Consider the following 57,671-nt stretch of genomic DNA (forward strand, 5'->3'; position numbering starts at 1 on the left):
TACTCCCGTTTCACAGGAAGGTCAACAGGGTTTTTGTAAATTATTTGACTATTTAGATTAATCTGATTATAAGTAAACGCTTACATCTTTGTCCTTATAGAGTTTAGGGTGAGAAAAAAATATTTAAGATTTTTTTCATTAGAGGGGTGAATAGTCATTCAGAAGTGGCGAATATCTCAATCGGAATTTTTCCGACAAAATCCTACAAGAATGGGCGTTCGGGGAGTTTGTACCCAAGTGCGACCGGACTAGTGCATCCTTTTCACTATCTTACAAAAGGGGAATGGTACCGTCTTTTTAAGCAACATGCCTTTCCTTCCACAAAAAAAATCAATCCAGAGCCAGACCTCTGGATTGATTCTTCTATACCCATGTATACATATAATTCTGATCTTCGACATCGTTTGCTTTTTTGACAATTTTCAACGGCTTGAAAGTATCGATCATGACAGCGAGCTCCAACGTTTCTTTTTTTCCGATACTGGCTTTCGTTGTTCCTGGATGAGGCCCGTGTGGAATTCCGCTCGGATGGAGGGTGATCGATCCTTTCTTGATTCCTTTTCTGCTCATGAAGTTTCCTTCCACATAGTAGAGGAGCTCATCACTATTCACGTTGCTGTGATTATACGGAGCCGGAATAGATTCCGGATGGTAATCATATAATCTCGGCACGAATGAGCAAACCACAAAGTTATGCCCTTCAAACGTTTGATGAACAGGCGGCGGTTGATGGACACGGCCGGTGATCGGCTCGAAATCTTCTATGTTGAATACCCACGGATACAAATATCCATCCCATCCGACGACGTCCAATGGATGATGATTCAATACGTGGGAATGGAGCGCGCCCCTTGACTTGGTGATCACTTCAAATTCGCCCTTTTCATCTTTGGTTTCAAGCTTTTCCGGTCCCCGCAGATCCCGTTCACAAAACGGACTGTGTTCCAGCAGTTGCCCGTACTCGTTACGGTAGCGACGAGGAGTGGTGATCTGGCTGAAGGACTCGACGATCAGCATCTTCGTCTCTTCCTCAGGAACGACACGGTAGATGGTTCCGATCGGAATCACCACATAATCACCTTTTCCATACGTGATCGTTCCAAACATCGTCTCTACCTTCCCTTTACCAAAATGGATATAAAGCATTTCATCTCCATCACCATTCCGGTAAAAGCTTGTCATCTCCTCTGTGACATAGGCAGTTCCAATCAACAAATCGGAATTTCCAAGTAAATACTCACGACTCTTTAAGGCACAGCCTTTCTTTTCTACCTTGTCTGTAAAGAAATGTCGATGGCGCAGAGCACCCTCTTCCTCAAATTCCGGCATATAACTGCCTAAATACTTTGTTTTCGCCACAGCCGTCGGCAAATGATGATGATACAGAATCGACTGTGTTCCCGAGAAACCCTTCGTCCCCATCACCTGCTCCCTGTAGAGGGTGCCGTCGTCCTTTTTAAACATGGTGTGACGTTTGTGAGGTATACTCCCCATTTGTCGATAGTACATGGTCTTCCTCCTCTCTTCTCTCTGCAATCGTATTCTTTAAAACCCCTAATCCCTTAATCTCTAATTCCACCACATCACCAGGCTTCAACCACGGATGCTTCTCGGGACCAAGCTCTAAAATGCAGCCGGTTCCAACCGTACCGGATCCGATCACCTCACCGGGATACAGGGTGACACCTTTGGATGCACGTTCGATCATGTCTCCAAATGTATAATGAATATCCTGATAATTCCCCTGTGATAAGAGTTTCCCATTCACTTTTGCCGTCATGGGAAGATCAAGACGGTCACCACTGCGATAAGTATCCATCTCTTCCTTCGTCACTAAATAAGGACCGAAAGAGGTGGCAAAATCTTTTCCTTTAGCGGGACCGAGTCCGACTTTCATTTCATGCTTCTGAATGTCCCTTGCACTCCAGTCGTTCATGATCATATAGCCGTAAATGAAGTCTTCCGCATTGTCTCGGGAAATGTTCCGGCCTTCTTTACCGATGACGCAGGCAATTTCCAGTTCATAATCCATCCACTCACAGCCAGCCGGTCTTTCAATGTGATCGAGAGTCCCTTTTACAGCCAAATGATTCGTGAAATAGAAGACCGGAAAGTCATACCATTCAGGCACCACGTCCAGCCCCCTCCGTTTACGGGCCGTTTTCACATGCTCTTCAAACGCATAGAAATCCCGTATGCTGACTGGCCTTGGGATCGGCGACTTCAGGGTAACGTCACGTAATAGATGCACTCCCTTGTCTCCCTCTGAAAAAGCACCCAGCTCTTTCATCCGTTTCAGCCCTTCATCACCAAGATCAATGATGGATAACATATCTTTAGGGAGTGATCCGCTGCTTACAGCATGGATGTCCACGACAAGATCATCCTGAACGATCCCGGCCCTCACTTCTCCTTCTTTTATAAAACTAACAAGCTTCACGTCATATCACCTTTTTCGAATCAATTCAAATGAATCGGATAGTGGTTTGGTGTACATCTGGCCGGCAAGCCTTCCCACCGGTTTGAGTTTTTCTGAATCTATTTTCCCGTCATAGTAGAGTTCATCATTGATCCTGACACACTCAACCTTCCCGATGACCAGGCTTCCTGCACCGGGATGATCGCCGAAGTGAAGGACCTCATGAAGAACGCATTCCAATTGAACCTTGCTTTCGGTTACTCCCGGCGGTTTTACCGTGATCGATTCTTTCTTTGTCAGCCCTACCTGTTCAAATTCATCAACGACGGATTCAAATTCAATGGCACAGTTGTTCATCTCCTCCACAAACTCTTCACTGACGATGTTGATGACAAATTCCTTCGTTTTCTCGATATTTTGGAGGGTATCCTTTTTGCTCCCATCTTTCCCTCTTCTCATCGGGGAAAAGCAGACGAGCATTGGCTCTGCAGAAATCGCCGTAAAGAAGCTGTATGGAGCGAGGTTCGCATTTCCTTTTTCATCCATGGATGAAACAAAGGCTATCGGTCGTGGCAGGATCGAACCGATCATCAGTTTATAAGCTGCCTGCCACTCAAGCGTCTGGGGTTTGATATCCATTTCACTTCACCCCTTCGTTATTCAGAATATCTTCGAGAGCTCCAACGAATCGTTTATTATCCTCTTCTGTTCCAATCGTGACCCTGACCGTGGTCGGATATCCGAGAAGCGTTCCTGAACGGACGACGAGACCCCTTTTTACTAGCTCATGGGAAACCACGTCTCCGTTCAATCCTGTGTCCACCATGATAAAGTTCGATTGAGAAGAGAAATAGGATAAACCCAATCGGTCGAATTCCGTCTCCAAATAATGGCGACCCTGTTCGTTCTTATGGGTGCACTCCCTTATAAACGCCTGATCCTCCAGGGCAATGATGGCTGATTTCTGAGCAACGGTATTCACATTGAAGACATCCTTCACTTTTCGGAGCTGTTCAGCAATTTCCTCATTCATGACCCCAAAACCGACCCTTAACCCGGCAAGGCCATAAATTTTCGAAAATGTCCTTAGGACAATCAGGTTTTCGAATGCAGGCAGAAGCGGCAGTGTTTCTAAATAATCATCGGTTGTCACGTACTCCATATAGGCTTCATCGACCACCACGAGAACGTGGGATGGGACGCTTTCGATAAACTGCAGGAGTTCCCTTTTCCCGACGATGGTCCCTGTCGGGTTATTCGGATTACACACAAAGATCAGTTTTGTTCTTGAAGTGATGTGGTCATGCATGCCCTGTAAATCATGGGTACCTTCTACGAGAGGGACAATGACAGGTGCGCCTCCCTCTAACAGCACATTGGTCTGGTACCTTGGAAACGTCACATCGGCCATGATCGCCTCGTCTCCGCTGCTCAAATAGGCTCTCGTCAAAAGCCGGATCACTTCATCCGATCCGTTCCCGAATACGAGTTGTTCTTTCGGAACCCCTAAGAACGCTGAAACCTTTTGACTCAGATCAAACGTTGCCCCGTCCGGATATAAAAACAGGTCGCTTCCGTTTTCTTTAAACCACTCTTTCACTTTCGGTGAGCAGCCATATATATTTTCATTTTCCGATAACTTTCTGATGGAGCTGAGTCCATGCTCCTTCTTTAAGTCCAGAAGCGTCTTCCCCAGTACATATGGAGCGATATGTGTGACCGCTTCTCTTGTTTTGAACTTCAATGTCATACATATATCCTCGCCTTCCTCATGGATGAAGGGGGTTGACTCATGTGTTAGCTTATCTCCCCGTTAAAATATGTACCTGCAATCTGTACGATATTAAGCGTAGAAGCAGCTAATCTCTTTATGAGTTAACCCCCTGACCGGTCCTTTGACCCCCGTTATATATGTTCTATCTATCTATTTTTTTTTATAGGTTTCCTCTGCGTTCCTGCTCTCGCTCGATGGATTCGAATAGTGCTTTGAAGTTTCCTTCGCCGAATCCTCTTGCCCCTTTACGCTGGATCACTTCGATGAATAGTGTCGGACGATCAACGATTGGCTTCGTGAAAATTTGAAGCAGATACCCTTCGTCATCCCTGTCTACTAAAATATTCAACTCTTTGATCTGCGAAATCTCTTCATCGATTTCACCTACACGCTCTGAAAGCATTTCGTAGTAGGAATCTGGAGTGTTTAAGAACTCTACTCCATTTTCCTTCAGGATCCCCACTGTCTTCACGATATCTTCTGTCAGGATAGCGATATGCTGCACCCCTGGACCACCGTAGAACTCAAGATATTCCTGGATTTGTGATTTGCGCTTTCCTTCAGCAGGTTCATTGATCGGGAATTTGATGCGTCCGCCATTATGCATGACCTTGGACATCAGGGCAGAATATTCGGTTGTAATGTCTTCATTCGTGAAATGACGCATTTCCTTGAAGCCCATCACTTTTTCGTAGTATTCCACCCACTCTTCCATGCGCTCCACGTTTCCGACGACGTGGTCGACCGCGATGATGCCGGCGTCTTCATTTTTGAGAGCGGTTTCATATTTTTCAAAGCCAGGCATGAAAATCCCTTTGTAATCCTTACGTTCCACAAGTGTATGGATCGTATCCCCATATGTACCGATCACGGCTTTCTTCACCGTTCCATTATCATCTTCCAGTGTAGAAGGAGGCATGATTTCAATCGCACCTCGTGACACGGCTCCACTGTAAGCCTTTTCGACATCATCCACGACAAGTGCGATGTCTTTGATGCCGTCTCCGTGTTTCTTCACGAATTGGGATACCCGGCTACCCTCATGCAGACTTCCTGTAATGAGCAATCGCACCTTGTTTTGTTGCAGTACATAGGATACCGTGTCACGATTGCCTGTTTCGAGCCCTGAATAGGCAACGGTCTTAAATCCGAATGCTGTACAGAAGAAGTGGGCTGCCTGCTTCGCATTACCTGTATAATATTCTAAATAATCCACATCCCTTACCGGGAAGACCTCTTCTACCTTAACCTGCTTTTTTGCTGCGTTCTCTTGCATTTTAACCCCTCCGTTAAACATAATTATATTCTGAATATTATATTAAATTGTTTTATACAACTTCTCAAGAACGGCTAGTAAAGCTTAAACGCTTCTCTGTGATGAAGTCCGTCCCTCTTTTCATCTCGCTGGTTCCTTTTTTCTGGGAGGCATATGCACGGCGTCCCCCTTTAAACCTTCGACTGCTTCGAGCATTGTCTCACTCATGCTTGGGTGGGGATAGAGCGGAAAGCGAAAGTCCTCATCCCTCGCTGCCATCTCGAGTCCCATTACACCTGCAGTGATCAGCTCGACTGCACCCATTCCCATCATATGGACACCAAGGATCATATCCGTTTCACTGTCTGACACGACTTTGACGAATCCGTCTTTCTCCTCTGTAAGCTGTGCATACCCATTTCCTCTGACAGGGTTCTCACTCACTGTGACCGAATAGCCCTCACTGCGAGCTTCCTCTTCTGTAAGGCCGGCATACGCAATCGGGGGACTCATCTGCACCACCGACGGCACAAACCGCAGATCGACTTCTACCGGAAGTCCGGCCATTGCCTCGGCCACCGCCTTCCCCTGATTAATCGCCTTCACTGCGAGGGACGGACCTTCCGTCACATCCCCGATCGCCCAAATATGGGGAATGGAGGTCCGTCCCTCCCGATCTGTCTGGATATACCCCTCGTCGGTTATTTCCATACGTAGACGGTCGAGCCCAAGGTCGGATAGGTTCGGTTTCACTTGGCCGCTCACGACAAAGTGAGAGCCTTCAATGGAAACCGTTTCTCCATCTTCTTTTTCGATCTCAGCGAAGACATGTCCGTCCCTTTCACTGGCCTTTCTCAGTACGCAATGTTTGATGACACTGATTTTCTGTTTTTTTAACTGCCTGGACAATTCTTTGGAAAGGGTGGTATCCAATGCCAATTCTTCCCTCAAGATTAACGTGACCCGACTTCCTAATATGCAGAAAACGGACGCAATCTCCAGTGAAATATAATCTGCACCATAAATGATCAGTTCCCTGGGGATCTCCTCCAGCTCAAAAATCTGTCTTTCCTTCAGGACAGTCTCTGCATTGAATATAATTTCATCCGGATAGTGAAAGTCTCCCCCTGTTGCGACGATCGCCTCTTTAAAGTTAAGAAGATTGAACTCATGTCCGTTTTCCACGCCTATACGGGATTCTGATAGGAATGAAGCCGACCCTTTAATGATTTCAACCTTGTTTGCTTTACAGAGGGATTCCACACCGGTTCGGAGCTGGGCGATTTTTTTATTTTTATAGTGTTGAAGAGTCGCAAGGTTTGCTTCAACTTCCCCAAACTCCATCCCCATTTCCTTCAGGTGCTTCGTCTTTTTGAATTCCTGGGCAAAATGGGTGAATACCTTTGATGGGATGCAGCCTTTATTCAAGCAGGTCCCCCCCAGATCCTCCCGTTCGATCAACGTGACCTGTCTACCGAGGCCCGCTGCCCTGATGGCTGCGTGATAGCCTCCGGGACCTCCTCCGATGACAATGACGTCTTTTTCTTCTGTAATTTCCCCTACTACCATTTACATCAACTCCAAAAGCATGGATTGAGGCTCTTCGATCAAATCTCTCAAACGATTTGTAAATGTCACGGCTGTCCCGCCATCCACCACTCTGTGATCAAAGGACATGGATACATTCATCATGGAGCGGACGACAATGTCATCGTGTTCGTTCACCATCGGGCGCTTCTTCGTTTTATGAAAGGCGATGAGGGCCACTTCCGGCTCGTTAATAATCGGAGTGGCTCCGATCGAACCGTTCAACGGGCCGACATTGCTGACCGTGAAGGTACCTCCCTTGATCTCTTTCATCGCAAGCTTGCCTTCCTGAGCCTTGACGGTGAGGGCCTTCATTTCAGCCTGGATTTCGATCATTGTCATTCCTTCCACCCCTTTGATGACAGGAACGATCAGACCTTCATCCGTATCGACTGCGATACCGATATTATGGTGTGGCTGAAGCTCGATGCATTCTTCCTCTTCATTTAGGCGGGCATTGAAGATCGGGAACTCTTTTAAACAAACAGAGAGGGCTTTGATAAAAAACGCCCCCATGGAAACGGTCTGTCCACCTCTTTTCATCGTATCTTTCCAGATTAATAGATTTGTCACGTCGATTTCTTCAAAATGGGTGCAGTGAGGGATGGTTCTGAGTGACTGTGACATTTTGGAAGCAATCTGTTTTCGTCTGCCCCTGAAAGGGATGGTCTTCGGCACAGTTTCTGTTGGAATCACTTGAGCAGGCACAGGTTCTTCCTCAGGTTTTGGAGTTGTCCCGACTTCGCCTTTCATGTAGAGGAGAACATCTTCATCGACAATCCTGCCCCCGGCCCCTGAACCCGCCACTTCTTCAATATTGATCCCATTTTCCCTTGCAATTTTTCTCGTATACGGGGAAGCAAGTATCCTTTTTTTCTTCGAGACCTGAGTCGTTTGGGGAACGATACGGCGGCTTGCATCTCTATGTTCCTTTTCCATCAACAGGACCGTCGATCCAACGGGAATCGTCTCCCCTTCACTTACGGTGAATTCCTTGATCACACCTGAAAACGGTGCCGGGATCTCCGCCGTCATTTTATCTGTTTGTACCTCTACAAGTGGTTGATCCGCTCTCACGACATCCCCCACCTTCACAAGAAAGTGATTGATATTGGCTTCGGTCATCCCTTCCCCGATATCATGAAGCTTAACTTCCATGGACTCCCTCCTTGTCTAATAGCGTGCCACTCTCTCCACTGCAGCAAGCACTCGTTTACTGTCAGGCAAATAGAAATCTTCAAATCCGAAATACGGAACAGGCGTATCGAATCCTGTTACGCGTTCTGTCGGCGCTTTTTGATATAAAAAGGATTTGTCATTGATGATCGCAAGCACATCATTTCCAACCCCACCCGTTGCATGGGCTTCATGGACGATGACGGTTCTCCCGGTCTTCTGGACAGAGTGTGAGATCAGATCTTTATCAAGAGGATAGAGAGTTCTAAGGTCAAGTACCTCGCAGGAGATCCCTTTTTCACTTGCTTCTTTCGCTGCATCCTCTGCAACCTTCACCATCGCTCCCCACGCAATGATCGTGACCTCCTCACCCTCCTTGACTACCTTGCCCTTCCCGATTTCCACAGTGTACTTCTCTTCCGGCACCTCCTCTTTGGAAGACCGGTAGCATCTCATAGGCTCAAGGAACAGGACGGGATCAGGGTCTTCGATCGCCGCAATCAGAAGACCTTTGGCATCATACGGTGTGGCCGGACACACCACTTTGATTCCCGGCATATGAGTGAAGAGTGCCTCTGTACTATCGGAATGAATTTCAGGTGCCCGTACCCCGGCCCCATATGGAGCCCTGATGACCATAGGGCAGGTGAAATGTCCGAGTGTCCGTGCACGTATTCGGGAGGCATGCGTCATGATCTGCTCATATGCCGGGTAAATGAATCCTAAAAACTGGACCTCCGTCACCGGACGGAATCCATTCAATCCCATCCCGATGGCGGCCCCGATAAAGCCCGCTTCACTTAAGGGTGTATCAAGAACCCGGTCTTCGCCAAATTCCTGTTGCAAGCCGTCAGTCGCCCGGAACACTCCCCCATTCGTCCCGATATCCTCCCCCATCAGCAGGACGTCCTCGTTTTCCTTTAGCATCACTCTCATCGCATCCGTGATGGCCTGAACCATCGTCAATGTCTTCATTTTCGTTAAGGTGTTCATTCTACTCACCTCTCAATTGCTCAAGGAGCTTTTCTTTTTGTTCCTGGATCGTCCACGTCGGTGTCGCAAACACATAATCGAAGATCAAGCTCGGATCTCCGGCTGGATAAGCTTCCAGTTCGTCGACGGCAAGATCCACTTCCTTTGCACATTCCTTTTGGACAGAAGCCGTCCATTCCTCGTCAAGCCAGCCCCTTAGCTCCATGTATTTTGTTAAGCGATCGACAGGGTCATTATCCTTACGCCGCGACTCGCTTTCCTGCTGATCACGGTATTTCGTCGGATCATCTGCTGTCGTATGGGCACCGTATCTCCATGTCACCGATTCGATCAAGGTAGGTCCGTCCCCGTTACGTGCTCTCTCCAAGGCATTTAGCGTTTCAAAGTAAACAGCAAAAATATCATTGCCGTCGATGCGGATGCTTGGTATATCATAGGCCAGCGCTTTCTGGGCAATGGTCTTCGTCTTCATTTGCTTATGCATGGGAACAGATATGGCATACTGATTATTTTGATTAAAAAAGACAACCGGAGCCCCCCACACGCTTGCCAGATTCAATCCTTCATGAAAATCCCCCTCAGAAGTGGCGCCGTCACCAAAATAGACAATGGCCGCATTCCGGGTTCCTTTTCTCTTCTCGGCGAAAGCCGCGCCTACCGCATGTGGAAGCTGGGTCGCAATCGGGATGCCTGGAGTAAAAATGTTCTTTCCTTCAGGAGGGACACACCCTTCATTCCTCCCTTTCCAGAAAAGAAGGATGTGAAGGAGCGAATGTCCGAATGTCATTGTTGCGCCGTGATCGCGGTAGGAAGGGAATAACCAGTCTTTTTCCTGCAGGGCAAGTGCGCTCCCCACCTGGGATGCCTCCTGTCCTTCAAATGGTGCATACGTTCCGATACGGCCCTGACGCTGTAGGCTGACGGCTTTACGATCGAAGGTGCGGATCCTGATGAGATGCCGGTAAAACGTGCGGGTCAATTCTTCTGAAATGTCCTTTTCATATTCACTTTGAACCAGTTGTCCTTGCTGATCCATGACTTGGACCAGTTGAAATTCCTCTATCATTTCATCACCTCTTGTGGTGCATTATTGTTGGAGATTTGGGATAATCATGTTTTTATGAAAAATGCCTGGATTTACGTTCTCACCGACCACTTCGGACGTTTCGCATGGGAGAAGAAGCTGTTTCTTCTCGTGCGTGCGTGGATCCGGTCCTCGCAGAAACGATTGGCTGCTTCCACCGTGGTCATGTGCTCGTTTTCTGATTGCAGATAGACGTTTTGAAGGCTGTTGTAGATGGCACTCGTCTTTTGAAGGACCCGTTCTTTGTTCGGCTCATATAATTCGTCTGCCACCTGGATCAGTCCGCCGGCATTGACGATGTAATCAGGAGCATAGAGAATGCCTTTTTCATGGAGCTTCAGCCCATGAGACAGATCTAATAGTTGATTATTGGCAGAACCCACGACCGCTTTTACTTTCAACTGATCCACTGTGTGATCGTTGATGATTCCCCCGATGGCACATGGCACGAAGACATCCGCATCGACAGAATAAATTTCTTCTCCCGATACGACCTTTATGGCCGCACCCATGTTTTTCGCTTTCGCAACCAATAGTTCGATGGATTTCTGACTGATATCCGTTACATACAGGTCTGCTCCCTCTTCCAGCAGTCGTTCGGCTACTTTAAACCCGACCTTCCCAAGTCCCTGAATGGCGTAGCTTTTTCCATGAAGATCTTTCGAGCCCCAGACGTTTTGGTTTGTCGCCTGCAAGCCATAAATCACGCCCATGGCAGTCGGGATGGATGAATCACCGCTACCTCCGTACTCTTCATTGACACCGACGATACAATTGGTCTCTTTCAAGGCATAAACGAAATCTTCAGGCGTGGTCCCCATGTCCGTCCCTGTATAGAATCTTCCGTTTAAAGATTCAACGAATTGACCGAAGGCACGGAACAGCTCCGGATCTTTATCTGTTTCCGGATCTCCGATTATGACCGCCTTTCCTCCACCGAAGTCCACGTCGGCTGCAGCACATTTATACGTCATGCCTTTGGATAGGCGCAGGACGTCCTCAAGTGCTTCATCTACTGATGCATACGGTCTCATGCGGCATCCGCCAAGAGCTGGTCCAAGAGTGGTATTATGTATGGCGATGATGGCTTTAAGCCCTGTTTCTTCATCGTTGCAAAATACAACTTGTTCATGGTTTTGTATTCTCTGGAACATATCCATTTCAATTCCCCCTGCAAGCTCTCTGTTTGTAACCGCTTTCAATTCAGTCGATACTTTAGACATTGTGCTTCCTCCTTTAACTACTCGCTACATAAATGGATCTAGCTCTCTTTTATTCTTTCTTTAATTTTCTCTTTGGGTAATACCACTTGCTTCACTTCACCTTTTCCAATGAGTCTGTCATTCTCTCTATCTCTGACAGTCACTTCGGTTACGATGACGTTTCGTTCGTATTCAATAACGTTCGCTCTAATTTCAAGAAGGGAACCCGTTTTCGCCGGCGCCACATGCCGTGCGTTCACCTTTGCCCCCATTCCTTCTTCGTGATCTTCCAAATAGGGTAGAATGACTTTCCTGGATGCCCATTCCATGTGGTACACCATCGACACCGTTGAATACACGGGGTGAACCACGTTTCCTTCAAACTGGGCATACATGCCGGGGGTGACTTCAGTCGTAATAACGGCTGTATGTCCTACTGCTAATCCAGACTTCATTGCTTTCCCCCTTTAAACCAACGAATAATACATTTTTATATAACGTTAATTCAACGATATAATAACATTTTGTTTTATAAATAGTCAATAAATTGTTAAAATATTTAAAATATTATATTAATATAAGTTATGCATAGAAACCTTCATCGTAAAAAAAGCAACGGAACTTAAAGTCCCGTTGCTTTTTACAGAAGGTTGTTTATTTTTTTATTAGCCTATGAAAGAAGGGCACGGTCACTTGCCAATTGACTGCCGCGGATCCTCTGGAATTCATGGAGCAGTCCTTCGACGGTGAGATGCTTCTTCTGTTCTTCATTCACTTCCAGGATGATCTGTCCCTTATCCATCATAATCAAACGGTTCCCGAGATCCAGGGCCTGCTGCATATTATGGGTGACCATCAATGTAGTGAGCTTGTACTTCTCCACAATCTCCTTCGTCAGGTTCGTAATGAGATCTGCACGGGCCGGATCAAGCGCAGCCGTATGTTCATCCAGCAGTAGGATCGATGGCTCTGTGAAGGTCGCCATCAAGAGGGAAAGAGCCTGCCGTTCTCCACCTGACAATAATCCCACCTTGGCATTCAGACGGTTTTCAAGTCCGAGATGAAGGGTTTCAAGTACTTCTTTAAAGAACACTCTCCGTTTTTTTGTGACCCCCATTTTAAAAGTCCTCGTCCGGTTCCGTGAATACGCCATGGCCAGGTTTTCTTCAATGGTCATGGATGGTGCCGTGCCTGCCATCGGATCCTGGAATACGCGGCCGATCAGCTTTGAACGTTTATATTCAGAAACCTTCGATACCTCGTGGTCATCGATCAACACATTTCCGATATCAGGAATCAATACCCCTGAGACGATATTCATCAGTGTCGATTTCCCGGCTCCGTTACTCCCGATAACCGTCACGAAATCACCTGGTTCCAGAGAGAGCTGAATATCATCAAGGGCGATTTTCTCATCGGGTGTCCCTTCATTGAATACTTTATGAATTCGATTTAATTGTAACACCGCCATCACCCTTTCTCTCTGAAATCGGCGTTTGGTTTACCCGTTCCGCCATTCGCTGTGCCTTCCGTTTCTTATCCTTGTAACGATCCATCACCTTAGGCATGACAAGTGCCAGAATGACAATGGTCGCCGTGATCAGTTTCATATCTCCCGTTTCAAGGAAATCGACACGAAGGGCCATGGAAACGACCAATCGGTAGATGATCGCCCCACCGATGACGGCTAAGGTCGTACGGGCAATTGTCTTCTTTCCGAATAGTGCTTCACCGATGATGACAGAAGCGAGCCCGATGATGATCATCCCGATCCCCATTCCGACGTCGGCAAAACGGCTGTACTGGGCGATCAGGGCGCCGGATAGTGCCACCATCCCATTCGAGATCCCCAACCCGAGAATGATCATCAGATTCGTATTGGCAGAGAAGCTGCGGATCATCCGTTGATTATCCCCTGTCGCTCTCAGCGCCAACCCGATTTCCGTTTTCAAAAATGCGTCTGTCAAAAATTTGATCCCAAGCGTAATGATCGTCATGACGAATAGAATGCTCCACGTTCCCGGAACAGGCTCCCCGAGTCCGATGGCCGTCCATACTTTATTAAGGGCAGCATCGATTCCAAGAGGGGACCAGAATCCTTCTATCCCTGTAAACGCGGTATCCTGACTGAGCAGGGGTACATTCGACCTCCCCATGATCCGGAGATTGATGGAATACAGGGCGATCATCATTAAAATCCCTGATAATAAGGCATTGATTTTACCAAACGTATGAAGTAAACCTGTTATACATCCTGCTACAAATCCGATCACTATCGCCGTAATCGTTGCGATGACGGGGTTTACGCCACTGACGATCATGGTTGCAGCGACAGCGGCCCCTGTTACGAAGCTGCCATCGACTGTTAAATCAGGAAAATCCAATATCCGAAAGGACAGATAGACTCCGAGGGCCATAATAGCGTAAATGATTCCAGATTCAAAGGATGCGAATATTGCTGTTGGCACGAATCATCATCCCTTTCTATTTTTCTTCAATAAACTTCCCAAGGTCTGACCAGGCTTCCTGTACTTCCACACCTTGTTCTTCAGCTGCCGCTTTATTGAACATCAATTCGAAGTTTTCCGGAGCCTGTACAGGGAGTTCAGAAGGTTTTTTCTCTCCTTTTAAAATCTTCACCGCCATCAACCCGGTTTGGTAACCAAGGTCTTCATAGTTGAATCCACTTGCTGCAATGGCTCCTTTTTCCAATGAATCGAGTTCCCCAACAAAAAGAGGAATATCCTTTTCATTCGCTACCGTGATGACGGACTCAAGGGCTGAAACGACTGTGTTATCTTTCGGGATGTAGAGGGCATCGACCCTTCCCACCATGGATTCAGTCGCTTGCTTAACATCTGCAGACGTTGAAACAGTTGCTTCCACCACTTCCACGCCTTTTTCCTTCGCAAGCTTATTCACTTCATCTACTTGAACGACAGCATTTTGCTCTCCGGAATTATACACAATCCCGATCTTCTTGGCTTTCATTTCATCCGTAATGAATTGGAGTGTCTTTGAAATTGCTTCTGGATGAGTATCCGTCGTACCAGTAATATTTTCACCTGGCTCGTCAAATGACTTGACGAGTTCAGCACCGACAGGATCAGTGACAGAGGTGAATACGATTGGTATGTCTTTCGTTGCATTCAGGGCAGTTTGCGCACTTGGGGTTGAGTTTGCAAAGATGAGGTCTACACCGTCCCCGACAAAGTTCTTCGCAATGCTTTGTGAGTTACTTTGATCTCCTTGAGCGATTTGAACATCATACTTTACGTTTTCGCCTTCTTTGAAACCGTTTTCATCCAGAGCCTTCTTGAAACCTTCAAATGCCGCATCCAATGATGGATGTTCCACAATCTGGGTTACCCCGATGACATATTGCTTCTCACCATCTCCATCGCCGGAACTCTTATCACTACCACATCCTGATAGAACCAGCATTCCAAATAACATAGAGATCACAACAAGTAATAAACTCTTCTTCTTCACAGAAATCCCCCTTTTTCTCTTCCTGATATATGATCAGTAGTCTACTAGACTAGCAAATCCATGTATGATAAAAATATGAACGAACGTAAATACAACGTTATATTATCACTCCTGTCACAAAATAGTCAATAATATTCGGAAAATTTAAAAATTAATACTAGTATAGTCGGTCTTGGGGGGAATATCCATAGGGAATGACGGGAAATTTATGTCGAATGGAGATCGGTGGGGTGGATATGACTTTACGTTTTCTTTGTCCAAAAATTATAAGGTCGTAAATCGCGGAGATGAAAAAACTGCAGTTTGGGCTTATATAATGGTTTTGTGCTATAGTTTTTGTCTGTGAACCCCATCAAAAAAAGCGCTCACCCTGCAAGGGCAAGCGCTTAGGAAAACCTCAATCTATTAAGATCGCATCCCATAACTGGAAAGCTCTCTAAAAATCCTGTGGGCATCGCTCATCATTCTTTCCAGAAGCTCCTCTACCGTCGGAATGTCCTCTACAAGTCCCGACACCTGACCACCGTTTATAAAGCCCTGATCCAGCTTTCCTTCAAGTGCCCCAATCCGGTGATAATCCTCGGATGTCATGTGGTTGAACTCATCAGGAGCGACCCCCTCCCGCTCTTTTTGAAGCAGCCCATCTGCATAAGGGGTTTTCATCACCCGTCTCACCCTGCCGACAGAACGTCCTACGATGACCGTGCTATCGTCTTTTGCATCCACCAGGGTAGATTTATAGTTGTCATGAAAAGGAGCTTCCTTGGTCGCGATGAACCGTGTCCCCATTTGCACTCCGCTCGCACCAAGGGCAAGCATGGAAGCAAGTCCCCGTCCATCACCGATCCCTCCTGCAGCCACTACCGGAATCTTTACAGTATCAACGAGTTGAGGAATAAGAGCCAGAGTGGTCGTTTCCAAATTGGAGTTGATCCCGGCAGCTTCATACCCTTCCGCCACGATTACATCCGCTCCTGCATCTTCCGCTTTCTTTCCCTGTTTTTTCGAAGCAACGACGCAGATTACCTTTACGTTGTGTTCGTGGAAATAAGGAATGAGCGGGGATGGATTTCCCGCTGATAAGGAAACGACCGGTATCCCGTGCGTCACCACTAAGCGAACCATTTCTTTCAAATGCGGTGTGATGGAAATCGGAATGTTCAGGGCGAAAGGTTTACTGGTTCTCTTTTTCGTTTCAATGATGATCCCTTCCACTTCCTCTACGCCCATGGTCCCGACTCCGATTGTACCGAGGGCTCCGGCTTCAGAGATTGCCGCTGTCAACTGGGCGTTACTGATATTCCCCATTCCCCCTTGAATGATAGGATATGTTATATGTAAGACGTTCGTTAGGTTATTCATAATAATCCCCCTTCGTTAAATTCATGTTATACTTTTTGGGATTATTCGACAAGTCCCTCCCCGAATTCTCGAGGTCCGTCCCTCAAAAAAAAAACCACCTGCAGATTCAAACCGGCAGGTGGTTTTTTCAATCAAGCAATAACGGATGTGTCATCACGTTATAGCTCAGGTCTTTGTTTTTCAGTTCGTTTCCGTCTTCAAATACACTTTCAAAGAAACGGGATGCCGGTTCGGCGAGTTCTTTGTAGTATTCTCCAAACAGAGTGGCTGCGTGGGCTCCGAGCCATTTTTCAGGCAGGAGTTCTTCCGGCAGGCCCGGATCGACGAAGAGGAATTTCCGGTATTCATGGACGAGCTTCGTCCTTTCCACGAAACATTCGGCGTCGCTCATTTGCCCTTTACTGATTTTACTCTTATCAATCATATATTGTTGACTGTAATGGGAAATGAAATCCTGGTAGCGGTCATTGATCTCGTTCAGGTCCCAGCTCTTTTCTATTAACCGCTGATTTTCATTAGGTCCTTTATGTTCTGCGATGAAGAAATCGACGTACTCTTTAATATCGTACTTATCGAAAAGGGATTGCACCTGCTTCTCCAGGTTGTTGGGAGAAATCCACGTACTCGTCGATAAGGTTCCAAATCCGCTCCAAACCAGCTCTTTTCTCAGCTCATCACGGATACTCCTGATTTCTTCAGGAATGGAATACATGAGGATCCTCCATTTACCGTCCCATTGCTCAGGCTTCAGCTTAAATATCCTGTTTGCCGCTTCTTCCATGCGGACCTCGCCTCGTTCGGTCAGGGAGTAATAGCTTTTGTTCCCCTGCTTCTCCGCCTGGACCCATCCCTGCTTATTCATCCGGGAAATCGCGGCACGGACGGCCTGATCATTATGACCAAATTCATTCAACAGGCGAATCAAACTGCCGATCCAAATTTTATTTCCATAATGGCGAATATAGTCCCCGTATAGTGTAAAGATCATTGATCTTGTATTCATCGCTGCCTCTCCTTTTATCCTATCGCATTCATTTATGACGTTAATTTTACGTTTAGTAAATATCATAGCATAAAAATTCCTGAAAAATAAATGAATATTCATGATCTAAATGATAAAATAAAAAATCAGGCTCCCCCAAGAGCCTGTCCCTCAATGATACACCTTCAACATTTCCAGCATCTTCACAAAGTCATACGTGTTCACGACTTTCTCCTTGGACCAATTTGCCTCGATCCAATGTACAAGCTCCTCCTGACTGTTGAACACCTCCCCGCTCGTGTCCGCCTTCCTGATCATAAACCTGCCGTTATCTTCATCTGCGACGACGAGACAAGGGATCTCACTTTCGACTGTCATGATCTCAAATTCCATCTTTATCACCTCACGTCTATCCTTTCTAAAAAAGAAACCTCTTAATCACAAAAAGCCCTGCAAAAACAGGGCACTTACGATTCTATATTTTCAACGAGGGTCGCGATTCCCTGACCTACTCCGATGCACATGGTAGACAGGCCGTAGCGTACCTTCCTCTTCTTCATTTCATATAGAAGGGTGGTGAGGATACGGGCTCCACTGGCTCCGAGCGGATGACCGAAGGCAATGGCTCCCCCGTTGACGTTGACGATTTCTTCATTCAGTCCAAGTTCACGGATGCAGGCGAGGGACTGGGCCGCGAAGGCTTCATTCAGCTCCACCAAGCCGATCTGATCAAGGGCGAGGCCGGAACGCTTCAGGACCTTCTGTGTGGCATAGATCGGCCCTAGTCCCATGACTGAAGGCTCCAGGCCCGCAGTGGCTGATGTCACGTAGCGGGCAAGGGGGATGACGCCTAATTCATCCGCCCTTTCCCTGCTCATGAGAAGAAGGGCCGACGCACCATCATTCACACCGGAAGCATTCCCCGCAGTCACGGTCCCTCCCTGGAACAGGGGCTTCAGTTTCTGGAGCTTCTCACTATTGGTGTCGGGTCTTGGGTGTTCATCCATCATAAAGGTAGAGACATTTCCTTTGCGATCACGAAGCTCCACCGGTACAATCTCTTCTTTAAAACGTTCTTCATCCATAGCTCGCTTCGCCTTCACCTGGCTCCAATAGGCAAAGTGATCCTGTTCTTCACGTGAAATGCCGAACTGCTTCGCCACATTTTCAGCCGTTTCCGGCATGGAATCGGTTCCGTACCTTTCTTTCAGACGGGAATTGACGAAGCGCCAGCCGATCGTCGTATCGAACATTTCCATATTGCCTCTCGGGAATTCTTTTGAAGGCTTTGCCATGACATATGGGGCACGCGTCATGCTTTCGGTACCGCCTGCAATGAAGACCTCCCCTTCTCCTGCTAAAATGGCCCTTGCTGCATAGTTGACAGCATCCAGTCCAGAACCGCACAGACGATTGATGGTCGTCGCACCAACTTCAACGGGGAGACCGGCAAGGAGAGTTGACATCCGTGCGACATTCCGGTTATCCTCTCCGGCACCGTTGGCGTTTCCCAGTACCACTTCTTCAATCGTATCGACAGGGACAAGGGGATTTCTTTCCATAAGGGCTTTAATGACGTGAGCTCCCAGGTCATCGGGCCGCACTTCTTTTAACGATCCTTTATATCTTCCTATCGGGGTCCGGACGGCATCGACAATGACAACTTCCCTCATGACTGATGCTCCTTTTCCTTTGTTTCTGAATAATCGTAGATCCCTTTGCCTGTTTTTCTGCCAAGGCGGCCTGCCTTTACGTACTTCTCTAACAATGGCGCCGGACGGTACTTCTCCCCAAGCTTTTCGTGAAGGTACTTTAAATTATTCAGTCGTGTATCCAATCCGACTAAATCACCGAGTTCAAAGGGACCCATTGGGTAATTAAGGCCGAGCTTGATCGCTTTATCGATTTCCTCAGGAGACCCGAGTCCTTCCTGAAGCATGTAAAAAGCTTCATTCCCTACGAGTGCCGAGATCCTGCTTGTAACAAACCCGGGGAATTCATTGATGACCACTGTTTCTTTCCCCATCAGGCGGGCAACCTGGCCGATGACCTCCGCTGTTTCATCACTTGTTTCCAATCCCCTCACGATTTCGACGAGCGGCATTTTATGTACAGGATTGAAAAAGTGCATGGCAATCACTTTATCCGGCCGTTTCGTAAAGGAGCCGATTTCAGTCGGACTCATGGTGGACGTATTGGTCGCCAGATGGCAATACTCCGGAGCATGTGCATCCAGTACCTCGAACACGCCACGCTTGATGTCTGTTTTTTCCGGAACGGCTTCGATGACCACATCGGCATCCCTTACGGCAATGGACAGATTCGTTGAATAGCTCATCAGTTCTTTTGCTTCTACATACTCCTGCTGAGTGAGCTTGTTTCTTTCGATCCCCTTCTGGAGTAGTAGCTCAACCTCTTCTCTCGCATGATCCAGCTGCTCTTGTTTAATATCAACCAGAGTGGTCCTGAATCCTCCTGTTGCACTTACATAGGCAATCCCTCTACCCATCACACCGGAACCCACTACCACGATATGCTGTGACATACTTTATTTCCCCTTTCTTGCAATAAGGGGTTGACCCTGATAGGACAACCCCCCTGCTTGATGCTGGTTTTTATACGCCAAATGGATTTAACGGACGGTTTCCGAAGTACGAAATGATACTCTTCGTTTCTGTATACAGATCCAGCGTTTCTACACAGAGCTCACGGCCGAACCCTGACTGCTTGTAGCCTCCGAACGGAGTACCAGGGAAAGCAGAGAACGGGCAATTCACCATGACGATTCCTGCCTGGATTGCTTTCGATACTCTTGTTGCACGGCCATGGTTTTGAGTCCATACGGCAGAACCCAATCCATATTCACTGTCGTTCGCCAGTTTGATCGCTTCTTTTTCATCCTTGAACTTCATGACAACCACGACAGGACCGAAGATTTCTTCTTTTACAACCTTCATATCATGGTTTACATCAGTGATGATTGTCGGCTCATACCAGTAGCCATTTTCGAAGCCTTCCACCTTGGCCGTGCTTCCCCCGGCGAGGATCGTTGCTCCTTCTTCTTTGGCAGACTGAACATATCCATCAATTGTATCCAGCTGACCCTGGTTGATGATCGCCCCGATATGAGTCCCTTTATCATGAGGATCTGCAAGCTTCAGCTTCTTCGTTTTTTCAACGAATTTCTCCATGAACTCATCATAAATGTCTTCATGGACATATAATCTTGAACGGGCTTCACAAGACTGCCCAGTATTATAGAAGATTCCGAACAGGGAACCGTCGACGGCCGCATCCACATCGGCGTCCTCAAACACGATATTCGGAGATTTCCCGCCTAATTCTAGAGTCACCCTTTTTAACGTTTGGGACGCTTTTCCCATGATGTTTTTACCGATCGGAGTGGAGCCGGTGAAAGCCACTTTATCAACCTTTTCATGCTCCACTAGATAATTCCCCACAGAAGAACCAGCTCCCGGGATGATGTTGACGACCCCTTCCGGAACCCCTGCTTCAATGCAGATTTCCCCAAGGACGATGGCAGTCAGAGGTGTAAGAGTCGCGGGTTTCACAACAACCGAACAGCCTGCGGCAATGGCAGAGGCGATTTTCCATGCAGCCATCATCAGTGGATAATTCCATGGGATGATCTGAGCGCAGACACCGACCGGTTCTTTCTCGGCAACGTTTGTGAATTGACCTGGTACGTTATTGACCGTTCCGCGGTGACCCACGATCGCGCCTGCATAGAATTCAAAGTCTTCGATTGCCTGCATCACTTGACCTTGTGCCGCAGATAACGATTTCCCGCTGTCCATGATTTCAAGAGATACAAGTTCATTGAAACGGGATCTCATAATGCCTGCAATTTTATTGAGGACACGGGAACGTTTATTGATCGGGAACTTTTTCCATTTTCCGAAGTCGAATGCATTCCTTGCTGCCTCTACCGCTTTTTCCGCATCTTCTGTTGATGCCAGTGAAACGGTGGCGATCGCTTCACCAGTTGCCGGGTTATACGTCGTAAAGGTTTCTCCCGATGTGCTTTCCATTCGCTGACCATTGATCACCAATGAATAATGTTCTCTTTTCATTTCAAGGACTTCAAAGCTCTGTTCTTTTACTGTAGACATAATTCCATCTCCTTTTAGGTTGGTTTATTTTCCGTGAAAGGCTGGTCTTCTCTTTTCCATGAAGGCTGTCACACCTTCCCGGTGATCTTCTGTCTGTCCTGCAATCCTCTGGGCACAAGCCTCTTTTTCTAAGTATTCGTTGAAGGAAAGCTCTCCGCTTCCCTTCAATAAGCGCTTCATCAAGCCGATTGCCTTTGTCGGCATGGAGGCGATTCTTTCTGCGAACGCAGTCGTCTCTTCCTGCCACTCATCAACCGGTACGATTTTCGTGACGAGGCCAAGTTTTTCAGCATCAGTTGCTTTGATCTTCTCACCAAATACAGCAAGCTCCAGTGCTTTCGCATATCCGACAATCTTTGATAAGTAATACAGATTTCCTGAATCAGGGACCAATCCAACGTGGACAAATGCTTGAACAAAACTCGCTTTCTCTGACACGATCCTGAAATCACATGCAAGTGCCAGACTGAATCCCGCCCCTGCAGCCACTCCATTGACTGCGGCGATGACAGGTTTTTCACACTGCTCGATTTCCTTCACCATCGGTCCATAGTTATGTCGCAGCACTTCTCCGTGATCCATATCTTCATCCACCTCACTCAGATCCTGCCCCGAGCAAAATGCCCTGCCTTCCCCCGTGATGACGATGGCCCTCACGTCTTCATTTCGCGAAGAGTCCTTCACAGCCTTCTGGATTTCCAGATTGAGTTGGCGGATAAAGGCATTCAATTTATCCGGTCGGTTCAGGGTGATCCAGGCTACGTTATTTTTCACTTCATAGGTAATCGTTTCAAACATACTGCAGCCTCCTTACTTCCCTTTAAAATGAGGTTTCCTTTTTTCTACAAAAGCCTTCATGCCTTCTTTCTGATCTTCAGAGGCAAAAAGCAGATAGAAGTTCTTGCGCTCATACTGCATTCCTTCATAAATCGAGGAATCCACGGCTTTATGTACAGACTCCTTGATCAAGCGAAGGGAAAGCGGGGGCTTGGCAGCCAGTTTCCTCGCAAATTTCTCTGTTTCTTCTATTAATAGCTCTCTCGGGATCGTCCGGTTGATAACTCCCCATTCGAGTGCTTGGGAGGCTGTAAACATGTCTCCCGATAACAGCCATTCCATAGCACGGGATTTCCCAATCAGCTTCGTGAGCCTTTGCGTCCCGCCTGCTCCCGCCATGACCCCGAGATTCACTTCGGGAAAACCGAGGCTTGCATCCTCCGCCGCGAACAAAAGGTCACAGCACAGGGCAAGTTCAAATCCCCCTCCTAACGCAAACCCCTGGACCGCTCCGATGATCGGCTTCTTGATCCAGGCCAGACGGTCCCATTCGGTGAATTGATTCAAGAGCTCCAGATCAATGGCACCGTCCTCTGCCATTTCATCGATGTCGGCTCCTGCAGCGAACGCCCTCCCCCTGCCGGATAACACTATCACTTTCACATTGTCGTTCCGGTCCAATGCTTCGAAAGCATGGACCAATTCCGATACCATAGGACGATTGATGGCGTTGAGGACTTTCGGTCTGTTCAGTTCTACAAAACCAAGTCCGTCCCTCTCGCTCACTACGATATATTCGTACTCTTTATTCATTCACTTCTTCGCCGATCATAAGTGTGACAAGTTCTGCTGCGAAGCCCATAAGGTCCTTCCCTGAAGCTCTTCCTTCATCGGATTTCATGGCTGCCTTCAGTGTTTCATGACTGTCATAATACATTTCGCACATTAAATAATATTTGCCTTCCCCGCCCATCGGTGATCCGACGATACGAGTGACATCCATCTTCTTCAATCCAGGGATCTTCGCTGTGATCGGACCGTGGGTATTGAAGTAGTGCTCATCGAATTTCTCTTTGTTTTCAGGGTGCTTATATAACGCGATTAGTTTTACCATAATGGAATCTCTCCTTTGATTTTCAGTAGTTTACTAGATTTTTCACATCATCGTGGATATAGGTTTCATGGCTTCGAACGGGTTCCGGCACTGTTTGCAGTAGAGGATGCTTCTGCAGGCGGTCGGCCCGAACAGGTTCTCCATGGAGGTATAGGGGGAATCACAGTACGGGCAGTGAATCTCCCAATCTTCTTCCCCTGTAAAATGTTCCGGCGGCGGCGCGATGCCGAATTCCTTCAGCCGCTCCCGTCCATTCACTGTCAGTCGATCCGATGTCCAGGGCGGAGAATAGACGAACTCCACCTGTACGGACCCTACGTCCAGTTGTTCTCTGCACGCCTTCTCGACATTGCCTTTAATGATGTCCAGTGCCGGACAGCCTACAAAAGTGGGAAGAAGCTCGATTACAAGGGTTTCTTCCTGTTGATCGACGCGATTGACCATTCCGAGATCCACAATGCTGATGGAATCGATTTCAGGATCTTTCACAGTTTGAAGAACATCTAAAACGGTAGCAGTCATTTTCCTTCATCCTTTACCAGCTTGCAGCCGGATTTGTTTGATAGACTTCGCTCAAGGTCGAAAGTGCCGTATCCAGTTCAGGGGTGTGTTCACCTAAGCGTCCATTCCCCTTTTTCATGCCTACAGTCGGTGGAAAGGAAAGCTGACAGGACCTGAAGACCGGCTCGAGCGCGAGTTCCCAACGTTTTGTTAAACTTTCTTCCCCTTCGATCAAAGCCATAAGGGACATTTCTTTCCCCCTTGGCCCCAGGGTCAGGACTCCCGCGAATTCTTCCAGTACTCTTTCCGTTGCCTTATTCATACGCTCCCTTGCTTCTCCGCCTGCATTCATCAACTGTATGAACCAGGTTTTCCAGTGAAGCAGGTGGTAGTACAATTCTGTGTTGATCTTGACGGCCATCTCGGCAAGTGGTTCATAGGAAGAATTCTTAAGCGCATCGATCCGCACTTTTTTTGCCACACTGTAAAAATAATGCCGTACAACAGCAAAGGCCCAATCATAGCGTGGCTCCTCCATGTAGTTTCCGGGTCCATTCACTTCTTCAAGGAGAATGGCATTTCTTCTTTCTGACGCTTTCCGACCATGGGCGAGATGGTCCTGATCCCCTTCTCCCAACGCTTCAAGTAGCTGATAAAACATGGTCGCATGCCCCATTGTGTCCTGGTTGATGGAAGAAAACGCGACATCTTCTTCGATATGGGGAGCGAGCCCCAGCCATTCAGATCCCCGGTAAGCAAGGATGAAATCGTCATCAGCCAGCTGATATAAGAGGCTCAGGAGGGCTTCCTTGTAATCTGCATTCGGAATGTCCTGTGGACTTTTCACGTTCATTTCTTCTTCACCAACTCTCCCCATGACATGATTTCTTTCTCATCAAGCATTTCCTGTTCGTACTGTCTCCACTTCTTTTTCAAATAGCCGTAGCCCTTGGCGTTACGGTAATCTTTATTATCAAGACGGGAGACGCTCTCCCTTTCTTCGGGGGTCATCATCCGTACATCCGACCGTTTCACGACCCATATATCCGAAACAGGCTCTCTTCTCATGAAATTCTCTTGAGCCATTACCATGGCAAGCTCATGGTTGGGAGCCAGCAGACTGAACTGATGCTGCATCTGTGCCCCGTCCGACCGTTTACTGAACACTTCAAATTCCTGATAAAAGTTCTGACCCTTGTCTGACATCTCTTCTCATTCCCTTCTAACTTACTCGGTCACCTGGGCTTAACGCTTCCCGGACCCACGCATTGTTATCGTAGGATAATTCCCTTAAACGGAGGCGGTCCTTCGATTTTGGCCCTTTGTTGCGAATAATTTCCTTAAAGCGGCTCCAGTCGGGCTGCTTATAGATCCATAAGTCCTGTTCTTCATCAAAGTACATCGTTTCATCCGGGAGCGTCAGACCCAATGACAGCATTCTAGGAACATATTTTGTAAAAAAGTCCTGACGAAGCTGTTCATTGGTTTTCGTGCGGATGTTGTACTTGATGGTAATATCCTGCTTGGAAGATCCCGTTGTCTTCGCGTCCCCAGGTCCAAAGAACATCAGAAGCGATTCCCACCAACGGTCCACCGCATCCTGGACCAACGCTTTCTGATCCGGTGTACCTTCTGCTAATGCCATGATGATTGCCTCACCATGCTGTGCATGGAATACTTCCTCGGCACAAATTCTCTTCAGCGCCCTGGCGTATGGTCCATAGGAAGCATGAAGCATATTCGTTTGTGTAATGATTGCCGCCCCGTCCACGAGCCAGCCGATCAACCCCGCGTCTCCCCAGGTCGGTGCCTCCATATGAAAGACGTTATGAAACTTCAAATCTCCAGAAAACAAATCCCTCATGATATGCTCTCTCGTTTTCCCATAAGGCTTCATCAAATCTTCCGCTACACGAAGCAAAAGCTGTCCGTGCCCCATCTCGTCCTGAACCTTTGCCATGATCCCCAGTTTTCTTCTGAGGGTAGGTGCTTTCGGGACCCACTCCTTCTCAGGGAGTGCACCCATGATTTCACTTATGCCGTGCATAGATATCAGCTTGATCAGCGCATTCCGATATTCATCCGGCATCCAGTCATCGGCTTCGATTTTTTCGTCATTTTCGATCTTTTTCATAAAATGAGCCATACGCTCATCTTCCGTCAATGGTTGATTTGTCAATATATCACTCATTGCAGCCCCTCCTTTATTACACCATTACCACGTTATGATGAAATCGTGTGATAGGTATTTTTCTCAAAAAAATTTATTGAAGCATGGCTTCTCCCCTAAGATCAACAATCCGGATGGCTTTTCCTTCCGAACGGGGTATTTCCCTGGGAGCTCTCACTTTGACATCCATGGAAACGTAGCAACGATCCTTCATCAGGCCCTTCACTTTTCTTTCCAATTCATTCAGACGGTCATGATGCAAGTCGTTCGACACCCCATTAAAACATTTATCCGTCACCTCAACCTGCAGCTCCACCAAATCCAGTGCCCCTTTTTTCTTCAAGTGAACTTGATAATGTGGTGCAAGGTCATTTATCTGAAGCAGAAAATGCTCCATTTCGGATGGAAACACGTTCACTCCCCTGATGATGAGCATGTCATCGACTCTTCCTTTCACCCTGGACATCTTCACCGTTGTTCGTCCACATGAGCATGTTCCGTGCTGAATCGAAGCGATATCGCCGGTCCTGTACCGGATGATCGGAAAGGCTTCCTTCGTTAAGCTTGTAAACACAAGCTCCCCGACTTCCCCTTCCGGCAAGGTCTCTAACGTATCAGGGTTAATGACTTCAACGAGGAAGTGATCCTCTGCAATATGAAGGCCGTCCCGTGCTTCATGACATTCCATGGCAACCCCTGGTCCAATGACTTCACTTAAACCGTAGATATCACATGCTTTAATATCCATCTTCAGCTCCAACGTCTTCCTCATCGAATCCGACCATGGCTCAGCCCCGAAGATTCCATATTTCACAGAAAGGGAAGCCGGATCCTTTCCTTGTGCCTCCATGGATTCAGCTAAATTGAGAACGTAAGAAGGCGTACCGCATATGATGGACGGCTTGAAGTCTTCCAATAATGTGATCTGCCTGGACATGTTCCCTCCTGACACCGGAACCGTGATCATCCCGAGCTTCTCACTCCCATAATGAAGGCCAAGGCCCCCGGTAAATAAACCATATCCATATGCGTTATGCAGGACATCTCCCGGTTTCCCGCCTGCCATGCTGATTGCCCGCGCAACGATTCCGCCCCACATATCAATGTCATTCTGGGTATAACCTACGACTGTGGGCTTCCCACTCGTACCGCTTGAAGCATGAACCCTGACCATTTCCTCACGTTCTACGGCAAACAGGCCAAATGGATAATGATCCCGGAGGTCCTTCTTGATTGTAAGCGGTAACATTTTTAAGTCCGCCAAAGACTTTATATCTTCCGGCTTGATGCTCCTTCTCTCAAACTGCTCCCGGTAAAAGGGAACTTTCTCATAAACGACTGAAGCAACATGTTGCAGTCTCTCTAGTTGAAGGCGCTCCATTTGCGATCGACCGGCGGTTTCAATCTCATGCAAAATCAATGTATCGGCCTCCCTGATATGATGTAAAAATATATTTATATAACGTTATTAATTCGTTTATAAAAATATGTGTTATATTTAACTACTCAAAAGATAACGTGTCTTCTGAAAATTGTCAATATATTTTCAGAAAATTTAATTAAAGTACATTCGTTGACGACCAGATAAGATACGATCATCTCCTGAAAAGAAGGACATCTCACTCCAATACAGAATCTTACATATGACAAGTTCTAATTAGGAGGCAATAAAATGACCACATTTGAAGGAACGAAGGAAATACAGGCATTAGAGTTGGAAATCATGGAAAAGAAAAGGCAGCTTGCACAGCTACGCAAAGAACAAGCTCCGCAAAAGGTTGAAAACTACCTCTTTTTAACAACTGATCAACAGACCGTTACACTGGAGGAACTTTTCAAAGACAAGGATGAACTTATTATCATCCATAATATGGGGAGGAAATGTCGCTATTGTTCCATGTGGGGGGATGGCTTTAATGGGGTGTATCATCATTTGTTAAGTCGTTGTGAATTTGTTCTATCCTCTCCAGACGACCCGGCCGTTCAAGAAGACTTTGCAGCTTCAAAAGGGTGGTCCTTTCCACTTGTATCATCGAAAGGAAACACTTTTTCACAAGACCTCGGGTTTAAAAATGAGAAAACCTCCATGCCTGGAGTATCCACTTTCAAAAAAGGTGAAGAAGGTATGATTTATCATTGCAGCTCTGCTTACTTCGGGCCCGGAGACGAATATTGCGTCATTTATTCTTTACTGGATTTATTACATGCTCCATCTGAAGATTTTGTCCCTCAGTTGAAGCATAACCTTCGTTCATCCTTTCAGCTCACTCATAATGTTGCAGTTGGAGTGAAGCATTACCATGAAGCGATTCAATTTTACACGAATATCATTGGAATGAAGGTTGAAGAGCAGGGACAAAAGGAAACAAAGTTCTCGATGAATGGTCGGAATTTCTTCATTGAAGATAGTGATCATAACACCGTGCATTTCGAGTTCGCTGTGGATGATTTTGATAGAAGCAAGCAAAAGCTCCTGGACAGCGGCTGCAGGGTAGATCACGTCTATCATTCAACAAGTGAAATGATATCTGATCCATTTGGATTGTCGTTTCATTTGTATGAGGTCCGAAAAACCAATTAAATAAAAAAAGCCTGCCATGAATTCCTCCAAGGCAGGCTTTTTCCATACTATTCAGTAGCCGGTTTAAGGATTGTCTCTTCCTTCTCAGCTTCTTCCTGTAATTCTTTATCACGTTTAATCTTCCAGTTTCCAACCGACAGGGCCACTCCGCCTATTTACTCAAAACATAGAAATATGGGAGATTTTTCTGTGCATTAGCGGAAAAATTCCGCTTATTCATCCCCAAAACAAGTTCCATTCTAAACGTAACCGGAAAATCTCCGCTTATTATACTCTCTCTGGTAGGGCAAGAAATCTTAATGAACCGTATCACAAGTAAATACATAAGGTTTTTGCCTTCCTAATAAAGAAACTCGCCAAAAATTCCTGCGGCGAGTTCTACTTTTTTATATACCATTGATGAAAAGCACCTCAAAACGGTACGGTTTAGTTATTTGAGGGAATCGGCTTTTTATTAAAACAATTTGGTTGTCCAGTCTTCACAGTTCCATACTTCCGTCGCTACATCCTGATAGAAGTCAGGTTCGTGGCTGATTAAGAGCACGGTGCCTCTGTATTCTATCAATGCCCGCTTCAACTCTTCTTTAGCCTCAACATCCAAGTGATTGGTCGGTTCATCGAAAACAAGAACGTTCGATTCTTTGTTCATCAGTTTACATAGTCGCACCTTTGCCTTTTCCCCGCCGCTCAGCACTTCTACCTTGCTTTCGATATGCTTCGTCGTCAATCCGCATTTAGCCAGGGCCGAGCGAACTTCCGCCTGGTTAAGGGATGGGAACTCGTTCCACACTTCTTCAATGCATGTGTTACTATTTTTTGTCTTGATTTCCTGTTCAAAATAACCGATATGAAGATAATCACCAAGCTCCACTGAACCGGAAATCGGTTTGATTTCCCCGAGGATGCTCCGCAATAGAGTCGTCTTCCCGATTCCGTTGGCTCCTGACAGAGCAATCTTCTGACCACGCTCCATCTTCAGGTTGAGCGGTTTTGATAACGGTTCATCGTACCCGATCACAAGATCCTTCGTTTCAAAGATGAGCCTGCCGGCGGTTCTCGCTTGTTTAAAATGAAACTCAGGCTTCGGCTTTTCCGCAGCCAGTTCGATTACATCCATCTTATCAAGCTTTTTCTGACGGGACATGGCCATGTTACGGGTGGATACCCGGGCCTTATTGCGGGCCACGAAATCCTTCAACTCCGAGATTTCCTGCTGTTGTCTCTTGAAAGCCGACTCAAGCTGCTGTTTCTTCATTTCATGGACCCGTTTGAATTCATGATAGTCCCCTGCATAGCGATTCAATTCCTGATTTTCCATATGATAGATCAGATTGATGACACTATTTAAGAACGGGATATCATGAGAGATCAGAATAAATGCATTTTCATATTCCTGCAGATAGCGTCTCAACCAATTGATATGCTGCTCATCAAGATAGTTGGTAGGCTCATCGAGTAATAGGATGTCAGGCTTTTCTAGTAAAAGCTTTGCCAATAATACTTTCGTCCGTTGTCCCCCACTTAGATCGTGGACATCTTTATCCAATCCGATATCATCCAACCCAAGGCCACGGCCGATTTCTTCCACCTTGGCATCAATGATATAGAAATCATTATTCGTCAACGCATCCTGAAGGGTACCGGTTTCCTCCAGCAATTCTTCCAGTTCTTCCGGGGTAGCCTCCCCCATCTTGGCAAAAAGCTCATTCATTTCTGTTTCCATATCAAACAGGTATTGGAAGGCAGTTTTTAAGACGTCCCGGATCGTCATGCCCTGCTTCAACTGGGCATGCTGATCCAGGTACCCGATACGGATACGCTTCGCCCATTCCACTTTCCCTTCATCAGGCTCAAGCTTTCCTGTAATGATATTCATAAAGGTAGACTTTCCTTCTCCATTGGCACCGATCAAGCCGATATGTTCACCCTTCAATAATCGGAAAGATACATCGTTAAAAATCGCACGGTCACCGAAACCGTGTGTTAAGTTTTTGACTGTCAATAAACTCATATCGTAAACACCTTTTCTTCCTAAACTAAATTTCGCTCCCTCTATTATAAGGGTCATTCCCTATAGAAGATAGAGGGAAATGAGCTGGTGGCTTTTTCTTCTTTTACTCGACGGCCCCTGCTACATCATAGTCAGCAGGATCAAGTTCTGTGGGTTCACCGAGAGCAAGTTTCGCAAGCTCCGAACCAAGATATGGCCCCACCGTCAAACCCGATGCCCCAAGTCCATTGGCCACCCATACACCATCCAATCCCGGCATGGCACCAAAAACGGGAAGGAAACCAGGTGTGAACGGGCGAAATCCGACTCTCGTCTCAAGGATTGCACTGTCACCAATTCCCGGTGCAACGTCCATAGCCTTGTGAAGAATTTCGTGCATCCCCCCAGCGGTTACCCGTTGATCAAAACCGACATCATTTTCGTGAGTGGCCCCTGCCACAACTCTACCTGCAGGGAAGGCAAGAAGGTATTGATCATTAGGTGGCATGACGACCGGCCATTCGGCGGTCTCCTGCCCACCTGCTTGCAGATGGAGAATCTGCGCTTTTTGGGAGGATACAAGAAAATTGATTCCAAGAGGTTGAAAGAGTTCGTTCGCCCAGGCCCCGGCCGTCACAATGACTCCGTCCGCCCGAAGTACTTCGTCTCCTATTTTGACATCAATAATCCGATTGTCTTCGTTTAACAGCTTGGCATCCCCTTGTCGCAGTGTTGCTCCTTGCTTTTCAGCTCCATTTAAAAGGGCCTTCCTCATCGCTCTTCCATCCACCCTGGCTGCACCACTGACATGAACAGACTGATACTCCTCAGAAAGAAGTGGAAAACGCTGCCTTGTTTCTTCTGCCGTCAACATGGTCAGCTCTCCGATTTCCGGAGCATCCTCCCTGCGTTTCTCCGCTCTCTCCATCATTTTATGGAGCTTATGCACATCCGTGTGGAGACTGATGGCCCCCACCCGTTTATAACCTGTTTCAGTCTCGCCGTCTGCTTCGAGCTGTTCTATGATGCTCGGATAATACTTCGCCCCACCCTTTGCCAGGCGATACCACACTTTATTCCTGCGTTGTGACAGCCACGGGCAGACAATTCCTGCCGCTGCATCCGTTGCCTGTCCGGGGTCCTTTCGATCAATGATTATGACATCCGCTCCTGCTTTCGCAAGATGATACGCCGTGGAAGCCCCGAGAATGCCGGCGCCAATGATAATAAATGATTTCATGTAAAACACCTTTTCAGTCCATTTTTTCTTTATTTTACTTGAGAAGAAGGGCGAACTCAATGGCTGCACGTTTCAATGGGCGGGGTCGGCTTGTACCAGGTACAAGTTGCTCTTTTTGTACCTGGTACGCCTCAGCCTTTTTGTACCTGGTACGTCTCAGCCTTTTTGTACCTGGTACATCCCCACTTATATGGACCAGGTACACAATCATCTCCACACCTGACAAAGCCAAAAACCACCATCAATTCCAGACAATTCTCACTACTTTTCCTGAAATAGATTGACAAGTCGTTTTGATTCATGATAAAAATTGTATAACCTAATATTGAATAAGCTTTGAAGGAAACTAGTAGCGGACATTTCCCTGTTTAAGAGAGCCGGTGGTTGGTGTGAACCGGTACAAAGATGAAGCGAATTTCGATTCCGGAGCTTCTTTTGACGAGATCAAAAGACGGGTAAGACCGTTATGTGTGAAGAGTGATGAGAATAATTTTCTCATAACTAGGGTGGTACCGCGATATCCAAATCGTCCCTACGATATGTAGGGGCGATTTTTTTATTTGGTCAGAAATTACCCTCACACGTCAATAATAACCGAAAGGAGAATGAGAATGAGTCAGCGTGAACAGTGGTCATCGAAAATCGGCTTTATTTTAGCGGCAGCCGGGTCTGCCATCGGATTGGGGGCCATCTGGAAATTCCCTTATATAGCCGGTGAAAATGGAGGCGGAGCATTCTTCCTGATCTTTATTTTATTTACTTTATTACTCGGCCTTCCATTATTACTGGCTGAATTCTCAATCGGACGTACGTCCGGAAGCAACGCAGTGGATTCGTACCGAAAGATCGCCCCCGGCACCAAATGGCACTGGGTCGGGATACTCGGGATGGTCACATCCTTCATCCTGCTGTCCTTCTATAGTGTAATCGGGGGATGGATCGTCGTTTATTTATTCAAAGCTGTTACAGGACAATTAAACGGCCTTTCATCGGATCAATACGCAGAAGTGTTCGGGGCAACGATTTCAAATCCCGGGATAAGTGTATTCGTTCAGCTTCTCTTCATCTTGATGACCATCATCGTGGTGGCCAAGGGGATTGAAAAAGGGATTGAACTCGCGAGTAAAATTATGTTGCCGGCATTATTTGTTCTTTTCATTCTGTTAGTAGTCCGCGCTGTGACCCTTGATGGGGCAGTTGAAGGAGTTACATTCCTGCTCCAGCCCGACTTTTCCAAAGTAACGTCACAGACGATTTTAGAAGCGATGGGTCAATCGTTCTTCACGTTAAGTGTCGGGGTATCGGTGATGGTGACATACAGCTCATACCTTCCAAAGACACAGAGTCTTCCACGTTCGGCCATTTCGATCGTAGCGATGAATATCTTCATCGTATTACTGGCAGGACTTGCGATTTTCCCGGCAGTCTTTGCTTTTGATTTAGAGCCTGGCGCGGGTCCGGTGCTGCTATTCAACGTACTGCCTACCGTGTTCAGTCAGCTTCCTTTCGGGATGCTCTTCTTCATTGCATTCCTTGTGCTATTCTTATTCGCAGCATTGACTTCTGCGTTCTCGATGCTTGAGATCATCGTTTCCGTCATTTCGAAGGGGGACCCCGGAAAGCGTACGAAATGGTCGTGGATCATCGGTCTTGCCATCTTCGTTTGCGGCATTCCATCGGCATTGTCTTTCGGGGTACTTGGTGATATCACATTGTTTGGCAAAACCATATTTGATTTAGCCGACTTTACTGTTAGTAATGTATTGCTTCCAATCGGATCATTGCTTATCGCTCTCTTTGTACCGCTGAAAATGAAAAAAACAGCTTTATATGATGAATTAAAGCAGGGAAGCGGGTTAAAACGGGGATTATTTGAAACCTGGTTCTTCTTGATCCGCTTTGTGGCGCCGGTGTTAATACTATTCGTCATGCTTGATGTCCTGGGAGTATTTTAATCCCTTCTGCTCCATGCAAAAGGGTTGACCCAACACGGGGTCAACCCTTTTCTTTATGGTGCTCCATACCCCATGATCACTCCGCACGCCAATCGTTTCCCTGCATCCCCTGAAGGCTGGGACCTGAAGTCATCCGGGTTTTGATGAATGATGACACCCTTCCCTATCACATCTTTCACATTAAATTTATTCGTAAAAAAGGACATTTTTGCGTAGCCGTCATTTGAAAACAAAACAGGAAAATCTCCTGCATGATTCCCATGTGGCTGATTGGTCGGATTCCAATGCCCTCCTGCAGACGTGAAGGGTTCATTGGGATCCCCTATCTCACATGCCCCTTTTTCATGGAGATGAAATCCATGGGGACCAATCGGCTTTCGATCACCCTTTCCTTCTTTATAGGATGGTAAACCTGTCACCTCGGCAAATACTTCCACACCATTTTGTACTTCCCGAAAAAACACATATCCTTTAAGCCCTGGAGCGAGTGGACCTCCCTGAATGTGAGCATAGGCCATATTCGGAGCATTTCGGTAATAGGAATAGGCAGGATAGCCATATTGATAATAATTCATCCTTGTGCCCCCTTTCTTCACCTATTTTATGTTGGAACCCGGGGCGACATGATGAAAAACCTGGAAGATTTATTTTAACCAAACGTTTGTTTAACCCCGAAGACCCTATTACTATCAAGGGTTCGCATCGTTAGTCAAACGTTTGTTTAAAATTTCATCCCCCCAAAAAGATCAATCTCCCTGCTCACTCCTCTAAAGAGGGGTTGATCCTCCCTTTATGCAACGGCGGACGAAAATATGGTTGGTTTTATTTTCCTATTACTATTATCCCTTTTCATTTTGTCCAAAAAATGTTATATTTTCAGAAACTTCTGATTTTTATTCCTGTGTTCAACACTATTTTAGGAGGGATTGCTATGCAAGGTGAAATGAGGTTAATTCCATATTTCATGGACGAAATGATTGTTGATGCAAATGAAATTCCTAAAGGCGTTGATTTAATCCAAGCCCCCAGCATGTGGAAAAATGGGTATAAAGGGAAAGGTATCACCATCGCCATCCTTGATACGGGATGTGATATGAATCACCCTGACCTTACGGGAAAGGTGAAGGGATTCCGAAATTTCACCGATGATGATGAAGGTGCAGAAGATAATGTGACGGATTACAGCGGACACGGTACCCATGTCTCTGGAACAATTGCCGCAAACGAAAATGGTGATGGGGTCATCGGAGTGGCTCCAATGGCTGACTTACTGGTGATTAAAGTTCTCGCCGGCAGCCGTGGAAGTGGTCAGTATGATTGGATCGTGAATGGTATTCTCTATGCCATCGAGCAAAAGGTCGATATCATTTCCATGTCTTTGGGGGGACCTACAGACTATGACCCACTTCACGAAGCCATCCAAAAAGCGGTGGATGCCAATATTCTGGTGGTATGCGCTGCCGGGAACGAGGGGGACTCCAATAGCGGCACTGATGAATTTTCCTACCCCGCCTGCTACAATGAAGTCATTTCGGTCGGCGCCATCGATCTTCAAAGAAAGTCTTCCTACTTTACCAATTCCAACAATGAAGTTGACTTAGTGGCCCCCGGCGAACAAATCCTATCGACCATTCCGGGAGAAAAATATGCCAAGCTCAGCGGAACCTCCATGTCAGCTCCCCACATCTCTGGAGCATTAGCCCTGATCAAAGAATTTGAACAGGCATCCTTCGACCGGAAACTTTCTGAATGTGAAGTATATGCGCAGCTCATTAAGCGGACAGTACCACTCGGCTTCCCGAAAACACTGGAAGGTAACGGACTGGTCTTTTTAACCGCTCCTGATCTCCTGCGCGAGCACTTGAGAAACCAACCTCTTGCCCAGATTGGGTGATGGATGTGGATCTAAAAATCGTGCATCACGCTTTTTAATATACCAACACAAAAAAGAACAGCCATCAATGGCTGTTCTTTTTTGTGTTGGAGTTATTGCAGTCTGCTTTCGACTTCCTGGCAGATTTGATCTGCACTCAGTCCGCTTGCTTCGATGACAGGACCTTGAGTCGCTACATTTTGAATACCCATTACATCTGTATCCATTCCTGTCACGACACAACAGTCACATCCGTTTGCATCTGATTCCTGCTTAAGCTCCACTACTTCATGCCCCTGTGCCCGTAAGGCTTCTACAACGTTTGTTAAGGATTGTTCAACACCAATTCTCATGCCTTTACACCTCCTGGTTCTACATATAGGTTTTTCTTTCGATGAAAAAGATATTCGTCCATTATTTTTTATTTACTTGTCTGCCGCTTTTCTTCTGACTTTGTCCTTTTGCATTTCCCGTTTGGGTATCAGATGCAAATTCTACATCGTTTTTGGCCTTTTGTTTCGCCAGCTGTTCAGAAGTTTGATCCATACTCTTCCTGCCCTGTTTAGACATGCTCATCCCTCCTCTGACTTTTATAGAATTAGAATCCCCATTTTCAGGCAAAATATTTGAAGGGCATTCGTTTCCCTCCGGAATGTTTATTTTCACATCAGTCCGGGTAAATAGTCTCTATAACAACAATGAAAAGGGTGGTATTTTACATGGATGAAGCAAAATTACATGAATTGATTGATGGATTAAATGAGGATTTAGCCAATGAATATGCGGCAGTCATTCTTTACACTAACTACGCGGCTGTCGTGAGCGGCTTGTATCGTCAAATATTAAAACCTTTCTTTGAAGAAGAAATTCCTGATGAGCAGGGTCACGCTTTATACCTTGCCGAAAAGATTAAAACGTTGGGTGGACAGCCGACAACGACGCCTGCTGCGGTTAAACAAACGGATGATGTGAAGGAAATGCTTGAAGAAGGCCGTAAAGCCGAAGCAGATACCATTGAGCGCTATAAGAAGCGTAAAGAACAAGCAGAAGAATTGGGTCTTGTTGAGCTCAGCATCAAGCTTGATGATATGATCGCCGATGAAACTCATCACCTTGAAGAATTTGACCGTCTGTTAAAGGATCCTTCTTTTAACTAATGATAAAAGACCGCTGAAAACAGCGGTCTTTTTTACGTTATAATGCGATACTCTTTCCATTCATCCAGCAATAAATCCCGGTATTTAGGGGTCAAATACCGATCATCAATCAGCTTCAGGACTCCCCTGTCTTCTTCTGAACGGATAAGTCTTCCTCCTGATTGAAATACTTTATTCAGCCCTGGATACACATAAGCATAATCATACCCGTCCATTCCCCTGCCATTAAAATAATCCTTGATGATTTCCTGTTCCACAGAAGGCTGGGGCAGCCCCACTCCTACCACAATCACACCCTTTAACCGATCTCCTTTCAAATCGATCCCTTCTGAGAAGATTCCTCCCAGGACCGCAAGACCGATAACAGGATGTTCTCTATCACTCCGGAACTCCTGAAGGAATTCTTCTCTTTCTCTCTCGCTCATATTCGGCTCCTGAATAAGGACACTAGCGTCCAATGATTCCTTATTCATCCTGTCATACGCTTCCTGCATATAAGAGTATGAAGAAAAGAAGACGAGATAATTCCCTTTGTACCCATTGAAGGTTTCCTCTATGGAACGAGTAATGATGGGAAGGGTCCGATCCCTGTCCCTTAATCGGGTGGAAATCGGGTGGATCCCTACTTGCCACTGGTCGTGCTCAAATGGGGAAGGAATCAGGAATCGATAATCTTCTTCACTCCCGCCCAGCTGCTGAAAATAGTACGAAAACGGGTGCAGTGTAGCAGAGAAAAATACCGATGATTGATACGGACGTGTAACCTGTTTAATAAGCTTCGATGGATCGATGCAATAAAGTTTCACTTCTAATTCATGGGAGCTTCTATCAATTACAAAGCGATGTTCCTCAGAGTAGAGATTTGAAATTCGCACAAAACTGATGCTGTCGAAATACAATTGCATAAATCCCTCCGACCACTCCCTGCCCGTTTCCCCCAGGCACTTTTCAGCAATTTCAATGAAGCTTACAACCGACTCAACGAGTTGACCGTCCAATTCAACCCTGTTGTCAGCACCGTCTTCTTTTTTCAATCGCAGAAATTGCTTATTAACTGCAGTAATTCCCTGCCTCAATCCGTCATGTTCAGGGTATAGCTTTTTGATTTGTAAGAAAGCAGACTTTTTCAGGGAGGCAGAATACATTTCTCTTCCCCTGCCTACAAGATTATGGGCCTCGTCTATGAGCAGATTCGTCTTTTTCTTACTTTCTTCGTTCATTCTTTTCAAGGAAACCCTCGGGTCGAAGATGTAGTTATAATCGCAGATGACTCCGTCCACCAGGTAGGCAAGGTCGATGGAATATTCAAAAGGACACACCTTGTGTTTTCTTGCGTATGATTCGAGGATCGGGCGCGTGATGATGCTTTCCTGGGTCAAAATATCAATCAGCGCTCCGTTAATGCGATCATAATAACCGTTTGCAAATTCGCAATACTCCTTCTGACAAATCGTTTCTTCTTTGAAGCAGATCTTGTCTTTCGCCGTGATCGTAACCGTCCTGTGTGCCAAACCCTCTTTTTCCAGAAGAAGAAGCGCTTCTTCTGCCACTGTACGGGTGATCGTTTTTGCCGTCACATAAAACCACTTGCTATTCCCTTCTGCTATTGCTTTTATGGTAGGAAACAGGGTTGAAATTGTTTTCCCCGTTCCTGTGGGTGCATTGGCATAAAGGGATTTCGATTCGGTTACTGTTTTATATACCGCACCCGCGAGTTTTTTCTGTCCTTTCCGGTAAGAAGGATACGGAAATATCAGATCCGTGGCACTTTTCATTTTGTTTTCTTCATTTGTCAGAATCACGGTAGCAAACGGTGTGTAAGCAACCAGGGTTTCATTCACGATGCGTTCAAGCTCTTCAATGGAGTAGATTTGCTTGAATGACTTCGTTCTTTCTGATTCAACCTCGATATAGGTTAATTGGACAGCCACATGGGGGAGCAGCTTTTCTTTTGCCAACAAGAATGCATAGCATTCACCCTGAGCCCAGTGAACCCGGCTTCCTTCTTCAATCAAGTCCAGATTTTTTGCCGTCGATTTGATCTCCTCCACGGTCACTTCTCCGTCATCATAGTGAATGCCATCACAACGACCCTCGAGTTGATATACGAGACCACCGGCTGCTTGCTCCCCTTTCAGGAAGACTTCCTTCTCATCGCCTTCTTTATATTGCTTCTGCAGTTTCTGATGGAGTCTTGTGCCGGTGACCATAGAGGAGCGGGCCTGAAATCTCAGGTCAATGCTTCCTTCCTTATACACAAACTCCACTAACTCCCTGATCGATATCTTCATGGTTTTCTTCACGGACGTTTCACCTCCAGTTATCAAAGGAAAATGATGATTCTATCTTTTTTCAGATGTACATATATATTAGACAAGCTGTTTGGAACGGAGGATTCGGGAGAATGAAGGCAAGATTCATCTTTTATTGCATTGGATTACTGTCTCTATCATTAGGGGTGTCACTTATTATCAAAGGGGATTTGGGAGCGGCTCCCTGGGATGCACTCGCCGTCGGGGAATCGACCCTGCTTCACCTTTCTATCGGCACATGCATATTCATGAATGGATGCATTCTCATCCTCATAAACGCATTTTTATTAAAAGAAGGTGTCCAATGGTTAGCCGCCCTCTCCATCTTTGTGATCGGGATGATGGTTGATTACTGGATCACGTCGGGCCTTAATACAGTTGAACCTGTGGGATTTGGTCAGCAATTAACTTTTGTCTTGATCGGTATCCTGCTCCTCGGGATTGGAATCTCCATCTATCTTCAAGCCAAGCTCCCTTCAAGCCCCATGGATACGTTCATGGTGGCGATCCATCAACGTTTTGGGTTGAATTTGCGCAATTCCCGCTTGTTAAATGAAGCGATTGCCATCACCCTCGCCATGGTCTTCCACGGGGCAGTCGGCATCGGAACGGTCATTGTCGCCTGCACGTTAGGATTTATCATTCATATCTTCTATCCTATCATGGAACGTATGTACGGGAAATGGAGTTAAGGGATTTTTTAAGTTCAACAAAAAAACACTTAGACCTTCCCCTAAGCGTTTTGATTATTCATATAGGCATTTGCAGGATTCGAATAAATCCTTTCTCAATAAATATTAAATAACGAAAAAATCAGAGGGACGGACCCCGGCATTCCTGCCCGGGGTCCGTCCCTCTACTGTTGGTTAATTCAATCGTCCTTTATAGGTGAGGTGTTTGGGTTCGAGGTGGTTGTAGTGCCCTTGGAGTATCTTCTGTATGTCCCCGATCGTTTGTTGGACCGGTACGCTTTGGCCTTTGACGTTAGTGAATTCCTCTGCTACATAGAAAGGCTGGCTCAAGTATGCTTCGAGTCTCTCCCCAATTTGGAATAGTTCAAGGTCTGCATCGGGAATTTTATCTTTACCGATCGTATTCATCAGGACGCGAATTTCTTTATATCGCCTTAATACTTTCTTTGCCTTCTTGTGGGTCGTGGCATGACTTGCATCCAACGCTTCATCTTCCAACAGGACGGACGTCGACTGAACGGGATGAATGGCCGGGTACATACCACGGGTAGCCAGATCAATGTCGAAATAACACAAGGTATCAAGTGGACCAAACGGGTCGTCTTCATCGACTGCTTCTCCACTTGGATCAAATAAAATGGTCGTGATGTCAGGATAGCCCTCTGCTTCGAACCTCTCTCTTAATTCATACAGCTTCCCTGAGACGATAAACGAACGATCAACATACAGGAGAATGCTTTCCTTATCATCCACCAATGAAACCTCCGCAAAGGCATCTTCGAGCGTGTGGCATTTCGCATCCACGAATCCTTCAAGATCACTTAAACCGGGGTAGGTCTGATCCGGTGTTAATAATATGGCATGGTAACCTTTCTCTTTCAATACTTGTGTCATTTCAGCCAAAACGACAAATTGGCCGATCTGAGATCTCGCAACGAATCCGTTAGTCCCCCCCTGAACAATGGGTGCAAATAAATCAAGTGGTTTAATTCCAGTTTCAATCATACTTAATTTCCCTCCTTGAATAATCAATTCATCCAGCGTACAATTCGCCAGGTTTGCAAGGGTCACGATCGTTTTCACCTCGGCACGGGCCACCGATATTTTACCTGTACATAAATTTGACACAGTGGCCGGCCTTAAGCCCACCGTTTTGGCCGCTGTTGTGAGATTCGGCACACGCTTACGCAGCAATGAAACATTCAGCCTTAAATGATCTTCCATGGTAAATATCCCCTCCTTACTTTATAAGGTAATCTAATTTACTTTCAAAAGCAATACTTTTTTATTTTTAAACGTAATTTTTTTACTTCAAAAAGTAAAAATCAATCATACCTTCTTATTCCTCTTTTATATTAATCTGAATTTCTCTTATATTATTGTCCTAAATAAACAAGGTCGTACTTATAATGAAAAATAAGATCTTTTATTTAAAAGGATGAACGCAGATGAAAAATACGAAGCTACCCGAAACGTCCAAAAAACAGCGCTTCATTGTCATCGAGATGATGATCGCTTTCTTTGTCCTGTTTACAATCATCGTGTACTGGCTGCCTGTTGAAAAGGCCACACCACCCCCTTTCTTCCAAAAGGAAAATGAGCGTCTCCTTGTCATCGCACATCAGGGGGGAAAACATCTTGCACCAGGGAATACCATTGAAGCGTTCCAAAATGCCGTGGATCTTGGATCCGATGTCATCGAAACGGATATACATATTACCAAAGACGGGCACTTGGTAACGATTCATGATCCCACAGTCGATGCGACAACGGACGGACGTGGATATGTAAAAGATTACACATTGAAAGAACTCCAACGGCTTGACGCGGCGTACTATTTTCAAGACCTGAAGGGACAGTACTCCTTCAGGGGAAAACATATATATGTCCCGACCCTAGAGGAAGTATTTCAGCGGTTTCCCGATATGAGGATCAATATTGAAGTAAAAGACGACAACCCTGAAGAGCGTATAGAGGAAATTGTACAAAAGTTATTGAAGCTGATTGAAGAATACGATATGGAGGATAAAGTCCTCATCGCCTCATTCGATCAAAACATCATTAATTTAGTTGAATCATCTTCCAAAGGAAGGGTTGCCACACAAGGAGGGAAACAAGAAGCAAAAAAATTCGTCATCCTCCACAAACTGTTCATGCGAAATCTTTATCAATCGGAGGTCGATGCCTTTCAACTTCCCCTTCAAGAAGGAAACCTGGACCTGACACAACCGATTCTGATCTCAGGTGCACACCGCATCGGCCTCCAGGTACATTACTGGACCGTCAACGACCGGGAAACCATGGAAAGACTCATCAAACTCGGTGCAGACGGCATCATTACAGATCGACCCGATTTATTATTGAACATACTGGGGAGGAAATAATACTTTCTTCTCTACGAAAAGTGTATGACATAAAGATTCCTCACAAAAAATTACAAATATAATGGTAATATTCATACTATTGAACTATATAAGTATTTGTCAATCTCTGTTAGGCTTAAATTAAGTCAAATGACGAAAGAAGAATAAATATGACAGTAAATGTGTTTTTAGACGATTATCGACACTGTCCCCAAGGGTACATTCTCGCGAAAGACATCGATGAATGTATTGACCTGCTTCTTAATTATTCTATCGCTCATCTTTCACTGGATCACGACTTAGAGAGTAAGACACGTAATGGTTTAATGCTCGTCCACTATATGGTGGAAAAACAGTTATTTGCAGAAAGAATCACGATTCATTCCGCAAACTCTGGTGCGGGCAAAAGAATGTTCAAGTATTTAAAAGAGGCACAGAACGACCGGAAGATGCCTCAGTCCATCCAAATCCTATTACGGCCATTGCCTCTAAGATGAGTTATCATATATAAAAGAACTGTTCCCTGAACAGTTCTTTTTTTGTCAATTTATTTAATTTGGTTTTTTCTTACTTTATAATAGGGCATAGTGATTTTATTAAAGAGGGGCATATTATGGGTTTTCTGAAAAAATTTCAATTTGTCGGGGGAAGGATTGCTAAAACGGGACTTGCCGTTTTCCTTACTGCTCTCGTATGTGAACTGTTAAACTGGCCGGCGACCTTTGCCGTCATAACCGCCATCGTCACCATTGAACCGACGGCTGCCAATTCAATCAAAAAAGCGTACGTCCGCTTTCCCGCATCGGCTATCGGTGCATTATTTGCCGTGATCATCACTCATACATTAGGGGACCATGCCATTACCTATGCCCTGGTCGCACTCCTGACGATCATCACCTGCCATAAGCTCAATCTGGGTGCTGGTATCCTGGTCGCTACATTAACTGGAATCGCCATGATCCCCACAATCCATGATCACTACGTTGCGACGTTTTTCATCCGTCTCGGTACGACTACAATCGGATTGATTGTATCGACTTTAGTCAATCTGTGGATCCTTCCACCTAAGTATAGCAACACGATTTCCACAAACATTCATAATCTCTATTTCAAAACAGGGAATCTGTTGGAAAGAAGAGGCTCTGAAGTCCTTCAGAATCATTCTCTGCACAGAGAGACGAAAATGATATTCAATGATATTTTAAGAGAAATTGAATCAACGGATACTCTATGCGAATACCAAAAAGAAGAATGGAAGCTCCACCGCTCCAACCGTCAGGAAATGCGCTGTTTCAATTATGAGTATAAGAAGCTGAACATCCTGAGACAGATCCTTTTTCATATCGGTAACATCATCTATCTACCCGTTCACTATTCTTTCAGTGACGAAGAAAAAGAGCGGATCATGGATGCCACATTAAGTTTAAAAGACATCATGCACCACCCTTCATTTGGTATTCCCGATCAGCATTTCACCCTTATGAAGAATTTATTGGAGGAATTCTGGGAGGATCAGGAGGGGCTTCATATGAAGCCGTTCCAATCCATGAAGCATCACTTTTCCTGCGAAACCATCATGCTTTATGAACTGTTATCCATTCATGATCTTGTTGAGGAGCTGAGTGAAATTCACATCCTGGAAACACAACATCGCAACGTATTGAAAAAAGCACTGTACCCGGAATGATGGATGCACCAGGAGCAGAAAGAGGCTGGGTCATAACTAAATCCGTTTTCTCTAAAGACGAACAATCAAAAAATAGTTAGGATCACTTGTTACACCGCTTTTGATTTCCGTGCAAGACTCGCTTTCCTCGGGCGGAAAGCGAGCACCTGGAGCGGAAATCAACCACTACTTACTACATCCAAAAGTAACAATATGTACGTAAACATCCAAATGGAAAATCCGAACGACTTCGATTTTCAATTAAGAATTTCGAATGATCGTTCGGATTTTCTTTTGGCTGAATACTTTTGTCTCAGACTCTTGTCTTTCACGCTTATTTCAGGGCATTATTCGCTAGCATTGCAATGACCATATCGTCCATTGGAGGGTTATGAAGCCCTGCTCTCACATCACGATAAAAACGCTGCATGGGATTGGTCCGAAATAGGCTTCTTGCCCCCACGATCCTCATGGCAGTGTCCACGATATGAAAGGCGCTGTTTGTCACAATATGCTTGACAGAAGAAAGTTCTGCAGTCATCCCGGACCGTTTGGAAGGCTCCCTTACCCACTTATCTGCCACGGAATATAGAATTTGCCTGGCTTTAAACAACTCTAATTCAATTTCACCTATTTTCCGTTGGACTTCCGGAACATCCTTGATCGGTCCGGGCAGACTGTTCGGGGAGTAGTCTTTGGCAAACTGGATGGCATAATTACGCGCTGCCACCGCTACCCCTATATAACAGGCAGGGATATGAAGAAGCCATGCTTTAGGAAGATCACTCTTCCCTTGGTCGCTGTCCCGCTCCACGAGGGAAGAAGACGGTAACTGGACGTCATTCAGAACAAGGTCATCACTCCCCGTTCCCTTCATGGAAATTGTATCCCACGTCTCTTCAATGCCCACGCCTTCCAATTCATGATCCACAAGGAAGAAGCCTTTCTCTTCGGTATCACCGATCACAGCCGATACTAAGGAATAGTCCAATACTCTCGCCATTGATGTAAAGGATTTTCTGCCTGTTACTCTCCAGCCCTTCCCGTTTTTAATCGCCTTGGTCTGAGGCAGTCCCCCACGCGTCGGGCTGCCCGTTGCCGGTTCTGTGGCCGCACGGTTCACGAGAGCTTTATTTGACACAATCTCCTCACACAGATCTTTGAAAATCTCTTCCTCCCAGGCACGGGTTTCTGTAAGCTCCATCAATCCACCCAAATGCCAGCCAATGGATAATGCCGTGGCGGCATCCCCTGTAGCCAGTCTCTCCTGGATCAAAACAAGCTCATACAAATTGATTTCTTCTCCCCCATATTCTTTCGGCAGGGATAGTGTCCCATATCCACTTTTTTTGAGGTCGTTGAAATTTTCATAAGGGAACACATCCTCCCGGTCGTACGTCTCCCCTCTTTCAGAAAAAGCATCAGCAAGCTCCCCGGCTAAATCAACCAATTTCCTTTGGCGTTCATTCTGAATAAACGATTGATATAAATCCAATGAAACAGCACCTCCAAATGATAAAATGACGTTTCTCTTCTCCGTTTATCATAATCAATTTCGCTGCCCGACTCAAAGATAAAGCTTACTAATCTGATCGGGTTACATCTTCCCAAAAATATATCGGGGAAAGGCTTTATTCTAAAATCAGAGCCCCGCTTCAGTAAAAAAACCTGCTGCCACTTAGGCAACAGGTTTCTTATTGTTTATAGGTTAAGAAGCATTTTCTTTATCTTCGACTTTATATTCCTGCTCCCAGAACTCTGCATTTTTGATACCGAGTTTTTTCGAGTTGAAGACCGGATCAAGCCCCTGCTTCTTCTGTTCCTCGTAATCCTTCAACGCTTTAAGTGCCGGTTTGGCAAGGATGAGAATCGCGATCAGGTTCAGCCATACCATAAGTCCAAGTCCGATATCACCCAACGCCCACGCAAGAGCCGCTTCTCTTACCGCTCCATAGAAAGTGGCTCCAAGAAGGACTACCTTCAGGATCACCATGGCCGCCTTTGTATTCTTTCCTCTCAATAAGTAAGCCACATTTGTCTCAGCCATGTAATAGTATGCCATGATCGTCGTAAAGGCAAAGAAGAATAAAGCGATCGCGACGAATGATGCCCCGAATCCCGGAAGCACTGATTCAATGGCAGCCTGTGTATAACCAGGTCCTGCTTCAATACCATCCAGATTGTTCGCAAGCATCGTCCCGTCCGGACCTTCCGTATTGAAGGAACCTGTAAACAGGATCATGAATGCCGTTGCCGTACAAACAAGAAGGGTATCGATATACACCGAGAACGCTTGAACCAATCCTTGTTTGGCCGGGTGTGAAACCTCTGCCGCCGCAGCAGCATGAGGTCCTGTTCCTTGGCCTGCTTCGTTGGAATAGATTCCACGTTTGACTCCCCACGATACAGCCATACCGATGATTCCACCGAATACTGAGTCTGCACCGAATGCACTTTTGAAAATAAGGGCAAAAACAGCCGGTATCTCAGCAATATTCATTCCGACGATGATAAGGGAAAGAAGAATATACGCAATGGCCATGAACGGTACTACATAAGAAGCCACACCCGCAATCCGTTTGACTCCGCCAAAAATGATGACCCCGATTAACACGACAAGACCGATACCTGTGACCATCGTGTTAAGACCAAATGCATTTTCCATTCCTAATGCGATGGAGTTTGACTGGATCCCCGGCATTAGGATACTCATAGCAAGTAATGTCGCAAAAGAGAATAGTACGGCATACCACTTCCAGCCAATACCCTTTTCAATATAATAGGCCGGGCCCCCGCGGTATTCCCCGTCCTGCTTCACTTTATAAATTTGAGCTAATGTCGACTCAATAAAGGCACTGCTTGCACCGATGAATGCAATCGCCCACATCCAAAAGACAGCTCCCGGACCACCGAAGGCGATGGCAGTAGCCGTACCGGCGATGTTCCCCGTTCCTACACGTCCGGATAATGAAAGAGCCAAAGCCTGGAATGAAGACACCCCTGCACTTGAGCTTCCACCCTTAAATATTTGAACCATCATATCTTTAATCAACCGGACCTGCAAAAACTTCGTTAAAATAGAAAATAGTAAGCCTACACCCAAACAAAAATAAATCATGACCGGGGACCAAAGGATCCCTACGAGCTTGCCAACGAATTCTTCCACGGCATTTCCCCCTTTTATTTTTATAAAAATTTTCTAACTATTAAGAATTATATTTTATTTGACACAATATAGACAATCTTTTTTTATGACGAAAATTTTCCAAACGTAGAAAAACCCTTATATGCCAAGACTTCATACTCGCAAAAAAAATTTGGGGCATTCTATAAAAGAGGTGATAAAATGTCGAAAAGAAAACTTCTCGTTCCTGAATCGCGAGCCGCAATGGACCAGCTGAAAGCGAGGGTGGCGGGTACCCGGGATCCAAAAGAAGCCAAATATGAAATCGCAAAGGAACAGGGAATCCCTCTACAAAGGGGATATAATGGTAAATTAACGTCAGAACAAGCGGGGAAGGTCGGAGGATCGATCGGTGGTAATATGGTGAAGGAGCTTGTCAGAATGGCTCAGGAGAATATGTCGAAAAAATAATCATTTAAAAAGCTGACACGCCAAATGTCAGCTTTTCTTCTTATAGAGTATTTCTTTCAAATGATCAAGATCCTTATAGATGTCTTTTTCCAACGAACGATTATAGAAAATCGAAGCTGGATGAAAGGTCGGAAAGATGGAGTACGTTTCATCGCTCCAGGTCCATTCGTTTGAATCAAGATCTTTCAACCGCCTTACCTTCGACTGGATCAGCTGGCCGTGTACGTCCGAAATCGTATACTTTTTACCCAGCAATCTTTGCAAGCCTATATTACCCAATGTGACAAGCTGCTTCGGCTTCACATGTTCAAGCTCATAATCCAAAATCGGTGCATGGGCCAGCTGTTCCTTAAGAATCGGCGCCCTGTTGTATTTCTTTTCAATTATTTCATTGTCCAAGGTTTTCTTTTGTACGATTTTGTAAGGCCTGCTTCTGACAGTAGAGGTAAAGTAAATATCTTCTCTTCCTAAACCGAGGTAATGAAAGAACTGATCCAGCACCTTACCCGCTCTCCCGCTGAAAGGCATCCCATTATGAATTTCGGTTTCCCCGGGTGCCTCCCCTACAATCATGATGGTAGGGTTCATCGGTCCCCTTCCATAGACAAAGCCTTCACAGTTATAAGGCTCCATCCGCTCTTTACACAGATTCACCAGTGTTTCCGGTATCACGCGCATCATCCTTCACTTCTTATTATTTTCGTTATTCCCGATGTGGATGGAGTCTACACATCCACATGTTTATTTCCCTCTCAGAAAAGGAATAGTATGGGTATACGAAAGATTAAAGGAGATGGATTGATTGTCACAAACTGAACTGAAACAACAAATCTTAAAGGTTCTTGATGAAAGTAAAGTGGGGACGCTTGCGACTGTGAAGAAAAACAAGCCTCATTCCCGCTATATGACGTTCTCACATGACGAACTGACTTTATATACGCCAACGAACAGTGACACGCATAAAACCGATGAAATCGAAGAAAATCCCAATGTCCACATCCTCCTTGGCTATGAAGGGGAAGGATACGGTGACACCTTCGTTGAAATCGAAGGACGTGCTTCCGTTGAAGATTCCGCCCACTACAAAGAAAAACTATGGAATGACCATATGAAGAGATGGTTTGAAGGCCCGGACGATCCAAATTACATCGTCCTGAAAATCCAGCCGACTGCCATCAGACTAATGAATGACGAAGAGGATTCACCCCAGTCGCTTGAATTATAATTAAAATGATTCCTTGACATGTTACAAGATAGATGATATATTTAGTTATTGTAATCTTGTAGCATACATTGAAACGATAGAGAAGATAATTCGTAATTCTATTCTGTTTTGATTTAACAACTTATTCACACTGGATCGGCTTCGGAGCCGTTAGGATGTAAGAGAGGTAGGGCTTACGTCGTTTAGGTATATCAAACGACTCAAGGAATTGCCCGCGGCTGTTTATTATCTGCAAACAACGTTCAAGATATAAATATATTACTTGTGATGTTGCAAGTTACAGAATTGTCTTTATCCGATTAAAGGCAGTACTAAAGGGATTGCTAACGGGATGATTAGCCCCTTTACTAAGAAAAAAACACCTCAAAAGTGCTGACTTTTGAGGTGTTTTTTATGTTCTCTGTGAATCTTCACTGTCTTCCCCAGCAAATGACGGTTTTATTTTCAAAAACACTGCTTTTATTTTCAAATTCCGGATATTATTTTCAATTCCATTCGTTTTATTTTCAATTCCCAGGATTTATTATCAAAACCGAAAAATCATGTTTTCCCCTTAACCACTTTCCTTCAACTGGCTATGATACAGTCCATGATAAAAGCCTTTCACCTTAAGAAGCTCATCATGAGTGCCCTGTTCAATGATCTTTCCTCCATCAAGGACCAGGATTTGATCAGCCTGACGGATCGTGTTAAGACGGTGAGCGACCACTACGCTCGTCCTGCCCTTCATCAACCGTTTCAGCGCATCCTGGATCTTCAGCTCCGTTATCGTGTCGATACTGCTCGTTGCCTCATCGAGGATCAGGATGGACGGATTGGACAGGATGGCCCTCGCAATGGACAATAGCTGTTTTTGACCCTGACTGATCCCGCTTCCATCCGCCCGCAACATCGTATCGTAGCCCTCGGGCATCTTTTCGATGAAGGTATGGGCATTGGCGAGCTTAGCGGCATCCATTACCTCATTATCGCTTGCACTTAGCCGGCCGTAACGGATATTGTCAGCAATCGTCCCCTGGAACAGGAAGCTATCCTGGAGAACGAAGCCCATCTGCTGACGTAAGCTTTTTCGTTTAATGGTTTGTATATTTTGGCCGTCGATCTCTATCCTTCCTTCATTCAGCTCATAAAACCGGGATAGGAGATTGGTGATCGTTGTCTTACCCGCCCCTGTCGGTCCAACCAGGGCAACGGTTTCACCGGGGTGAACGGAAAAAGATACATCCTTTAATGTCGGTTCTCCTTTTTCATAGGAGAACGAAACATGTTGAAAGTCGACCTTTCCTTCAACGGATTCGATTTCTACGGCATCTCCTTCGTCCTTCGCTTCTTCCTCTTCATCTAAAATTTGAAATACACGCTCAGCACCTGCAATCGCTGAGAGGAGCGTATTATACTGATTCGCAAGCTCATTCAGTGGCCGCGTGAACTGCCTTGCATATTCAGCGAATATGACAATGACACCAATCGTGATCATGCCATTCAGGGCAAAGATCCCTCCTACTCCGGCAATAACGGCAAAACTGAGGTTGTTCAGCACGTTCATAAGTTTCGGAATGAAACCGGAATACGTATCCGCCCAATACGCCGCTGTCTTTAGCCGCTGATTCTTTTCACCGAATTCTTTGATGGCCGTTTCTTCCCTGGAAAACGTTTTGATGATGCTGTGACCAGAAATCGTTTCTTCGATATAGCCGTTCAATTCACCGATATTGTGCTGATATTGTTTAAATAGGCGGCCTGTCCGTTTCGTGATCCACTTCATGCCAAAGACCATGATGGGGACAATAGTCAGTGTGATGAGAGTCAGGAGCGGACTGAGCCAAAGCATGATCGAGACGGTCCCGACTAATGTAAGGACACTGGATATGATTTGAATGAACGAACTATTCAAGGTGGCACTCACATTATCAATATCATTGGTCACCCTGCTCATCAGTTCACCATGCTTCCGTTTATCAAAAAAAGGGATGGAGAGTTGATGCAATTGATGGAAGAGATCCTTCCGCAACCTGTATACCGTATCCTGAGCGACACCGATCATCCAATAATTTTGAAACCATACGGACATAGAATGCAGGATATACACCGCAATCAAGCCTGCGATCAGTCCCACCAGACCCGATGTCTCCTTCGTGACGATAAAGTCATCAATCGCCTTCCCCACAAGAAATGGTCCGAGAAGTGCCGCTGCTGAACTAAGGAACACCATTAATATGACAAGATACAAAATGACCTTCATTTTGGAAAGGTAGTTCCACAGGCGCCCTAGTGTCCCTTTTGCATCTTTCACCTTATCGTTCTCACCCAATTTCTTTCGCATATGCCTAGACATGATGGATTTCCCCCTCTCCGAATTGAGACTGGTAAATTTGTTGATAGAGAACGGACTCTTCTACCAGGGACTGATGGGTCCCTTCTCCGATCAACACCCCATCTTCCAACAGCAGAATACGATCGGATTCCATCGCTGTACTGACCTTTTGAGTGATGATCATGGTTGTACACTCATATTTCTTCAATGCTCGAAGGAGCTTCGACTCCGTTTTTAAATCCAATGCACTCGTACTGTCGTCCAACAGGAGAATCCTCGGTTTTCGAATGAGTGCCCTGGCAATGGAAAGCCTTTGTTTCTGACCTCCTGAAAGATTGATCCCTTTTTGCCCGAGGACCGTATCATATCCATTGGAAAGACTCAGGATGGTTTCATGGATTTGGGCATCTTTTGCCGCTTGAATCATTTCTTCTTTTGTGGCATCTTCCTTTCCCCATAAGAGATTTTCTGAAACCGATCCGGAAAACAGGATGACTTCCTGAGGGACATATCCGATATTTTTTCTTATTTGATCCAGTGGAATGGTCCGGATTTCCCGCCCGTCCAATTGAACGGTCCCCTCTGTTGCATCATACAGACGGGGGATGAGCTGAAACAGGGAGCTTTTACCTGACCCCGTAGCCCCTAATATGGAAACGGTTTGTCCCGCTCCTACCTTAAAGGAAACATCCCGAAGCACCTTTCCCCTGGTGGATGGATATTGAAACGATACATCTTTAAACGATATTTCTCCTCTTACCACTTTGTTGCGAAAGTCTACCTCCGCTCCATCCTTCAAGTCGATCTCGGTTTCAAGTACTTCTTCAACCCTTTCAGCAGAAGCCCTTGCTCTAGAAAAACTGGTGATGATGAAAGAGAATATGGAAAAAACAGATGAGATTCTCGTGACATACGTGACAATCGCTACTACTTCCCCAACCTTGGCACCGCCTGCGGCAACATCTATACTTCCGAACCATAGAACGGAAAGAAGAGCAAGGTTCATGACCAGCATCAAGAGAGGCATAATGATCTCCATGAACCTGAGGGCACGTACCGTTCGATCCTTCAAATCTTCATTCGCTTCATGAAATCGGCTTTCTTCATGCTTACTCCTCGTATACGCTTTGATCAACCTCATTCCGGAAAGGTTTTCCTTCATGACCTCATTTACTTTATCCAGCCTGGATTGAACTCTTTCAAACAGACTCCACCCGCGTTTCAACACCCAAAACAGGAACAGCCATAACACGGGAATCACAACGATTAGAATAACCGCAAGCCGGGCATCGACGATCAGGGCCATGATGGTGGAACCCACTACAAGTAATGGAGCCCTGAGCATGATCCTGAGGCTCATGAAGATCGTGTTCTGGAGCTGCCTGACATCATTCGTCATCCTCGTGATGAGAGAAGATGCCGGAAGCTTATTAAAACTGGCAAACGAAAACGATTGAACTTTCCTATACAGGCTTTCCCGCACATCATACCCAAATCCCTGACTCGTATGTGCAGCAAAAAATGAATTCGTCACGCCTGAAAAGAAGGCAACAAGGGACATCCCAACCATGATGAATCCCCATTTCAATACGATGTCCAAGTCTTTGTTCAGAATACCTTCATCGATGATCCGCGCCATAAACAGCGGATTCAATAGTTCTACAGCAAGCTCTACCAGCATTAAACTCCAGGCAACTGCCATGGCAGCCCGGTAAGGCTTTAAGAAACGTATGACCTTCAAACGAACACCCCTCTAAACAAGTATCTGCCATTATTTATATGTATCATCATATCGTTTTTTTATGCAGGGTGGTAGTTGGAAGTGTCATGCTGTCCAAAGGGGATTCACATAAAAAAACGCATGACCCTATAGAGAGGGATCATGCGGAGTGTTACTATTATTGATTGAAAGGTGGAGTATCCGTACCTCCATTAGTTGGTCTGTTCTTTTCTTCTTCAATTTTCCGATCCAGTTTAGAAAGATACTTTTGCGCAAAGTCCCTTCCACCCAGACCAAAGGCTAAACCGAAAGCCAGTGCCAGTGCACCAAGAGTCAACATGAACGCAATATTAACGATGGAATCAGCCACTTTTAATTGATCCAGGGCCATAAAGAAGCTTAAGGCAATGATTGCGTATTTCGTGATGCTCGACAGTACTTGGAAGTTATCACCCAATACATTGGATAGGATGCTCTTAACTAAGTTACCCAGGTACAATCCTGCCCCAAGAATGACAATGGCTGCCAATACATGTGGCACATAAGCTAATACACCTGTTGCCAGTGCGACCAGGAATTCCAAACGCACCATTTCAAGGGCTTCTACTACAAATAGGAAAACAACGATAACCTGAACGACTCTGCCTACAAGTCCTGATAGATTCATATAGGATGAGCCCTTGGCTTCATATGGGTTCTTATTGACGCTAACACGCCCAATCCCCATATTTCGTAACAGGGAATTGAATCCTACCCTGTTCAATAAACGTGCAACCAATGCACCAACCCATCTACCAACCCAGATTCCTGCTAGAATGAGTACAATCGCAACCGCAATATTCGGAAGCATCACAAGGACCTGATTGAGCATGTGAATCGCCGGTTCTGAAATACCTCTGATATCCAGCTGATCCAGTGCAGAAATGGTGACTGGAATCATGATGAGAACGAATACAATCGTCCCAATGACCGATGAAACCGTTGTTCCTTGAAAAAGTTTCCCGATGCCGAATCGGTCAGCGACTCTCTCTGTGCCAATCGCTTTCAGGAAATTCGTCACGATATCCCGGACGATCTTGGCAACAAACCAGCCAACAAGGAGAATGATAGCCGCTGCAAACAGCTTAGGTATAAACGCAAGGAAGCTTTGGAGCATTTCCGTGAAAGGTCCCGAAACCCCTGCAATATTAAGAGCAGCCAACACTCCCGGTAAGAATACGAGAAGCACGAGATAGAAGACAATTCTCGCGGCCGTGTAGACATATCGATGTGCATCATTTTCATCTTTCGCCAGTTTAGATCTCACCAGCGTGCTTTTAACGGCTGGTCTCATGCCCAGTTTCTCAATCAATACCTTCAGGACAGAGGCAACAATCCATGCAAACAATAGAATAAGTGCCGCTTTTAAGACATTGGGAATCGCTGCCGCCATCGTACTCAACATACCGACTAAAGGTGAAGCGATGAAGTTCAAGTCAAGGATATTGAAGAAGGCGATAAACACAAACACCAACAGAATGAAGTACACGATTTTACTAATGACTTTCTCCGATGTCCATTTCCGTTCCCCGGTCCTGCTGCCAAAATATAGATTATCATCGATCTTTATTCTTTTTAAGATTCCGTAAACGGCTTTTTCAATAGCCTTTGCTATGATCCAGCCGATCAATAGCACCAATAAAGCTAATAACAGATCTGGAAGCTTTCCTAAATACCCGTACCATTCCCGTGTTATCTCATTGTTCATTCGATGTTCTCCCTTCCATATATGGAAAATGTATAATGCTAATACTTATCTACCCAAAGATTTTTTTTCAAAACCAGACAAAAAAAGATAGTCTAAATGATGCAGAAAACAGCCTTAGCAATGGGGATGAGAACGGTGGAATCGGGGAGGGGGTCAGGCAAAAAAAACAGACCTCACAGAAGTAAGGTCCGTCCCTCTATCTCATCCGCCGGGCACTTGCGTTCAGGCGCGCATTTCGGATGACCTGGTTGATGACTTCCGAAAATATGAGCCCGATGGCAATGGAACCGGAGATCATGAAGGCTTTGGCTGCCAGGTTGATGGCTGCATTGTAATCGTTTTGGACGAAGTTTCTCATGGCATCGTACGCCAGTCCCCCGGGTACGAGGGGGATGATCCCGGCAACAGAGAAGATGATGACCGGGGTTTTGTACATTTTCGCAAACACCTGACTGACCACAGCCACGACAAAGGAGGCAAGTAACGTGGCAAGAACGGTGTCGGTTTCATTTAAACTCATAAGTATGTAAATGATCCACCCAAGCATTCCGACAATGCCGCATTTGAAAAGGGACTGCTTTGGAGCATTGAAGATAATCCCGAATGCAGCGGCGGAAATGAAGCTGGTCACTAATTGCTCGATGATGTGCATTCCCTTTTCACCCCAATCTCACTTTACGTCAATGTAAACACGACAGCAATGCCCGTGCCAATGGCAAATGCCGTTAAAAAAGCTTCCGCGCCCTTTGAGAGACCAGAAACCAGGTGACCCGCCATCAAGTCCCGGACCGCATTGGTGATCAGGAGACCGGGAACAAGGGGCATCACAGATCCGATGATAATCTTATCCAATTCCTGCCCGATGCCAAGCTTTACAAAACCGTATGACACCATGCCGATGATGAAGGAAGCAAGAAACTCCGCAAAGAACTTTATCGGAACGAGGCGATGTAAAAAAATCAGGCTTGTAAACCCGACACCTCCCGTGATCAAAGCAGGAATGAAGTCCTTCCACATCCCCTGGAACATGATGAGAAAGCAACCACTTGCAATCGAAGCCGCGGCCACTTGAATCAGGAAGGAATAAGATAAATCGGACTGATCCAGCTTCTCCAGGGCGTTGTATGCTTCTTCAAGGGTCAGATGCCCTTTACTGATCTGCCTTGAGATACTGTTCACGAGGGTCACTTTCTCAAGATCCGTAGACCTCTCATTAATTCGGATCAGCTTCGTTTTGGTCGGTTCTGAGGTTTCAATCGAGAAGATGATCCCAGTGGGGGTCACATAGCTATGCGATTCCGATATCCCATAAGAAGCGGCGATACGCATCATCGTGTCCTCGACGCGATACGTCTCCGCCCCACTTTGAAGCATGATCTTCCCCGCCAGCAGGCTGACCTCCATAATGTCATATCTTCTTATCATTTTTGCTTCCATACGATCTCTCCACACGTACTATTTTTTGAATAGGTCTAGTTTATAGGAAAGCAGTGGTGTAAGCAATGAGGAACGGGATGATTTTAGTGGATTTCATTCTTCCCCGCTCCTTGATAATAGAGTAGGGTGACCTTTCTCAAGGCCACCCCCTCATCAAACCGTACGTGCCCTATTAAGGCATACGGCTTACCAATGTGATTCCGCTTAGTTCAAGATGATGCAAACTTATTCGCACAGTGTATTTTAGAAAGTCGTTGTGAAGAAAAGTATTCCTCTCCCTTTTCTTTTGCTCTCTCCAGACTTCTTTTGTATTTCTTCTTTTGCTTATCTTTCATGTATTGGAGGTAGTATTCAATACCATCTCCATACTGTTTTCCGTAATATATTTGAAAAGCAGATTTAAGACCTGTACACGCAAAGAATTCAATGTTCCATTTCGTACTCATCACCCATCCTTTTCGTTGTGAAGGATGTTTGTGAAGCATAGCGACTCTCAGCCTTCGGCGAGTGTAAGAATCTATTGCCAGTAGTTCATCTCTGAATATGTTGAAACAACAGTTCAGTCGATATCCCTTCTCTTTGAATTCTTCAATCGCTTTCCACAAGGTTAGATAGAAGTTTACCTTTCCTTGAATGATGGAGTTTACGCGTTGGTACCACGCTTCTCTGCTTAAGGTGAGTGTTTTCCTGGTGGCTCTCTTAATTTTCATTCGAAAGTCTTTCCAGGTCTCATCTTTTGGTTTGGCTAAATAGTAAGGTTTACCATCCTTCTTACGTTTTCTCCAGTGTTGGAACGTAAAACCAATAAAGTCGAAATCATCATGATTGAAATCGACAATTTTAGTCTTCTCGATAGAAATTTCCAGACCTAGTTCATCGAGTTTCTCTTTTGTGATTTGTTCGGCTTTCTTAATGTCCTCTTTGGATTTGGCGAAAAGGAGGAAGTCATCGGCATACCGTACAAATCGAATGCCGTGTAAATCAAGTGTCCAATCCAGTTCGTTCAGATAGATATTCGCTAAAAGTGGAGAAATCACTCCACCTTGAGGAGTACCTGAATCTGAGCGATGGTAGGTCCCTTCTTCCATGTATCCAGCTTTTAGCCATTTCCAAATCATGTCTAGGACTGTACCGTCCGCTACATATTTGTTTAGGACCTTCATCAGTTTCTTGTGCGGGATATTGTCAAAGAAGCCTTTGATATCGCAATCATAAATGTGATTGTATCCTTGTTCAATATTCCACATTATAATTTGTACAACTCGTTTGGCTCCGCGATTTTGACGATACCCACATGACCAATTATGAAAGATATGGTCATCGAATTTTGGTTCTAATACGTTTCGCAGAGATTGTTGAACAATCCGATCTTCGACCGTAGGAATACCGAGAGGTCTCTGTTTTCCATTCTTCTTGCGTATATAGGAGCGTCTGACAGGAGTAGGCTCATATTCTTTCGCTCTCAGTTTGCCGAGTAGATTATCTAGATTTTCATCCAGGTTCTCCTCATACTTTTCAAGAGTTACTTCGTCGATTCCACCTGAACCTTTGTTGGCTTTTACTTTCTCCCACGCACTTTTCAATTTACGGTCAAACAGTAGTTGTCCGTATACACTATGCCATTTAAGCTTTAATTCTTGATTCACTACGTATTCCACACCTTTCATTGTGTACATTCAGTTCGTTTATACCGAAGTATCGTGGTCTGTTGTCATTACACACCTTTACTTGTGTAGAGTCACAAGGTCGTTCCCCTTCCGTTCACCAGATGTTTTGTCATCTG

General features: G+C 45.7%; 55 protein-coding genes and 1 other annotated feature. Of the genes, 10 read left to right on the forward strand and 45 right to left on the reverse strand.

Going from position 1 to position 57,671, the window contains the following annotated elements:
• Nucleotides 1-363: 363 nt before the first annotated feature.
• The 28 genes from ACSQ2E_RS20540 to ACSQ2E_RS20675 form a co-directional block, all read right to left on the reverse strand.
• Nucleotides 364-1,509, reverse strand: coding sequence for a homogentisate 1,2-dioxygenase (locus ACSQ2E_RS20540; protein ID WP_435993698.1), 1,146 nt, complete (start codon nt 1,507-1,509; stop codon nt 364-366).
• Nucleotides 1,457-2,440, reverse strand: a complete 984-nt coding sequence (locus ACSQ2E_RS20545; RefSeq protein WP_435993700.1) for a fumarylacetoacetate hydrolase family protein — start codon at nt 2,438-2,440, stop codon at nt 1,457-1,459. Before ACSQ2E_RS20545 ends, ACSQ2E_RS20540 begins: the two co-directional genes overlap by 53 nt.
• A gap of 6 nt (nt 2,441-2,446) precedes the next feature.
• Nucleotides 2,447-3,058, reverse strand: a complete 612-nt coding sequence (locus tag ACSQ2E_RS20550) for a flavin reductase family protein (protein WP_435993702.1) — start codon at nt 3,056-3,058, stop codon at nt 2,447-2,449.
• A gap of 1 nt (nt 3,059) precedes the next feature.
• Nucleotides 3,060-4,169 (reverse strand): histidinol-phosphate transaminase, encoded by a 1,110-nt coding sequence (gene hisC, locus ACSQ2E_RS20555; protein ID WP_435993704.1) that lies wholly within the window; start codon nt 4,167-4,169, stop codon nt 3,060-3,062.
• A 184-nt stretch (nt 4,170-4,353) separates the two neighbouring features.
• On the reverse strand, nt 4,354-5,469 hold the full coding sequence (hppD, locus tag ACSQ2E_RS20560) for a 4-hydroxyphenylpyruvate dioxygenase (protein ID WP_435993706.1): 1,116 nt from the start codon (nt 5,467-5,469) through the stop codon (nt 4,354-4,356).
• 120 nt (nt 5,470-5,589) lie between these two features.
• Nucleotides 5,590-7,017 (reverse strand): dihydrolipoyl dehydrogenase, encoded by a 1,428-nt coding sequence (gene lpdA, locus ACSQ2E_RS20565; protein WP_435993708.1) that lies wholly within the window; start codon nt 7,015-7,017, stop codon nt 5,590-5,592.
• Nucleotides 7,018-8,193, reverse strand: a complete 1,176-nt coding sequence (locus ACSQ2E_RS20570) for a dihydrolipoamide acetyltransferase family protein (protein WP_435993710.1) — start codon at nt 8,191-8,193, stop codon at nt 7,018-7,020.
• 15 nt (nt 8,194-8,208) lie between these two features.
• Nucleotides 8,209-9,204: an alpha-ketoacid dehydrogenase subunit beta gene (locus ACSQ2E_RS20575; protein ID WP_435993712.1), complete on the reverse strand. Its 996-nt coding sequence runs from the start codon at nt 9,202-9,204 to the stop codon at nt 8,209-8,211.
• A 1-nt stretch (nt 9,205) separates the two neighbouring features.
• Nucleotides 9,206-10,270 (reverse strand): pyruvate dehydrogenase (acetyl-transferring) E1 component subunit alpha, encoded by a 1,065-nt coding sequence (gene pdhA / locus ACSQ2E_RS20580; RefSeq protein WP_435993714.1) that lies wholly within the window; start codon nt 10,268-10,270, stop codon nt 9,206-9,208.
• A 71-nt stretch (nt 10,271-10,341) separates the two neighbouring features.
• Complete coding sequence (locus tag ACSQ2E_RS20585; protein ID WP_435994667.1) at nt 10,342-11,448, reverse strand: Leu/Phe/Val dehydrogenase; 1,107 nt, start codon at nt 11,446-11,448, stop codon at nt 10,342-10,344.
• A gap of 101 nt (nt 11,449-11,549) precedes the next feature.
• A complete protein-coding gene (locus ACSQ2E_RS20590; protein WP_435993716.1) occupies nt 11,550-11,945 on the reverse strand; it encodes a thioesterase family protein in 396 nt (131 codons plus the stop codon).
• A 215-nt stretch (nt 11,946-12,160) separates the two neighbouring features.
• Entirely contained in the window at nt 12,161-12,955 is a 795-nt protein-coding gene (locus tag ACSQ2E_RS20595; protein WP_435994669.1) for an ABC transporter ATP-binding protein, read from the reverse strand.
• Nucleotides 12,930-13,958 carry an ABC transporter permease gene (locus tag ACSQ2E_RS20600; protein WP_435993718.1) on the reverse strand — a complete coding sequence of 343 codons (1,029 nt, stop codon included), beginning with the start codon at nt 13,956-13,958 and terminating at the stop codon, nt 12,930-12,932. The genes ACSQ2E_RS20595 and ACSQ2E_RS20600 overlap by 26 nt, the downstream gene beginning before the upstream one ends.
• Before the next feature lie 16 nt (nt 13,959-13,974).
• A complete protein-coding gene (locus ACSQ2E_RS20605) occupies nt 13,975-14,946 on the reverse strand; it encodes an ABC transporter substrate-binding protein (RefSeq protein ID WP_435994671.1) in 972 nt (323 codons plus the stop codon).
• Between the two features lie 441 nt (nt 14,947-15,387).
• Nucleotides 15,388-16,344, reverse strand: coding sequence for an NAD(P)H-dependent flavin oxidoreductase (locus ACSQ2E_RS20610; RefSeq protein WP_435993720.1), 957 nt, complete (start codon nt 16,342-16,344; stop codon nt 15,388-15,390).
• 127 nt (nt 16,345-16,471) lie between these two features.
• Nucleotides 16,472-17,347, reverse strand: coding sequence for a phenylacetic acid degradation operon negative regulatory protein PaaX (gene paaX / locus ACSQ2E_RS20615; protein WP_435993722.1), 876 nt, complete (start codon nt 17,345-17,347; stop codon nt 16,472-16,474).
• A 150-nt stretch (nt 17,348-17,497) separates the two neighbouring features.
• Nucleotides 17,498-17,719 carry a hypothetical protein gene (locus ACSQ2E_RS20620; protein ID WP_435993724.1) on the reverse strand — a complete coding sequence of 74 codons (222 nt, stop codon included), beginning with the start codon at nt 17,717-17,719 and terminating at the stop codon, nt 17,498-17,500.
• A 74-nt stretch (nt 17,720-17,793) separates the two neighbouring features.
• Nucleotides 17,794-18,999: a thiolase family protein gene (locus ACSQ2E_RS20625; RefSeq protein ID WP_435993726.1), complete on the reverse strand. Its 1,206-nt coding sequence runs from the start codon at nt 18,997-18,999 to the stop codon at nt 17,794-17,796.
• Nucleotides 18,996-19,871 carry a 3-hydroxyacyl-CoA dehydrogenase gene (locus tag ACSQ2E_RS20630; RefSeq protein WP_435993728.1) on the reverse strand — a complete coding sequence of 292 codons (876 nt, stop codon included), beginning with the start codon at nt 19,869-19,871 and terminating at the stop codon, nt 18,996-18,998. Before ACSQ2E_RS20630 ends, ACSQ2E_RS20625 begins: the two co-directional genes overlap by 4 nt.
• 70 nt (nt 19,872-19,941) lie before the next feature.
• Entirely contained in the window at nt 19,942-21,459 is a 1,518-nt protein-coding gene (locus ACSQ2E_RS20635) for an aldehyde dehydrogenase family protein (protein ID WP_435993730.1), read from the reverse strand.
• 24 nt (nt 21,460-21,483) lie between these two features.
• On the reverse strand, nt 21,484-22,257 hold the full coding sequence (locus ACSQ2E_RS20640; RefSeq protein WP_435993732.1) for an enoyl-CoA hydratase-related protein: 774 nt from the start codon (nt 22,255-22,257) through the stop codon (nt 21,484-21,486).
• Between the two features lie 12 nt (nt 22,258-22,269).
• The gene (locus tag ACSQ2E_RS20645; RefSeq protein WP_435993734.1) at nt 22,270-23,049 is read right to left on the reverse strand and encodes an enoyl-CoA hydratase/isomerase family protein; all 780 of its coding nucleotides are present in this window, start codon (nt 23,047-23,049) and stop codon (nt 22,270-22,272) included.
• Nucleotides 23,042-23,350, reverse strand: a complete 309-nt coding sequence (locus ACSQ2E_RS20650) for an EthD family reductase (RefSeq protein WP_435993736.1) — start codon at nt 23,348-23,350, stop codon at nt 23,042-23,044. The genes ACSQ2E_RS20645 and ACSQ2E_RS20650 overlap by 8 nt, the downstream gene beginning before the upstream one ends.
• Before the next feature lie 42 nt (nt 23,351-23,392).
• Nucleotides 23,393-23,872 (reverse strand): 1,2-phenylacetyl-CoA epoxidase subunit PaaD, encoded by a 480-nt coding sequence (paaD, locus tag ACSQ2E_RS20655; protein ID WP_435993738.1) that lies wholly within the window; start codon nt 23,870-23,872, stop codon nt 23,393-23,395.
• A gap of 13 nt (nt 23,873-23,885) precedes the next feature.
• Nucleotides 23,886-24,704 (reverse strand): 1,2-phenylacetyl-CoA epoxidase subunit PaaC, encoded by an 819-nt coding sequence (gene paaC, locus ACSQ2E_RS20660; RefSeq protein WP_435993740.1) that lies wholly within the window; start codon nt 24,702-24,704, stop codon nt 23,886-23,888.
• Nucleotides 24,701-25,057 (reverse strand): 1,2-phenylacetyl-CoA epoxidase subunit PaaB, encoded by a 357-nt coding sequence (paaB, locus tag ACSQ2E_RS20665; RefSeq protein WP_034760966.1) that lies wholly within the window; start codon nt 25,055-25,057, stop codon nt 24,701-24,703. The genes paaC and paaB overlap by 4 nt, the downstream gene beginning before the upstream one ends.
• A gap of 16 nt (nt 25,058-25,073) precedes the next feature.
• Nucleotides 25,074-26,042, reverse strand: coding sequence for a 1,2-phenylacetyl-CoA epoxidase subunit PaaA (gene paaA / locus ACSQ2E_RS20670; RefSeq protein ID WP_435993743.1), 969 nt, complete (start codon nt 26,040-26,042; stop codon nt 25,074-25,076).
• Between the two features lie 73 nt (nt 26,043-26,115).
• On the reverse strand, nt 26,116-27,441 hold the full coding sequence (locus ACSQ2E_RS20675; RefSeq protein WP_435993745.1) for a phenylacetate--CoA ligase family protein: 1,326 nt from the start codon (nt 27,439-27,441) through the stop codon (nt 26,116-26,118).
• 252 nt (nt 27,442-27,693) lie between these two features.
• On the opposite strand from ACSQ2E_RS20675, the gene ACSQ2E_RS20680 reads away from it, so the two are divergent.
• Nucleotides 27,694-28,602 carry a DUF899 family protein gene (locus ACSQ2E_RS20680; protein WP_435993747.1) on the forward strand — a complete coding sequence of 303 codons (909 nt, stop codon included), beginning with the start codon at nt 27,694-27,696 and terminating at the stop codon, nt 28,600-28,602.
• A gap of 454 nt (nt 28,603-29,056) precedes the next feature.
• Here ACSQ2E_RS20680 and ACSQ2E_RS20685 read toward each other — a convergent pair whose 3' ends face one another.
• The 3 genes from ACSQ2E_RS20685 to ACSQ2E_RS20695 form a co-directional block, all read right to left on the reverse strand.
• Nucleotides 29,057-30,613 (reverse strand): ABC-F family ATP-binding cassette domain-containing protein, encoded by a 1,557-nt coding sequence (locus ACSQ2E_RS20685; protein WP_435993749.1) that lies wholly within the window; start codon nt 30,611-30,613, stop codon nt 29,057-29,059.
• A gap of 103 nt (nt 30,614-30,716) precedes the next feature.
• Nucleotides 30,717-31,832: an NAD(P)/FAD-dependent oxidoreductase gene (locus ACSQ2E_RS20690; RefSeq protein WP_435993751.1), complete on the reverse strand. Its 1,116-nt coding sequence runs from the start codon at nt 31,830-31,832 to the stop codon at nt 30,717-30,719.
• A 34-nt stretch (nt 31,833-31,866) separates the two neighbouring features.
• Nucleotides 31,867-32,058 carry a hypothetical protein gene (locus ACSQ2E_RS20695; RefSeq protein WP_435993753.1) on the reverse strand — a complete coding sequence of 64 codons (192 nt, stop codon included), beginning with the start codon at nt 32,056-32,058 and terminating at the stop codon, nt 31,867-31,869.
• Between the two features lie 101 nt (nt 32,059-32,159).
• Nucleotides 32,160-32,369: a binding site (T-box leader), on the forward strand.
• Nucleotides 32,370-32,443: 74 nt separating this feature from the next.
• Between ACSQ2E_RS20695 and ACSQ2E_RS20700 the strand changes: the two genes are divergently transcribed.
• A complete protein-coding gene (locus tag ACSQ2E_RS20700; RefSeq protein ID WP_435993755.1) occupies nt 32,444-33,787 on the forward strand; it encodes a sodium-dependent transporter in 1,344 nt (447 codons plus the stop codon).
• Nucleotides 33,788-33,840: 53 nt separating this feature from the next.
• Here the strand turns inward: ACSQ2E_RS20700 and ACSQ2E_RS20705 are convergent, their stop codons facing one another.
• Nucleotides 33,841-34,362, reverse strand: coding sequence for a superoxide dismutase family protein (locus ACSQ2E_RS20705; RefSeq protein WP_435993757.1), 522 nt, complete (start codon nt 34,360-34,362; stop codon nt 33,841-33,843).
• Between the two features lie 356 nt (nt 34,363-34,718).
• Between ACSQ2E_RS20705 and ACSQ2E_RS20710 the strand changes: the two genes are divergently transcribed.
• Nucleotides 34,719-35,681: a S8 family peptidase gene (locus ACSQ2E_RS20710; protein ID WP_435993759.1), complete on the forward strand. Its 963-nt coding sequence runs from the start codon at nt 34,719-34,721 to the stop codon at nt 35,679-35,681.
• Nucleotides 35,682-35,773: 92 nt separating this feature from the next.
• On the opposite strand, the gene ACSQ2E_RS20715 is transcribed toward ACSQ2E_RS20710, so the two are convergent.
• Together ACSQ2E_RS20715 and ACSQ2E_RS20720 are read right to left on the reverse strand one after the other, a co-directional pair.
• Nucleotides 35,774-36,013, reverse strand: coding sequence for a YkuS family protein (locus ACSQ2E_RS20715; protein WP_060671538.1), 240 nt, complete (start codon nt 36,011-36,013; stop codon nt 35,774-35,776).
• A 61-nt stretch (nt 36,014-36,074) separates the two neighbouring features.
• Complete coding sequence (locus ACSQ2E_RS20720; protein ID WP_200908417.1) at nt 36,075-36,230, reverse strand: hypothetical protein; 156 nt, start codon at nt 36,228-36,230, stop codon at nt 36,075-36,077.
• Between the two features lie 149 nt (nt 36,231-36,379).
• Here ACSQ2E_RS20720 and ACSQ2E_RS20725 point away from each other — a divergent pair, with 149 nt between their 5' ends.
• Entirely contained in the window at nt 36,380-36,817 is a 438-nt protein-coding gene (locus ACSQ2E_RS20725; RefSeq protein WP_060671539.1) for a ferritin-like domain-containing protein, read from the forward strand.
• Between the two features lie 32 nt (nt 36,818-36,849).
• Here ACSQ2E_RS20725 and ACSQ2E_RS20730 read toward each other — a convergent pair whose 3' ends face one another.
• Nucleotides 36,850-39,120: a helicase C-terminal domain-containing protein gene (locus ACSQ2E_RS20730; protein ID WP_435993762.1), complete on the reverse strand. Its 2,271-nt coding sequence runs from the start codon at nt 39,118-39,120 to the stop codon at nt 36,850-36,852.
• A gap of 101 nt (nt 39,121-39,221) precedes the next feature.
• Here ACSQ2E_RS20730 and ACSQ2E_RS20735 point away from each other — a divergent pair, with 101 nt between their 5' ends.
• Nucleotides 39,222-39,821, forward strand: coding sequence for a YczE/YyaS/YitT family protein (locus ACSQ2E_RS20735; RefSeq protein ID WP_435993764.1), 600 nt, complete (start codon nt 39,222-39,224; stop codon nt 39,819-39,821).
• A 174-nt stretch (nt 39,822-39,995) separates the two neighbouring features.
• Here the strand turns inward: ACSQ2E_RS20735 and ACSQ2E_RS20740 are convergent, their stop codons facing one another.
• Nucleotides 39,996-41,045 carry an ATP synthase beta subunit C-terminal domain-containing protein gene (locus tag ACSQ2E_RS20740; protein WP_435993766.1) on the reverse strand — a complete coding sequence of 350 codons (1,050 nt, stop codon included), beginning with the start codon at nt 41,043-41,045 and terminating at the stop codon, nt 39,996-39,998.
• Nucleotides 41,046-41,269: 224 nt separating this feature from the next.
• Between ACSQ2E_RS20740 and ACSQ2E_RS20745 the strand changes: the two genes are divergently transcribed.
• The 3 genes from ACSQ2E_RS20745 (at nt 41,270) to ACSQ2E_RS20755 (ending at nt 43,871) form a co-directional block, all read left to right on the forward strand.
• A complete protein-coding gene (locus ACSQ2E_RS20745; protein WP_435993768.1) occupies nt 41,270-42,205 on the forward strand; it encodes a glycerophosphodiester phosphodiesterase in 936 nt (311 codons plus the stop codon).
• 149 nt (nt 42,206-42,354) lie between these two features.
• Nucleotides 42,355-42,681 carry a cyclic-phosphate processing receiver domain-containing protein gene (locus tag ACSQ2E_RS20750; RefSeq protein ID WP_224521535.1) on the forward strand — a complete coding sequence of 109 codons (327 nt, stop codon included), beginning with the start codon at nt 42,355-42,357 and terminating at the stop codon, nt 42,679-42,681.
• Between the two features lie 116 nt (nt 42,682-42,797).
• Nucleotides 42,798-43,871 carry an aromatic acid exporter family protein gene (locus tag ACSQ2E_RS20755; protein WP_435993770.1) on the forward strand — a complete coding sequence of 358 codons (1,074 nt, stop codon included), beginning with the start codon at nt 42,798-42,800 and terminating at the stop codon, nt 43,869-43,871.
• A gap of 313 nt (nt 43,872-44,184) precedes the next feature.
• Here ACSQ2E_RS20755 and ACSQ2E_RS20760 read toward each other — a convergent pair whose 3' ends face one another.
• Both ACSQ2E_RS20760 and ACSQ2E_RS20765 read right to left on the reverse strand, forming a co-directional pair.
• Nucleotides 44,185-45,345 (reverse strand): acyl-CoA dehydrogenase family protein, encoded by a 1,161-nt coding sequence (locus tag ACSQ2E_RS20760; RefSeq protein ID WP_435993772.1) that lies wholly within the window; start codon nt 45,343-45,345, stop codon nt 44,185-44,187.
• Between the two features lie 213 nt (nt 45,346-45,558).
• A complete protein-coding gene (locus ACSQ2E_RS20765) occupies nt 45,559-47,016 on the reverse strand; it encodes an alanine/glycine:cation symporter family protein (RefSeq protein ID WP_435993774.1) in 1,458 nt (485 codons plus the stop codon).
• A 180-nt stretch (nt 47,017-47,196) separates the two neighbouring features.
• Here ACSQ2E_RS20765 and ACSQ2E_RS20770 point away from each other — a divergent pair, with 180 nt between their 5' ends.
• Nucleotides 47,197-47,445 carry a small, acid-soluble spore protein, alpha/beta type gene (locus ACSQ2E_RS20770; protein WP_435993776.1) on the forward strand — a complete coding sequence of 83 codons (249 nt, stop codon included), beginning with the start codon at nt 47,197-47,199 and terminating at the stop codon, nt 47,443-47,445.
• A 27-nt stretch (nt 47,446-47,472) separates the two neighbouring features.
• Here ACSQ2E_RS20770 and ACSQ2E_RS20775 read toward each other — a convergent pair whose 3' ends face one another.
• On the reverse strand, nt 47,473-48,126 hold the full coding sequence (locus tag ACSQ2E_RS20775) for a uracil-DNA glycosylase (RefSeq protein WP_435993778.1): 654 nt from the start codon (nt 48,124-48,126) through the stop codon (nt 47,473-47,475).
• Between the two features lie 121 nt (nt 48,127-48,247).
• On the opposite strand from ACSQ2E_RS20775, the gene ACSQ2E_RS20780 reads away from it, so the two are divergent.
• Nucleotides 48,248-48,670: a pyridoxamine 5'-phosphate oxidase family protein gene (locus ACSQ2E_RS20780; RefSeq protein WP_435993780.1), complete on the forward strand. Its 423-nt coding sequence runs from the start codon at nt 48,248-48,250 to the stop codon at nt 48,668-48,670.
• A gap of 553 nt (nt 48,671-49,223) precedes the next feature.
• Here the strand turns inward: ACSQ2E_RS20780 and ACSQ2E_RS20785 are convergent.
• The 6 genes from ACSQ2E_RS20785 to ltrA form a co-directional block, all read right to left on the reverse strand.
• Nucleotides 49,224-51,005, reverse strand: coding sequence for an ABC transporter ATP-binding protein (locus ACSQ2E_RS20785; protein WP_435993782.1), 1,782 nt, complete (start codon nt 51,003-51,005; stop codon nt 49,224-49,226).
• Nucleotides 50,998-52,686, reverse strand: coding sequence for an ABC transporter ATP-binding protein (locus tag ACSQ2E_RS20790; RefSeq protein ID WP_435994673.1), 1,689 nt, complete (start codon nt 52,684-52,686; stop codon nt 50,998-51,000). Before ACSQ2E_RS20790 ends, ACSQ2E_RS20785 begins: the two co-directional genes overlap by 8 nt.
• Before the next feature lie 196 nt (nt 52,687-52,882).
• Nucleotides 52,883-54,451, reverse strand: coding sequence for a mechanosensitive ion channel (locus ACSQ2E_RS20795; protein ID WP_435993784.1), 1,569 nt, complete (start codon nt 54,449-54,451; stop codon nt 52,883-52,885).
• 196 nt (nt 54,452-54,647) lie between these two features.
• Nucleotides 54,648-55,103 (reverse strand): threonine/serine exporter family protein, encoded by a 456-nt coding sequence (locus ACSQ2E_RS20800; protein ID WP_061809986.1) that lies wholly within the window; start codon nt 55,101-55,103, stop codon nt 54,648-54,650.
• A 23-nt stretch (nt 55,104-55,126) separates the two neighbouring features.
• Nucleotides 55,127-55,888 (reverse strand): threonine/serine exporter family protein, encoded by a 762-nt coding sequence (locus ACSQ2E_RS20805; protein ID WP_435993786.1) that lies wholly within the window; start codon nt 55,886-55,888, stop codon nt 55,127-55,129.
• A 209-nt stretch (nt 55,889-56,097) separates the two neighbouring features.
• Nucleotides 56,098-57,534: a group II intron reverse transcriptase/maturase gene (gene ltrA / locus ACSQ2E_RS20810; RefSeq protein ID WP_435989184.1), complete on the reverse strand. Its 1,437-nt coding sequence runs from the start codon at nt 57,532-57,534 to the stop codon at nt 56,098-56,100.
• Between the last annotated feature and the right edge of the window lie 137 nt (nt 57,535-57,671).

The sequence above is a fragment of the Rossellomorea sp. LjRoot5 genome (genome assembly GCF_964253455.1).
Taxonomy (GTDB): Bacteria; Bacillota; Bacilli; order Bacillales; family Bacillaceae_B; genus Rossellomorea.

Excerpts from the sequence above, each read along its gene's own strand:
- ACSQ2E_RS20540 (WP_435993698.1), bottom strand. The coding sequence starts at position 1,509 with ATGTACTATCGACAAATGGGGAGTATACCTCACAAACGTCACACCATG.
- ACSQ2E_RS20550 (WP_435993702.1), bottom strand. The coding sequence starts at position 3,058 with ATGGATATCAAACCCCAGACGCTTGAGTGGCAGGCAGCTTATAAACTG.
- hisC (WP_435993704.1), bottom strand. The coding sequence starts at position 4,169 with ATGACATTGAAGTTCAAAACAAGAGAAGCGGTCACACATATCGCTCCA.
- hppD (WP_435993706.1), bottom strand. The coding sequence starts at position 5,469 with ATGCAAGAGAACGCAGCAAAAAAGCAGGTTAAGGTAGAAGAGGTCTTC.
- lpdA (WP_435993708.1), bottom strand. The coding sequence starts at position 7,017 with ATGGTAGTAGGGGAAATTACAGAAGAAAAAGACGTCATTGTCATCGGA.
- ACSQ2E_RS20570 (WP_435993710.1), bottom strand. The coding sequence starts at position 8,193 with ATGGAAGTTAAGCTTCATGATATCGGGGAAGGGATGACCGAAGCCAAT.
- ACSQ2E_RS20575 (WP_435993712.1), bottom strand. The coding sequence starts at position 9,204 with ATGAACACCTTAACGAAAATGAAGACATTGACGATGGTTCAGGCCATC.
- pdhA (WP_435993714.1), bottom strand. The coding sequence starts at position 10,270 with ATGATAGAGGAATTTCAACTGGTCCAAGTCATGGATCAGCAAGGACAA.
- ACSQ2E_RS20585 (WP_435994667.1), bottom strand. The coding sequence starts at position 11,448 with ATGGATATGTTCCAGAGAATACAAAACCATGAACAAGTTGTATTTTGC.
- ACSQ2E_RS20590 (WP_435993716.1), bottom strand. The coding sequence starts at position 11,945 with ATGAAGTCTGGATTAGCAGTAGGACATACAGCCGTTATTACGACTGAA.
- ACSQ2E_RS20605 (WP_435994671.1), bottom strand. The coding sequence starts at position 14,946 with ATGTTATTTGGAATGCTGGTTCTATCAGGATGTGGTAGTGATAAGAGT.
- ACSQ2E_RS20610 (WP_435993720.1), bottom strand. The coding sequence starts at position 16,344 with ATGAATAACCTAACGAACGTCTTACATATAACATATCCTATCATTCAA.
- paaX (WP_435993722.1), bottom strand. The coding sequence starts at position 17,347 with ATGAATACAAGATCAATGATCTTTACACTATACGGGGACTATATTCGC.
- ACSQ2E_RS20620 (WP_435993724.1), bottom strand. The coding sequence starts at position 17,719 with ATGGAATTTGAGATCATGACAGTCGAAAGTGAGATCCCTTGTCTCGTC.
- ACSQ2E_RS20625 (WP_435993726.1), bottom strand. The coding sequence starts at position 18,999 with ATGAGGGAAGTTGTCATTGTCGATGCCGTCCGGACCCCGATAGGAAGA.
- ACSQ2E_RS20630 (WP_435993728.1), bottom strand. The coding sequence starts at position 19,871 with ATGTCACAGCATATCGTGGTAGTGGGTTCCGGTGTGATGGGTAGAGGG.
- ACSQ2E_RS20635 (WP_435993730.1), bottom strand. The coding sequence starts at position 21,459 with ATGTCTACAGTAAAAGAACAGAGCTTTGAAGTCCTTGAAATGAAAAGA.
- ACSQ2E_RS20640 (WP_435993732.1), bottom strand. The coding sequence starts at position 22,257 with ATGTTTGAAACGATTACCTATGAAGTGAAAAATAACGTAGCCTGGATC.
- ACSQ2E_RS20645 (WP_435993734.1), bottom strand. The coding sequence starts at position 23,049 with ATGAATAAAGAGTACGAATATATCGTAGTGAGCGAGAGGGACGGACTT.
- ACSQ2E_RS20650 (WP_435993736.1), bottom strand. The coding sequence starts at position 23,350 with ATGGTAAAACTAATCGCGTTATATAAGCACCCTGAAAACAAAGAGAAA.
- paaD (WP_435993738.1), bottom strand. The coding sequence starts at position 23,872 with ATGACTGCTACCGTTTTAGATGTTCTTCAAACTGTGAAAGATCCTGAA.
- paaC (WP_435993740.1), bottom strand. The coding sequence starts at position 24,704 with ATGAACGTGAAAAGTCCACAGGACATTCCGAATGCAGATTACAAGGAA.
- paaB (WP_034760966.1), bottom strand. The coding sequence starts at position 25,057 with ATGTCAGACAAGGGTCAGAACTTTTATCAGGAATTTGAAGTGTTCAGT.
- paaA (WP_435993743.1), bottom strand. The coding sequence starts at position 26,042 with ATGAGTGATATATTGACAAATCAACCATTGACGGAAGATGAGCGTATG.
- ACSQ2E_RS20680 (WP_435993747.1), top strand. The coding sequence starts at position 27,694 with ATGACCACATTTGAAGGAACGAAGGAAATACAGGCATTAGAGTTGGAA.
- ACSQ2E_RS20685 (WP_435993749.1), bottom strand. The coding sequence starts at position 30,613 with ATGAGTTTATTGACAGTCAAAAACTTAACACACGGTTTCGGTGACCGT.
- ACSQ2E_RS20690 (WP_435993751.1), bottom strand. The coding sequence starts at position 31,832 with ATGAAATCATTTATTATCATTGGCGCCGGCATTCTCGGGGCTTCCACG.
- ACSQ2E_RS20700 (WP_435993755.1), top strand. The coding sequence starts at position 32,444 with ATGAGTCAGCGTGAACAGTGGTCATCGAAAATCGGCTTTATTTTAGCG.
- ACSQ2E_RS20705 (WP_435993757.1), bottom strand. The coding sequence starts at position 34,362 with ATGAATTATTATCAATATGGCTATCCTGCCTATTCCTATTACCGAAAT.
- ACSQ2E_RS20710 (WP_435993759.1), top strand. The coding sequence starts at position 34,719 with ATGCAAGGTGAAATGAGGTTAATTCCATATTTCATGGACGAAATGATT.
- ACSQ2E_RS20715 (WP_060671538.1), bottom strand. The coding sequence starts at position 36,013 with ATGAGAATTGGTGTTGAACAATCCTTAACAAACGTTGTAGAAGCCTTA.
- ACSQ2E_RS20720 (WP_200908417.1), bottom strand. The coding sequence starts at position 36,230 with ATGTCTAAACAGGGCAGGAAGAGTATGGATCAAACTTCTGAACAGCTG.
- ACSQ2E_RS20725 (WP_060671539.1), top strand. The coding sequence starts at position 36,380 with ATGGATGAAGCAAAATTACATGAATTGATTGATGGATTAAATGAGGAT.
- ACSQ2E_RS20735 (WP_435993764.1), top strand. The coding sequence starts at position 39,222 with ATGAAGGCAAGATTCATCTTTTATTGCATTGGATTACTGTCTCTATCA.
- ACSQ2E_RS20740 (WP_435993766.1), bottom strand. The coding sequence starts at position 41,045 with ATGGAAGATCATTTAAGGCTGAATGTTTCATTGCTGCGTAAGCGTGTG.
- ACSQ2E_RS20745 (WP_435993768.1), top strand. The coding sequence starts at position 41,270 with ATGAAAAATACGAAGCTACCCGAAACGTCCAAAAAACAGCGCTTCATT.
- ACSQ2E_RS20750 (WP_224521535.1), top strand. The coding sequence starts at position 42,355 with ATGACAGTAAATGTGTTTTTAGACGATTATCGACACTGTCCCCAAGGG.
- ACSQ2E_RS20755 (WP_435993770.1), top strand. The coding sequence starts at position 42,798 with ATGGGTTTTCTGAAAAAATTTCAATTTGTCGGGGGAAGGATTGCTAAA.
- ACSQ2E_RS20770 (WP_435993776.1), top strand. The coding sequence starts at position 47,197 with ATGTCGAAAAGAAAACTTCTCGTTCCTGAATCGCGAGCCGCAATGGAC.
- ACSQ2E_RS20775 (WP_435993778.1), bottom strand. The coding sequence starts at position 48,126 with ATGATGCGCGTGATACCGGAAACACTGGTGAATCTGTGTAAAGAGCGG.
- ACSQ2E_RS20785 (WP_435993782.1), bottom strand. The coding sequence starts at position 51,005 with ATGTCTAGGCATATGCGAAAGAAATTGGGTGAGAACGATAAGGTGAAA.
- ACSQ2E_RS20790 (WP_435994673.1), bottom strand. The coding sequence starts at position 52,686 with ATGGCAGTTGCCTGGAGTTTAATGCTGGTAGAGCTTGCTGTAGAACTA.
- ACSQ2E_RS20795 (WP_435993784.1), bottom strand. The coding sequence starts at position 54,451 with ATGAACAATGAGATAACACGGGAATGGTACGGGTATTTAGGAAAGCTT.
- ACSQ2E_RS20800 (WP_061809986.1), bottom strand. The coding sequence starts at position 55,103 with ATGCACATCATCGAGCAATTAGTGACCAGCTTCATTTCCGCCGCTGCA.
- ACSQ2E_RS20805 (WP_435993786.1), bottom strand. The coding sequence starts at position 55,888 with ATGGAAGCAAAAATGATAAGAAGATATGACATTATGGAGGTCAGCCTG.